The organism is Pseudomonas wayambapalatensis (genome assembly GCF_049942315.1).
In the GTDB taxonomy this organism is placed as follows: Bacteria; Pseudomonadota; Gammaproteobacteria; order Pseudomonadales; family Pseudomonadaceae; genus Aquipseudomonas; species Aquipseudomonas wayambapalatensis.
The window spans coordinates 1-45,218 of record NZ_JBNFMU010000122.1 but is presented as its reverse complement, the minus strand read 5'-3'; the positions used below and the strand labels follow the sequence as shown (position 1 = coordinate 45,218).

Genomic DNA, 45,218 nt, shown 5'->3' with positions numbered 1-45,218 from the left:
GCTTCGCGCATAGCTCACTCCAGACAGCAGTGGCGCGAGTTTAGCGTAAATGGTCCGGGATTTGTGCGGGCCTCTTCGCGGGCAAGCCCGCTCCGACAGGGTCACCACCAACCCTGTGGGAGCGGGCTTGCCCGCGAAGAGGCCCGCACAAATCCCGGACCATTTACGCTAAACTCGCGCCACTGCTGTCTGGAGTGAGCTATGCGCGAAGCACTGAATACCGGCCTGATCGATTTCCTCAAGGCCTCCCCGACGCCCTTCCACGCCACCGCCAGCCTGGCCAAGCGCCTCGAAGCCGCCGGTTACCAGCGTCTGGACGAGCGTGACAGCTGGGCCACCGTGCCCGGCGGGCGCTACTACGTCACCCGTAACGACTCTTCGATCATCGCCATTCGCCTGGGCAAGCATTCGCCCCTGATCGGCGGAATCCGCATGGTCGGCGCGCACACCGACAGCCCGTGCCTGCGGGTCAAGCCGCAGCCCGAACTGCAGCGCCAGGGCTTCCTGCAACTGGGCGTCGAAGTCTATGGCGGTGCCCTGCTCGCCCCCTGGTTCGACCGCGACCTGTCGCTGGCTGGCCGCGTCACCTTCCGCCGCGATGGCAAGGTCGAGAGCCAACTGGTCGACTTCAAGCTGCCGATCGCCATCATTCCCAACCTGGCCATCCACCTCAACCGTACCGCCAACGAGGGCTGGCCGATCAACCCGCAGAACGAGCTGCCGCCCATCCTGGCCCAGGTCGCCGGCGATGAGCGTGTCGACTTCCGCGCCCTGCTCACCGAACAACTGGCCCGCGAGCACGGCCTGATCGCCGACGTGGTGCTGGACTATGAGCTGAGTTTCTACGACACCCAGAGCGCTGCGGTCATCGGCCTGCATGGCGACTTCATCGCAGGCGCGCGCCTGGACAACCTGCTGTCGTGCTATGCCGGGCTGCAGGCGCTACTGGCCGCCGAGAGCGACGAAACCTGCGTGCTGGTATGCACCGATCACGAAGAGGTCGGCTCCTGCTCGGCCTGTGGCGCCGACGGCCCGATGCTCGAGCAGACCCTGCAACGCCTGCTGCCCGATGGCGACGAATACGTGCGCACCATCCAGCGCTCGTTGCTGGTGTCGGCCGACAACGCCCACGGCGTGCACCCCAACTACGCCGACAAGCATGACGGCAATCATGGGCCCAAGCTCAACTCCGGCCCGGTAATCAAGGTCAACAACAACCAGCGCTACGCCACCAACAGCGAAACCGCCGGCTATTTCCGCCACCTGTGCATGGCCGAGGAAGTACCTGTACAGAGCTTCGTGGTGCGTAGCGACATGGGTTGTGGTTCGACCATCGGCCCGATCACCGCCAGCCACCTGGGCGTGCGTACCGTCGACATCGGCCTGCCGACCTTCGCCATGCACTCGATCCGCGAGCTGTGCGGCAGCCAGGACCTGGCGCACCTGGTGAAGGTGCTGACGGCGTTCTATCGCAGCCGCGAACTGCCCTGATATCAGATAGGCCTTTTCGCGGGTAAACCCGCTCCCACAGGTGCATCACCGTTCCTGCAGGAGCGGGCTTACCCGCGAATTCTCCGCCCCTCAACGCGCTATGCTTCAAGCATGCCCCTGACAACAGAAGGATTCTGTTCATGTCACCCTTCCTCTCCCTGTTCGTGCCGGTGTTCCTTTTCCTGATGCTGCTGACCATCGGCTTCAGCCTGCGCGAGCGCAATGCCGGCGTGCTGATGATGTGGATCGGCACCCTCGGCATCTTTGGCATCATGTGCTGGAAGATCCTTGAGAAACTCGCCTGAGAAATCCTCTACACTCCGGCAATCGATCGACCTGAGGTAGATTTTCCGGTGCCCGCCTTTCTCCGTTGCCTGACCCTGCTGCTCTTCCTGTTCATCGCTCCGGTGCAAGCCGCTGGCCTGCCCGGCTTGCTGGGTAGCAGCGCGCCTGCCCAACCCCAGGCCACCGAGCCGCTGGACAAGTCACTGGACGAGGTGATCAAGAGCCTGGAAAACGACCAGCAACGGGCCAAGTTGCTGGCCGACCTGAAGAAACTGCGCGATGCCAGCAAACAGTCGCAACCCACGGTGGAACAGGGCGTACTGGGGCTGATCGGCAACGCCATGCACGACCTGGAAAAGCAGTTTAGCGGCGATGCCAGCCCCTTCGTGCGCTGGTCGCAGGAAATCGACCAGGCCCAGACCGAACTGGCAGCATTGGTCGTGCCCGTGCACCAGTGGCCAGCGATCCTGTTCGGCTTCGCTGCGGTCATTGCCGTGTGGAGCCTGTTGGCCTACGCCTTCAACTGGATCGGCCATCGGGTACGGATCCGCTTCGGGCTGACCGAGGAACTGCCCCAACACCCACGGACCTGGGATCTGGTGCGATTCGCCCTGCGCAAGCTCGGGCCCTGGCTGGTGGCGCTGGTATTCACCGTGTACCTGAGCTTCGCCCTGCCACCGTCGCTGGGCAAATCCCTGGCCATGGTCCTGGCCTATGCGCTGGTGGTCGGCACCTGCTTTTCGGCGATCTGCGTGATTGCCTTCTCTCTGCTCGACGGCCCACATCGCCACCGTGCCCTGCATATCCTGCGGCACCAGGCGTTTCGTCCGTTATGGCTGATCGGCAGCTTCGCCGCCTTCGGTGAAGCGATGAGCGATCCACGCCTGACCACTGCACTGGGCACACACCTGGCCCATGCGATAGCGACCGTGACCAACGTGCTGGCGGCCCTGTGCACCGGCCTGTTCATCCTGCGTTTCAGGCGGCCGATTGCGCACCTGATCCGCAATCAGCCCCTGTCGCGACGCCTGACCCGGCGCACACTCAGCGACACCATCGAGCTGCTTGGCAGTTTCTGGTTCGTCCCGGCCTTGATCCTGGTGGCGATCTCGCTGTTCGCCACCTTCGTCTCTGCCGGCGACACCAGCACCGCCCTGCGTCAGTCACTGATGTGCACCGTGCTGGTGGTGGTGTGCATGGTGCTCAACGGCCTGGTGCGCCGCCACGCCGCCAAACCTCGGCGCGCCAACAAACGTCAGGCGGTGTATACCGAACGCCTGAAGAACTTTGGCTACGCCCTGGTGCACCTAGGCATCTGGTTGCTGTTCATCGAGCTGGGCCTGCGCGTGTGGGGGCTTTCGATGATCGGTTTTGCCGAGGGCGACGGCCATGATGTCAGCGTGCGCCTGCTGGGCCTGGCAGGCACCCTGATCGCCGCCTGGCTGGTGTGGATCCTGGCCGACACCGCCGTGCACCACGCACTGGTGCGTTCGCGCCGAGGCCTGGCCAACGCCCGCGCGCAGACCATGATGCCGCTGATCCGCAACGTACTGTTCGTGGCGATTTTCATCATCGCGGTGATCGTCGCCCTGGCCAACATGGGCATGAACGTCACACCGCTGCTGGCCGGTGCCGGTGTCATCGGCCTGGCTATCGGCTTCGGTGCGCAATCGCTGGTGGCCGATCTGATCACCGGCTTGTTCATCATCATCGAGGATAGCCTTGCCATCGACGACTATGTCGACGTCGGCGGCCACCTGGGCACGGTCGAGGGCCTGACCATTCGCACCGTGCGCCTGCGCGACATCGACGGCATCGTCCACACCATCCCGTTCAGCGAGATCAAGAGCATCAAGAACTACTCGCGTGAATTCGGCTATGCGATCTTCCGAGTCGCCATCCCGCACAGCATGAGCATCGACAAGGCGATCAGCCTGATTCGCGAGGTGGGACAGAAGCTGCGCAATGATCCGCTGATGCGCCGCAACATCTGGTCGCCGCTGGAGCTGCAGGGGGTGGAGAGTTTCGAGTCGGGCTCGGCGATCCTGCGGGCACGCTTCAAGACCGCGCCGATCAAGCAGTGGGAGGTGTCGCGGGCCTTCAACCTGGCATTGAAACGCCAGCTCGACGAAGCCGGGCTGGACCTGGCTACGCCACGGTTGTCGGTGCAGGTGGTGACGGCAGGGGGTGGGGCGATGGCTGAGGGCAGCGCAGCAACAAAATGATCAGGGTAGCTTCGCGCTAAAGACCGCTCCCAAACAAACGTGCGCCCCCTTGCAGACCTGGCCTTGTGCTGCGATGGGCTGCAAAGCAGCCTCAGAACCCAACATCCCCCTCCTGCGCCCAGGTGCAAATCGCATCTGGGCGCCAATATTCCGGGCCACAGTCAATCAGACGACCGGAAGTGTAACTATTGACCCAATTCGCAGACCAATAATGAACTGATATATATGTGAATGTATAAATCAGCCCCACCACTCAAGAACCAGTAGTCGCAGAGAACAGTGAAAATTCCTACATCGCTAGATGATTTTTCATGCGCACCGAAAGCTTGTACATCTTTTATCTCTAGCTAATATGAAAAGTGTCGCAATGACGCGACATTACTGGAGAATAAAAATGAAAGAAGTAAAACTGGAGTCTCACAACCTGGCAAACATGGCTCACCTGGTGCGTAAAGCCCAATAAGCCATTACGTTGAACGCTGGGCGCAGTGCCGGCCTGCGCCCAGCTCAACCTCAGGAACTTTCAACCCATGAATGACGACTGCTTTTTCATAATTATAAACAAGAACCTTATTTGCTGGAACTATAAAAATCACAAACAATACGAGCTCTCCTATGCTCATGCGCACCGACTTATAGACTTGATCTATAACCAAGACGCACTCCAAAATGACAACCCACTGGATCAAGATCTTCTCAGATGCGACATATTAAATCACTACCCCACTGATGATAAAACCTGGGGTTGGGATATGCTTTCCCGAATTTTCCACTTCGGTACAAAAAATATTCCGCTGGGCATACAACCTAAAAATGAAGCTGATTGGGCCGCGCTCTATCTTGAGCACTGCGAAAGCGTCTGGAGCAAACCACTGCCCGCCCAACGTAAAAATCTCAACGCACTGAAAACAATACAGCTGTTACGCCATACCGACTCAACCCCGTTCGAAGCATTGCTCAAAAAACGTTCAACCTCTAGAGACTTTCTCGACCTTCCAGTGCAGTTAGAAGACCTGACGCGAATTTTAGAATACTCCATAGGATTCATCGACGAGCGAGAGCTTCCAGACTCAAGCAATTTACCTGACGCCCTTCGCAAACGACGCAGCAGCCCATCGGGGGGCGGGCTGAACTCAACAGAGGCTTATGTTTACATCAGGCGTGTCGATGATCTCGATCCAGGCCTTTACTATTACGACCCACTTGATCACTGTTTACATCTAGTATCCACTGAGCTTCCATCCTTAGGCAAAATGCTTTCCGGCCAGCATTTTTCAGACAGCATTTCTGCCGGGATATTTCTGACTTCTCGCCTCGATAAACTGTGGTGGAAATACGAACACTCGCGCGCCTATCGAATTGCTTTATTAGAAATAGGGCATGTCGCTCAAACCCTACAACTCGTAGCAACAGCGCTGAATCTGGATACATGGCCGACAGGCGCTTTGTGCGAGGACGTCATCGACCCTTTATTGCAGCTTAACTCCCCAGGCGAACAGGTATTATTTTTCGTAGGCTGTGGTCACGCAAAAGGAAGCGCAACGCCTAGCTCTCTTAAAACAATGCTCGCACAATAAAATTCGGCCTAATAAATCAGACCCATGAAAAACAACGACACTGCTCGCCACTTTTCTACCTGGGACAAAACGAGCTCAGTCCGCTCACGCCCTTATAAATATATGCTGACTAGTGAAGATACAAAAGAAACCAAACCTGAGCGCTGGTTTCCTAGCGCTCTCATTCCAGAACTGACGAAACCTTTGACGGACAGTCTGCCAGCACATGCTCGACTCAAAATCCATATCGGCTACCTTTTGCACTTTCTGGACTATACAACTGACTTGGAAATAATGTATGTCAATCGTGCAGTTTCCTGTATCACAGTCGGTTCGCTGGCACGTTTCTTTAGCGCGCAAGATCGCTTATCCGCATTAAAACTCTACACAGATGAGGGATACCACGCGCTATTTTCAAAAGAACTGTCCGATCAAATCTTGCAATATTTTGCCATACCGAAACGGCGCTCACTCAGGCTAAAGCAACTCGACAGAATCTGCCATAATCATTCCGGCAAGCACTCAGACCTTGTGCTTTTCTTGATCGCCTTTGTGTCTGAAACAATTATAGTTCGCGAGCTTTCCTGGCTATCCCAGGATGACCTGACAGCACCTATATTCCATATGTTCCAAGATCATCTACTGGATGAAGCAAAACACGCTATTTTCTTTGCCGATGCTTTTGTAAACCTCTGGCGCCAGCTTTCAACCAATGAAAAGAGCTTTGCTGTCACTGCCCTAATAAGCATCATCCATGCTTTTTTTCAACCGAATACCGCACTTATACGAACCCTGGCCCCCGAGCATTTTCTTACCGTTAAAAAATCACTTCCCGCCCAACCAAAAAACTGGAAATCCCGAATAATAAAAACGACTACCTTAACGATGAAAGCCATACGTCGGACTGATCTACTGGAAAACCGTTACTATCTCGAGGCGCTTCGAGTCGGAGGACTGCTCGAATGAGCGTCATTTCTGCGCAGCTAAACAACACCCTTAGACTATTTCTGCTCCTGCTCATGTGCCTTCTGGGAGTCTTTCCCCTAGACGTCATTCTGCCCTCTTTCCCTGCGATCGCATCTTCGTTTCAGGTTGAAACAAATAGCGTTGCTTACTCCGTGAGTATTTTTGCCATTGGCGTGGGTATTTCACAAATCATCATAGGTCCTTTATCCGATGCCATTGGCCGAAAGCGGCTCTTGTTGAGTGGACTCTCGGTTGCCACCCTAGGAGCAGTAGGATGCCTGCTTTCATCCAGTTTTGAAGCTTTCATAACATTTCGCTTAATACAAGCACTGGGGTGTGGTTGCTTCGTGCTAAGCCACGCTTTGGTGCAAGACTTGTACACAGAACAACGACGCAACAGCATGCGCATTCTCCTGACCGGTGCAAGTGGCGTGTTTATTTCTCTGTCTCCCCTCGCCGGCAGTATTCTCCAAGAACACTTCAACTGGCAGGGAAGCTTCATCGTGTTTGCCATACTCAGCATCTGCTGCGGGCTCATCACTATCAAATCCCTGAAAGACCTCCCGACTTCTCTTAAACCAGAAGTTTTCCTTTCAAACCAAAGAGCGCTGCTAAAGGATTCAGCTTTTTTTAAATTTACGGCATTTTCATGCCTGGCCTTTGCCTGCCACTTTTCATTCATCGTCAGCGCTCCGTTATTATTCATGGACCGCCTAGGTCTGTCCGCTAATACGTTCGGCCTTATATTTACCGGTTATGGATTTTCTTATGTTCTCGGAGGCGTGGTAGCTCACTGGCTCAATGAACGTATCAGTCCAAGAAAACAGATCGGCGTAGGTTTCACGCTCATCGGTTTCTCCGGTATCGCCTCGTGCATCTGGGGTCTTGTGGCAGAACCATCAGTTGCGAGTGTCTTGCTACCCATGATCGTCTGCACGATGGGCGTCACCATCATTCGCCCGTCAGCGACGACTAAGGCACTGGGCAGACACCCACATTGCGCGGGAGCTGCAGCATCCTTAAACAATACGCTGCTGTTCACTTCTGGAGGCACCGTCAGCGCTTTGATCGCGGCTACAGACAGCCTGCTGACCCTGCCTGTGCTTTTCATCCTTTCAGGCCTCTTGGGCTGGGCACTGCTCACCCTACTACCCCGTTCAGACAGACCCTAGCTTTCGCGAGACAACCGACCGTACGGTTAGATCTACCTACCCCGCCTGCGCCTGGATACGAATCGCATCGTGCCGCCAATACTCCAGGTCGCAGTCGATCAGGTGCCCATGCTGGTCACTGTTGACCCGGGTAATGTGCAACCCCGGGCTCCCCGCCGACACCCTAAGCGCCATGGCCGCCGCCACCGGCAACGCAGTCGGCAGGATCTCGAAGCACACCTGCCCGTAGCGGATGCCATATTCGCGGGCATAGATCTCGGTCAGCGACTGTGCCAGGTCCAGCGCCAGGATCCCCGGGAAATAGCGTGGGTTGAGGTAGTGCTCGGCATACAACACACCGCGCCCATCGATGCGCCGCAAACGGCAGATCTGTACCACACTCGACAACGCCGGCAGCCGCAGGCGCGCACAGATCACTGCGGAAGCCGGCAGCAAGCGCGCCGAGAGCAGCTCGGTGCTCGGAACCCGCCCCTGGTCGCGCACCATCGCATGGAAGTGGCTGCGCTCGATCAGGTCGTAGGTCAGGCGTTCGGGGGCGACGAACCAGCCGCGGCGCTCTTCGCGGTAGATCAGGCCCTGGGCCTCGAGCTGCACCAGCGCCTCACGCAAGGTGATCCGGGTAGTGTCGAATACCTCGCTCAGCTTGCGCTCGGCCGGCAGCTTGCCGCCCGGCGCCAGCAGGCCATGTTCGATCTGTTCCTGCAGCGCATGGCAGATGGCTGTTACCGCCCGCGGTGGGGTCGATTGCATCAAAGGTTACCTATCTGGACTAGTCCAGCCCCATAACAGGGCAACTGGAGAATAGAGCAAGCCTAGGCACGGCTGATGAAGATCCTGTGACAAAGCCCTTGCACCACGGTTGCCAGAATCGGGCCAAGCCGCGTGAATAAAGGGCCGGGTTCTAGTCTACGCTTTGCTTTCAGGGCCCAAGCCTCCCCGCTGACGGGCCTGTCCTACATCAAACTGTCATGCAACAGGCCTACCTTGGCCCAAGGTTTGCTGACCTAGACCAAAGGTTCTCGGCAAGGTCTGCACCACAGCATTCACAACAGCGTTCATAACAACGATTGCAAGGCACCCACCAAAGGAGCTTCGGATGAAAAAGTTCTTCATGGCGTCACTGCTGGGCTCGGCCATCGCCCTGTGCACCACGGCCATGGCCGCCGATACCGACCTCAAGGCCCTGGAAGACGCCGCCCGCAAGGAGGGCACGGTCAACAGCGTGGGCATGCCGGATGCCTGGGCCAACTGGAAAGGCACCTGGGATGACCTGGCCAAGAAGTACGGCCTCAAGCACAGCGACACCGACATGAGCTCGGCCCAGGAAATCGCCAAGTTCGACGCTGAAAAAGACAACGCCAGTGCCGACATCGGTGACGTCGGCGCCGCCTTCGGCCCGATCGCCGTGAACAAGGGCGTGACCCAGCCCTACAAGCCGAGCACTTGGGACCAAGTGCCGGAGTGGGCCAAGGACAAGGACGGTCACTGGGCGCTGGCCTATACCGGCACCATCGCCTTCATCATCAACAAGGAGCTGGTCAAGGAAGACGAACGCCCGAAGACCTGGCACGACCTGGAAAAAGGCAAGTACAAGGTCGCCATCGGTGACGTCGGCACCGCAGCCCAGGCTGCCAACGGTGTACTGGCCGCCGCCATCGCCTACAAGGGCGACGAAAGCAATATCGAGCCGGGCCTGCAACTGTTCACCAAGCTGGCCCAGCAGAAGCGCCTGTCGCTGGCCAACCCGACCATCCAGACCCTCGAGAAAGGTGAAGTGGAAGTCGGCGTGGTCTGGGACTTCAACGGCCTGAGCTACCGCGAGCAGATCGATCCAAAGCGCTTCGAAGTGCTGATCCCGTCCGATGGCTCGGTGATTTCCGGCTACACCACCATCATCAACAAATACGCCAAGCACCCGAACGCCGCCAAGCTTGCCCGCGAATACATCTTCAGCGACGCCGGCCAGACCAACCTGGCCATCGGCCACGCCCGCCCGATCCGCGCCGAGCACCTGAAGCTGCCAGCCGATGTGCAGGCCAAGCTGCTGCCCAACGAGCAGTACCAGGCCGCCCAGCCGATCAAGAACGCCGACGCCTGGGAGAAGACCTCCAAGGCCCTGCCGCAGAAGTGGCAGGAGCAGGTGATCATCGAGATGGAGTGACGGCGGGGTTTTCCAGCGCCTGACACGGCCCTTTCACGGGTAAACCCGCTCCCACAGGTGCAGCACAAGCTTCCAGGCCTGCGCGATACCTGTGGGAGCGGGTTTACCCGCGAAAAGGACGACGCGGTACCGACCTATTCCTCTGCGGAGCCAACATGCAACACAACGTCATCCTGGTCCTGCTCGACGGACTCAACCACCAGGTCGCACACCACGCCATGGGCCACCTGCACGCCTACGTCGAGGCCGACCGCGCCGCGCTGTACCGCGTGGAATGCGAACTGCCGTCACTGTCACGCCCGCTGTACGAGTGCATTCTCACCGGCGTCGCGCCGATCGACAGCGGTATCGTGCACAACAACGTCAATCGCCTGTCCAACCAGCGCAGCGTCTTCCACTACGCCCGCGAAGCCGGGCTGGGCACTGCAGCTGCGGCCTACCACTGGATGAGCGAACTGTACAACCGCTCGCCCTTCGATCCGATCCGCGACCGCCATACCCACGCGCCCAAGCTGCCGATCCAGCACGGGCTGTTTTACTACGCCGATCACTACCCCGATTCGCACCTGCTGGCCGACGCCGAGTACCTGCGCCGCCGTCATGCACCGAACTTCCTGCTGGTGCACCCGATGAACATCGACGATGCCGGCCACCGCCACGGCCTGGACAGCAGCCAGTACCGCAACGCCGCACGCAGCGCCGACATCCTGCTGGCCGACTACCTGCCACTGTGGCTCGAAGAGGGCTACCAGGTACTGGTCACCGCCGACCACGGCATGAACAACGACCGCTCGCACAATGGCCTGCTGGCCGAGGAACGCGAGGTGCCGCTGTTCGTCTTCGGCGACGCCTTCAGCCTCGACCCCGCCGCCAAGCCCCTGCAGACCGAGCTGTGCGGCACGATCTGCGAACTGCTCGGCGCGGCCCACGACAAACCGGTCTGCCGGGAGTTGCTCAAGTGAATTCCAGCCACCGCGGCCGTCACCTGGCCCTGCTCTGCCTGCTGCCCTTCGCCATTTTCTTCATCATCTTCCAGATCGCCCCGCTGGTCTGGGTCGCCATCGCCAGCCTGCAAAACGAAAGTGGCTGGGGCCTGGAAAACTTCAGCAAGATCTTCGCCTCGAAGTTCTACCTGCAGGCCATCGAGCGCAGCCTCGAGATCAGCTTCTGGTCGAGCCTGTTCGGCATCGTCATCGCCACCCTCGGCGCCTATTCGCTGCGCCAGGTCGATTCGCGCCTGCGCGACTTCGTCAGTGCCTTCGCCAACATGACCAGCAACTTCGCCGGCGTGCCCCTGGCCTTCGCCTTCATCATCCTGCTGGGCTTCAACGGCGCGCTCACGCTGGCGCTCAAGGAGATCGGCCTGCTCGGCGACTTCAGTATCTACTCCAAGACTGGCCTGATCATCGTCTACACCTACTTCCAGATTCCGCTGGGCGTGCTGCTGCTCTACCCGGCCTTCGACGCCCTGCGCGAAGACTGGCGCGAATCCGCCGCGCTGCTCGGTGCCAGCCACTGGCAGTTCTGGCGGCACATCGGCCTGCCGGTGCTGACCCCGGCACTGCTGGGCACCTTCGTCATCCTGCTGGCCAACGCCCTGGGCGCCTACGCCACCGTCTATGCCCTGACCACCGGCAACTTCAACGTGCTGCCAATCCGTATCGCCGCCCTGGTGGCCGGCGACATCACCCTCGACCCGAACCTGGGCAGCGCGCTGGCCATGGTGCTGGTGGGGCTGATGACCCTGGTGACGGTGGTCCATCAATGGCTGCTGAAAAGGAGCTACCATGCGCGCTGAATCACACAAGGGCGGCTGGTATCACCGCGCCGTGGTGTACCTGCTGTTCCTGATCCTGCTGTTGCCCCTGGCCGGCACCCTGCTCTACTCATTGGCTACCAGTTGGTCGGCGAGCCTGCTGCCCAGCGGCCTGACCCTCAAGTGGTACGTGCAACTGTGGAGCGAGCCGCGATTTCTCGCCGCCTTCGGCCAGTCGCTGATCGTCTGCGTGGGAGCTTTGGTACTGTCGGTGGTGCTGATCCTGCCGCTGCTGTTCGTGGTGCATTACCACTTCCCCAAGCTCGACGCGCTGATGAACATCCTCATCCTGCTGCCCTTCGCGGTGCCGCCGGTGGTGTCTTCGGTGGGGCTGCTGCAGTTGTACGGCAGCGGGCCGATGGCCATGGTCGGGACGCCGTGGATCCTGATCGGCTGCTATTTCACCATCGCCCTGCCCTTCATGTACCGGGCGATCACCAACAACCTGCAGGCGATCAACCTGCGCGACCTGATGGACGCCGCGCAACTACTCGGCGCCAGCACCTGGCAAGCCGCCCTTCTGGTGGTGCTGCCCAATCTGCGCAAGGGCCTGATGGTGGCGTTGCTGCTGTCGTTTTCCTTCCTGTTCGGCGAATTCGTGTTCGCCAACCTGCTGGTCGGCACCCGTTACGAAACCCTGCAGGTCTACCTGAACAACATGCGCAACAGCAGCGGCCACTTCAACAGCGCGCTGGTGATCTCTTATTTCGCCTTCGTGCTGTTACTGACCTGGGTCGCCAACCGCCTGAACAAGGATAAATCCTGATGAGCTTCGTCAGTGTCCAGAAACTGCAAAAGAGCTACGCCGGCAGCCCGGTCTTCGAAAACATCGACTGCAACATCGAACGCGGCGAGTTCGTCACCCTGCTCGGCCCCTCGGGGTGCGGCAAGTCCACCCTGCTGCGCTGCATCGCCGGGCTGACCCCCGTAGACAGTGGCCACATCCTGCTCGACGGCCAGGACATCGTGCCACTCAGCCCGCAGAAGCGCGGGATCGGCATGGTGTTCCAGAGCTATGCGCTGTTCCCCAACATGACCGTTGAACAGAACGTCGCCTTTGGCCTGCGCATGCAGAAGGTCAAGGCCGAGGAGAGCCAGGCGCGTGTGCGCGAGGCCCTGGAGTTGGTGGAGCTGGGCAGTTTTGCCGGACGCTACCCGCACCAGTTGTCGGGCGGACAGTGCCAACGCGTGGCGCTGGCCCGTTCGCTGGTCACCCGCCCGCGCCTGCTGCTGCTCGACGAGCCGCTGTCGGCGCTGGATGCGCGTATCCGCAAACACCTGCGCGAGCAGATCCGTGCGATCCAGCGCGAGCTGGGGCTGACCACCATCTTCGTCACCCACGACCAGGAAGAGGCGCTGACCATGTCGGACCGCATCGTCCTGATGAACCAGGGGCGCATCGTCCAGAGCGGCGACGCCGAAACCCTCTACACCGCACCTGTCGACCTGTTCGCCGCCGGTTTCATCGGCAACTACAACCTGCTCGACGCCGACAGCGCCAGCCGCCTGCTGCAGCGCCCGGTCAGCGCACGCCTGGCGATCCGTCCCGAGTCCATCAGCCTGGGCCTGGACGGTGAACTGGACGGCCAGATCCGCAGTCACAGCCTGCTCGGCAACGTGATCCGCTACCGGGTCGAGGCGCGCGGCGTGGAGGTGGTGGTGGATGTGCTCAATCGCTCGTCTGCCGATCTGTACGCCGACGGACAGCGGGTGTCGCTGTCGATCGATCCCACCGCGCTACGGGAAGTGGCTTAAGGAGATTCAAGCAATGGCACTGGCGATTTTCGATCTGGACGAAACCCTGATCCACGGTGACTGCGCGTCGCTGTGGAGCGAACAGATGGCCCGGCTGGGCTGGGTGGACGGCAAGGAATTCCTGCGTCGCGACCAGGAACTGATGGATGCATACGGCAAGGGCCACCTGCAGATGGAGGACTACATGGCCTTCAGCCTGGAGCCCATCGCCGGGCGCACGCTGGAGGAAGTCGAACACCTGGTCGAGCCCTGGGTGGAGGATGTGATCGAGCCGATCATCTATGGCGATGCCTGCCGATGCATCGCCGAACACCGCAAGAAGGGCGACCGTATCCTTATCATTTCCGCCTCCGGCATGCACCTTGTCGGGCCGATCGCTGCACGCCTGGGGGTCGACGAGTACCTGGCCATCGAACTGGAGGCGGTCAACGGCGTGTACACCGGCAAGACCCACGGCGTACTGACCTACCGCGAGGGCAAGATTACCCGCTTGCTGGAGTGGCTGGACCAGGAACAGGAAAACCTCGAAGGCGCGAGCTTCTATTCCGACTCACGGAACGATCTGCCGCTGTTACTGAAAGTGGACCATCCGTTTGCCGTTAATCCGGACCCGGTGCTGCGTGAACATGCCCAGACCAATGGCTGGCCTGTATTGAGCTGGTCCTGAGTTCCATCGCCGCTGTGCCGGCCTCTTCGCGCCCCGACTTGCCCGCGAAGAGGCCGGGGCCGCTTAGGTCAAGCCAGCGTCGATCACCATCACCAGCTTGCCGGACACCTGGTTGCTCTCAAGCTCGGCATACGCCGCCTGGGCGAACTCGACCGGATAGGTATCGACCAACTGTGGCGACAACCGCCCTTCGGCGAACAGCGGCCACACCTGCTGCTGCAGGTCGCGCAGCAACTCGGCCTTGAAGCCATCGTCACGATTGCGCAGGGTGGAACCGGTGATCTCCAGGCGCTTGCCCAGCACCAGCGCCAGGTCCACTTCGAACTTGCGCCCGCTCATCAGGCCGATGATCACCCAGCGGCCGTCGCGGGCCAGCAGCTCCAGGTTGAGCGGGCCATAGCTCGCACCTACCGGGTCGAGGATCACATCGAACGGCCCGAACCCCTTGAGCGCGTCGAGGTTCTCGTTACGCACCACACCTCCTGCGGCACCCAGTGCCTTGCAGTAGTCCAGGCGCTCCTGGGAACCGACGCTGACCCATACCGGGCAACCAAACGCCTTGCCCAACTGGATGGCCGCAGAGCCCACACCACTGGCACCGGCGTGCACCAGCACCTTCTCACCCGCCTTGGCCGCCCCGAGCTGGAAGATATTCAGCCAGGCCGTGGCGTACACCTCGGGCAGCGCGGCTGCCTCGTGCAGGCTCAGGCCCTCGGGCACCGGCAGCACATGGCGGGCATCCACGACCACTTCCTCGGCCATGGCACCACTGGCCAACAGCGCGCAGACCCGATCGCCCACACGCCAATCTGCCCCCGCACCCACCTCCTCGATCACCCCGGCGCACTCCAGCCCCATATAAGGGCTGGCGCCGGGTGGCGGCGGGTACAAACCCTTCATCTGCAACAGGTCGGCGCGGTTCAACCCGGCCGCAGCCACTCGAATGCGTACCTGCCCCGCGTCGCACACCGGACGTTCGGCTTCGACCCAGGCTACATGTCCGTCAACGCCTTGCAATGCCTTCACAGTGCCTCCATAGTTGAGTCATGACTGAGCCCGGGATCACCATGTCCCGGGTTTTTTGCAGTATTCAGCCGGTTTCATGGAACCGGCGTACGGAAAAGACGGCCTACTATGCGTGATCAATTGCCCCCACGTCGAATCAGCATGAAGCATTTCCTTCCCAGCACCGCCCTCGCCCTCATGGTCGGCCTCGGCAGCCTCACGCTCGGTGGCAATGCGGCCGCCGCCAACAAATGGGACAGCCTGCAGCCGGACCGCGACGAGATCGTCGCCAGCCTCAACGTGGTGGAGCTGCTCAAGCGCCATCACTACAGCAAGCCGCCGCTTGACGATGCCCGCTCGGTCATCATCTATGACAGCTACATCAAGCTGCTCGACCCGTCGCGCAGCTATTTCATGGCCAGTGACATCGCCGAATTCGACAAGTGGAAGACGCAGTTCGACGACTTCCTCAAGAGCGGCAACCTCGATCCCGGCTTCACCATCTACAAGCGCTACCTGGACCGTGTTAAATCGCGTCTGGACTTCGCCCTGGCCGAACTGAACAAGGGTGTCGACAAGATCGACTTCACCGTCAAGGAAGACCTGCTGGTCGACCGCAAGGACGCTCCGTGGCTGAAGAACGAGGCCGAGCTCGACGACCTGTGGCGCAAGCGCGTCAAGGACGAAGTGCTGCGCCAGAAGCTGGCCGGCAAGGATCCCAAGCAGATCCAGGAAACCCTCACCAAGCGCTACAAGAATCAACTGGCGCGCCTGGACCAGACCCGTGCCGAAGACATCTTCCAGGCCTACATCAACACCTTCGCCCAGTCCTACGATCCGCACACCAACTACCTGTCGCCAGACAACGCCGAAAACTTCGACATCAACATGAGCCTGTCGCTCGAAGGCATCGGCGCGGTGCTGCAGAGCGATAACGACCAGGTCAAGATCGTACGCCTGGTACCGGCCGGCCCTGCCGCCAAGACCAAGCAGGTCGCCCCTGCCGACAAGATCATCGGTGTCGCCCAGGGCAACAAGGAAATGGTCGACGTGGTCGGCTGGCGCCTGGACGAAGTGGTCAAGCTGATCCGTGGCCCCAAAGGCTCGGTGGTACGCCTGGAGATCATCCCGGCGAGCAATGCGCCGAACGACCAGACCACCAAGATCGTTTCGATCACCCGCGAGGCGGTCAAGCTCGAGGAGCAGGCGGCGAAGAAGTCGGTGCTCAAGCTCAAGCAGGACGGTCGTGACTACAAGCTCGGCATCATCGAGATCCCGGCCTTCTACCTCGACTTCAAGGCCTACCGCGCTGGCGATCCGGACTACAAGAGCACCACGCGCGACGTGAAGAAACTGCTCACCGAACTGCAGAAGGAAAAAGTCGACGGCGTGGTCATCGACCTGCGCAACAACGGCGGCGGCTCGCTGCAGGAAGCCACCGAACTGACCAGCCTGTTCATCGAGAAAGGCCCGACGGTATTGGTGCGCAACAGCGACGGCCGCGTCGACGTACTCGAGGACGAGAACCCAGGCGCCTTCTACAAGGGCCCACTGGCACTGCTGGTCAACCGCCTCTCGGCCTCGGCCTCGGAGATCTTCGCCGGCGCCATGCAGGACTACCATCGCGCACTGATCATCGGTGGCCAGACCTTCGGCAAAGGCACCGTGCAGACCATCCAGCCACTGAACCATGGCGAGCTGAAGCTCACTCTGGCCAAGTTCTACCGTGTTTCCGGCCAGAGCACCCAGCACCAGGGCGTACTGCCGGACATCGACTACCCGTCGATCATCGACACTAAGGAAATCGGCGAAAGCGCCCTGCCCGAAGCCATGCCCTGGGACACCATCCGCCCGGTGGTCAAACCGGCAGCTGATCCGTTCAAGCCATTCCTGGCCCAGCTCAAGGCGCAACATGAGGCGCGCAGCGTCAAGGACGCCGAGTTCACCTACATCCGCGACCGCCTGGCGCTGACGCAGAAACTGATGAACGAGAAGACCGTCAGCCTCAACGAGCAAGACCGTCGCACCCGTCACGACGAGATCGAGGCCAAGCAACTGGCGCTGGAGAACACCCGACGCAAGGCCAAGGGCGAAGAGCCGCTCAAGGAACTGAAGAAGGTCGACGAAGACGCCCTGCCCGAGGAGAAGGACGACGCCAAGCCAGAAGATGATGCCTACCTGGCCGAAACCGGTCGTATCCTGCTCGACTACCTGCGCCTGAGCTCGCAGGTGGCGAAGAAATAAGCGACTCGATCAGATGATGGCAGATTAATGTGACCTGTCATCAAACAGTCATCGCACTGTCGTGAAATAGAAGGGCCGGACGCCAAAACGTCCGGCCTTTTCATTTTCAGGAAACAGTCCATGACCGTCACCGAACAGCTCAGTGCCTTGAGCGCCATCCTGGCTCAACGCAGCATTCACAGCCTGTTCCAACCGATCATCTGCCTTTCCGAGCGGCGCATCCTCGGCTATGAGGCGCTCAGCCGTGGGCCGTCCAACAGCCCTCTGCACTCGCCCCTGAACCTGTTCGCCATCGCCCGCCAGGCAGGGCGCCTGAGCGAGCTTGAAGTGCTGTGCCGGGAGAACGCATGCCGGCGCTTCAGCGAGCTGGGGCTCGAAGGCAAGCTGTTCCTCAATGTCTCGCCCGAGTCGCTGCTGGAACCCCACTACCCTTCCGGGCGTACCCTGAAGATGCTCGAGCAGGTTGGTCTGCAACCCAGCCGTGTGGTGATCGAGTTGACCGAACAAACCCCCACCGACGACTTCCAGTTGCTGTCCAACGCCCTGCACCACTACCGGGACATGGGGTTTTCCATTGCGCTGGACGACCTGGGGGCAGGTTACTCGAGCTTGCGCCTGTGGTCGGAGCTGCGTCCGGACTACGTGAAGATCGACCGTCACTTCATCGATAGCATCCATCAGGACCCGCTCAAGCGCGAATTCGTCGGCTCCATCCTGCAGATCGCCCGCGCCTCCAAGGCCCAGGTGATTGCCGAGGGCATCGAACTGGGTGAGGAGCTGACGGTACTGGCCGATATGGGCGTCGACCTGTTGCAAGGCTACCTGCTCGGTCGCCCGCAAGAGTTTCCCCCACGCGACGGCCTGAATCTGCTGCCGCCTGCGCAAGGCTGCGCGCTGGTGATCAGCGAGGAAGGCGGCGACCTCGCCGCACTGCTGATCGAGCAGCCTGCGGTTGCGCTGGATACGCCAACCCAGCAGGTGCTGGAGGCCTTCCGCCGCCAGGCCAATCTCAATTCCCTGGCCGTGCTCGACGCCCAGGGCCAGGCTTGCGGTATCGTCCATCGGCATTCGTTGTCCGACGCGCTGCTCAAGCCATTCGGCACCGACCTGTTCGCCCGCAAGCCGATCAGCCGGCTGATGAACGAGGACTTTCTCGTGGTCGAGCGCAGCCAGTCGCTGCAGCAGGTCAGCCGCCTGCTCACCAGCCGCGCACGGCAGCGCATCGAGGAAGATTTCATCATCACCCATGGTGGCCGCTACCTGGGGCTGGGGCGCGTGATCGACGTGCTCAAGTTGATCACCGAGCAGAAGATCCAGCAGGCCCGCTACGCCAATCCACTGACCCTGCTGCCAGGCAACGTGCCGATCCGCCAGTGCCTGACCCGCCTGCTGGAGCAGCAGCGTGCAGCGGCGGTGTGCTACGTCGACATCGACAGCTTCAAGCCCTTCAACGATATCTATGGCTATGCCCGTGGCGACGAGGTGTTGCTGTGCCTGGCCCAATGCCTGAACGACAGCGTCGATCCGCGCCGCGACTTCGTCGGGCATATCGGCGGTGATGATTTCATGCTGGTGTTGGGATCGGCCGATTGGCGCGAGCGTCTGCACACGTTGATCGACAATTTTCTACGCGAATGTCGACGCTTCTACCGCAGCGAGCACCTGGAGGCCGGTTGCTTCATCGCCCACAACCGCCAAGGGCAGCGAGAGACCTTCCCCTTGCTGTCGCTGTCGATCGGCGTGGTTTTGCTGCGGCCGGAGTGCTGCGCCAGCCTGGATGCGGCGCAGTTGGCCGATCTTGCTTCGCAGGCAAAGCGCCAGGCCAAGGATACCGCCGGGCCCAGTCTGAGCCTGATCGATACCGGGGTGTCGTAGCCCCTACCCTGCCGTCACTTCTTCGGGGTAAGCGAACTCGAACACCCGCACCACTTCGGAGGCATGCCACGAAGCCGCCTCCATACCATCGACGGGCCCTGAAAACCGCCCCAGGCGCTCGACACATTCGAAGAAGCCGGTACGTGGCAGGCGGCTGGCCCCCTGGCTGATCACCAGCGAGCTGCGCAGCGGCTGCTCGGCACGCGCATCGATCATCGCCAGGTATTCCAGGGCGGCGGTCAGGGTCTGCATGGCGGGGGTGGGCAACTCCAGGCGCTCGAGCAGCGCCCTGTAGGTGAGCAGGTGGCGTTGACGGCGGGCCAGGTCAAGCTCGTCCAGCAGGCGTTGCCATTGCTGACGACTGATCCTGACCTGACTCATGATGGCTCGCTCCAGCCGGCGATCCCCAGGTGCCATGCCAGGCTGCGCTGGATCGCCGCATCGGGCACACGTTCGCCCGACTCGATCATGGCCAGGTACGACGGGCTGATGCCAACGCTGCGGGCCAACTGCTCGGGGGCCAGGCCCTTGGCCTGACGCAACTGCGCCAGCTCACCCAAGGCAGGCAAGCTGGCGCTTTCCTTCACGACTTCGCCGCGAGCCTCATTGGCCGCAGCCTGAGGTTCATCGGCATTGGCTGGCGCCTGCCCGGCTGCGGCTAGCAGTGCCTGGTACTGGGCCCAGGGAACAACCGCATACTCGGGCTGACCGTCCCGACTGATGACCTGAATACCCATACAACCCCCTTACTGCATGTAATCCGTCGGCATAATGCTTATGCCAATTATATGACCAAGTGCGGGAGTCTGTGCAGATCAGGCCAAAATCAAGGGTGAGGACGTTCCAGGCGCAACGCTTGCGGGCTGTCCGGCAGCCGCTCGACCACACGCAGGCGCTCGGGTGATTGGCTGTCGCGCCAGGCCTTGAAGCGCGCCAGCTCGTCACCGACGGTCTTCAGCACCCACCCCAGCACGGCGATGTCATCGAGAAAACCGACACCGACGATCCAGTCCGGAATGGCATCCAGGGGGCTGACGAAATACAGCAGGCCAGCGACGATGGTCACCAAGGCCTTGGGACTGACGGCACGGTACTCGCCACGCCACCAGGCCAGACACAGGCTTTGCATCAGGCGCAGGTCGTCACGCAACTGGCCCAGCTTGGGGCCCTTGCGGGCCACGGCGAACAGCAACGCAGGCAGGCGGCCACGGCTGAGCAGGCGCTCGGCCAGCGGCAGAAAACGGGCAAAATTCCAGGGTGCGCTCATGGTGTCTCCAGCATCAGCCAGGAAGGTTATCCACATTTATTGTGGATAACCTTGTGAACAGGGCAGCGTTTTAGGGCGCTAGGCGCCCACGGAGCAAGGGTCTCGCTCAGATCGGGCGTTTTTTACACAACCGTTTCAGACAGGCAAACGATTTGCGTCAGACGTATGGTTGGCTACGCGTCAAGGTGCCTCATGCTCAGACAGTGAGACACCTGCAGCGTTCGCGTCAAGCGTGCGACCAAAATGAAAACGCCCCGTCGAAACGGGGCGTCAGGTGCGGCAGTTGCCAGATTACTTGGCCGGCGCTTCGGCAGGCTCGGCAGGTTCGGCGTCCAGCTTGCTCGGGTCCTTGATGGCCAGCAGCTCGAGGTCGAACACCAGTACCGAGTTCGCCGGGATCAGCGGGCTCGGGCTCTGGGCGCCGTAGGCCAGCTCGGCCGGGATGTACAGCTTGTACTTCTCGCCGACGTGCATCAGTTGCAGGCCTTCGACCCAACCTGGGATCACGCCGCTGACCGGCAGGTCGATCGGGCTGCCACGCTCGATCGAGCTGTCGAAGACCTTGCCATCGATCAGCTTGCCTTCGTAGTGGACGGTAACCACATCGGTCGGCTTGGGCTGCGGGCCATCGGCCTTCTTCACGACTTCGTACTGCAGACCCGAGGCGGTGGTGACCACGCCCGGCTTCTTGGCGTTGTCCTCAAGGAACTTCTTGCCCTTGGCGGCCGCTTCCTCGCTGGCCTTGGCCAGACGCTCCTCGGCGCGTTTCTGCAGCGCGGTGAAGGCTTCTACCAGTTCTTCGTCCTTCAGACGGGCTTCTTTCTTGCCGACTGCATCCTCGATACCCAGGGCCACCGCTTTGGAGTCCAGGTCATCCATGCCTTCCTGCGCCAGGCTCTTGCCCATGTTCAGGCCGATACCGTAGGAGGCCTTCTGTGCTGGGGTCTTCAGCTCGACGCTGCTGGTCTGAGCGTCGCAGCCAGCCAGGACCAGGCCTACCAGGGCAACCGCAGCCGCCAAACGATGCTGTTTCATGCTATTTCCTTGTTCATGCGCCATGAGGGCAATCAGGGTAAAGCCGCGAGCTTATCAGGCGGCCATGACCAATGGCTACCGGCATAGGAGCGGGTTTGTGCCAGGAAGTTCCTGTATGAAGGGATGTTCATCCCACGGTGAAAATCAAGGGTAGCTGCCGGCCCGGTATTCGCCCGCCACTTCCCGCAATACCTCGCACACCCATTGGGCTGCCAGCCCCTGCGGCAGGGCCGCGTTCCGGCAGATACCCACCGAGCCTCCCGGTTCGCGCACACCCAGGTCGAGCTCGACCAGCTCACCACGCTGCAGGTCGATCAGCACGGCGTCACGCGGTGCCACCCACACCGCATCGCTGCCCAGCAGGTAGCGCCGGCTCAAGGCCAGAGACAGGGTTTCCAGGCGTTGCCCCGGCATCTGGATACCGCACTGCACGAACAGGCTGTCGGCGTGCAGGCGAATGGTGGTACCTGCTGGCGGCAGCACCAGTGCGTAATCGCCGACCCGTGCCCGATCCAGGGGTTGGCGCGCGAGCAACGGATGGCCAGGACGCACCACCAGGCTCATGGACTCACTGTACAGGTGCTCGAACGACAGGCCCTGGATCTGCGGGCTGTCGGTCATCCGCCCGACCACCAGTTCCAGTTCGCCCAGGCGCAGTTGCCCCAGCAACTGTGCACTGATCCCGGTGACCACGCTGATCACCAACGCCTCATGACGCTGATGCAGGCGACACAGCACCTCCGGCATCAGCAACCCCTCGACCGTCGACAGCACACCTATGCGCACCTGCGACGGCGCCCGGGCCTCGCCGCGCACCGTGCTGACACCTTCGCGCAGGGCCTGCACGCTGGGCCCGGCGTAGCGCATGAAGCGGGTGCCCGCCGAGGTCAGCTCGACGCCCTGGCGGGTGCGCTCGAACAGGCGCGTCTCGAGCAAGTCCTCAAGTTCCTTGAGCGTCTTGGAAATCGCCGGCTGGCTGATCGCCAGGACATCGGCCGCCCTGGCCAGACTGCCCTGACGGGCGATCTCCAGAAAGCACAGCAGATGGCGGTACTTGATGCGGGTATCGAGGTTCATGCACGGCAGTGTAACGGTGTGCAGGAGGGCTGCAAGTCGTCTATGAATATCCTTTCCTACAACGACTCGATCCCATTCTGACAATGCGCAGCTTGCCCTCAAGCCCCTGGATTTGTAGGGTGCAGCTTTCCCCGGCAAGGAGCCAACCGATGTCGCTCTACCAAACCCAGGACCTATCACTAGACCTGGGCGCAGAGCTGCCGCAGGACAGCAGCATGAACATGCTGACGTTCCCGGAGCGCGGCACCACCTTGGTGATCGCCCGTAGCCCGCTCCCCGCAGACCACTCCTTCGATACCGTCTACCGCCAGCAGCTCGAACAACTGCGCAGTCGCCTCGATGCACACATCACCGAGCCTCAAGCCACGACCTGCGGCATGGCGCAAGCCATCCAGGGCCTGGAAGTCGGCCTGCAGTTCCAGCGTGGCGAAATTCGCTCGCACCAGCGTCAACTGGCCTATCCCCATGTGCAGGCACAGCGTCTTATGGTGCTGAGCTATAGCAAGGAGACACCGCTGTCGGAAAACGACCTCATGCACTGGCAAGCCATCAAGGCGAGCCTGCAGACACGCTGACACCCCTCCAGCAAGGAAGCCCGGATTCATGGCGCAGGACCTCCACGCCGCCCGCAAGGACGACCTGATACTGCACCCACCGTTGATGGCCGAGCTCACCAGCGCGCTGACCGAGGCGGTGGTCTATGCGGCCGCCACCGCCGCAGTGGGTGCGGCCTTGGGCGCCGCCGTCGCCGCCACCATCGGCACCGGCGGTGCGGCGGCTGCACTGGTGCCGGTGGCCGCCGGCCTGCTGGTAGGCGCGGCCAGTTCGCTGCCCGGCGGCGGCGACAAGAGCATCGGCGAACACATTTCCGACTTCAGTGACTGGGTCGGCAACTCGCTGTTCCCGCCCGAGCCCTATGGCGCCATCCTGACCGGCTCCGCCAACGTCCATATCAATGGCATGCCCGCTGCCCGTGCTGCCGGCATCAGCCTGGGCGTCGAGGCCTCGCCCGACAACCCCGAGCCCCCCTCCATCCTGGAAAACATCGGTGCCTACGCCATGGTCGGCGCCTCGATGATGCTCCCGATCATCGGCATGGCCCAGGACATCGCCAGCATCTTCAACCCGCCAGTCACCACACCGGCCGATCCCGGCACCCAGGAGCGGGGCGAGGATACCGTCACCTGCAGCAAGCACCCGGCCAAGAACTTCCTCGCCCAGGGTTCGGACAAGGTGTTCATCAATGGCCAACCCGCCGTGCGGGTGGGCGACAAGACTACTTGCGACGGCCCTGTGGGCATGACCTTCTCGCCCAATGTGCGCATCGGCGGCGGCACCCTGACCGTGCGCGACATCCGCGATGGCAAGAGCGCGCTGGCCAAGATCATCGGCATCGTCGCCGGCATGCTCCTCTCGCGCCGGGGTGGCAAGGCCCGCTCACGCCCAGGCAAGGCACCCAAGCCAAAGTCGATGATTCCAAAGTGCAAGGGCCATCCGGTGATCGTTTCCAGCGGTGCCAAGCTGCTCGACGGCCCTGACGACCTGGATTTCGCTCTCCCCGGCCTGCTGCCGATCGAGTGGGCCCGGCGCTACGACAGCAACGACACGCGCGGCGATGGCGTGTTCGGCCTGGGCTGGAGCCTGCCTTATGAAGTTCGCATCGAGCGTGTCCCCCACCCTGAAGGGGGCGAGCTGTGGGTCTATGTCGACGAGGAAGGCACGCGTATCGAACTGGGACGCCTGCAGCCAGGCAGCGCGCTGATCAGCAGCCTCGACGGCCTGGCGTTCTTCCACCAGGACGCCGGCGTCACCGTGGTCGAGGACATCTACAGCGGCCAGTACCAGGTGCTGCGCACCGACCCGCACGACCCGAGTCGTTCACGCCTGGTGCAACTGGGGGATCGCAACCTCAACCGCCTTGACCTGCTCTACGACAACGACGGCCGCCTGCAGTACCTGGTCGACACCTTCGGCCGCACGGTGGTCGAACTGCTCTACGACAGCATGCACCCTCGCCGCGTCGGCCAGGTGCAGCGCCTGTTCCTGCGCGAGGGCAACGACTTTGTGGTCGAGCGCCGTGAAACCCTCGCCACCTACGCTTACACCCCTGCCGCTCAACTGAGCGAAGTACGCGAGCCGGGCGGCCAGCTGCTTCGACGCTTCAGCTATACCCCTGAAGGGCTGATGGCCAGTCACACCCTGGCCAGCGGTGCGACCTTCCATTACCAGTGGCAACGTTTCGCCGCCGTCCCTCGCCCGACACCGCATCTGCCATCGCTGCTCGAGCCGCAGCCAGACCATGAGTGGCGGGTGATCCGTCACTGGAGCGAAGACGGCGAGGACTACCTTTTCCACTACGACCTGGGGCAGGGTCATACCGAGGTCACCGACAGCCTAGGTCGCAAGGAACATTTCGAGTGGGGCCCGTTGCACGAGGTATTGGTGTATGTAGATCCACTGGGCCAGCGCTGGCAGGAAGAGATCGTCCAGGGCCAGTTGCTGGCCAGCATCGACCCGCAAGGCGCCGAGTGGCGATACCACTACGATGCGCTCGGGCGCCTGATCGAAAGCCACGACCCGCTGGGGCGTTGCGAGCGCACCACCTACACCGAGCACTGGGCGCTGCCCACCCACATCAGCGATGGCGCCGGCCATACCTATCGCAACACCTACGACACCCGCGGCAACCTGATCAGTACCACCGACCCGCTGGGGCGCACCACGCGCTACCGTCACGATCGACAAGGCCGGGTGGAACAGGTCATCGATGCTCAGGGCAAGACCCGCCAGCTGGAATGGAACGCCCGAGGGCAACTGATTCGCTACAGCGACTGCTCCAACCGCACCACCCTCTGGCGCTACGACGAGCGCGGTCACCTGAGCGAAGTCTTCAACGGCCGCAACAACCGCACCCGCTATCGTTTCGACGCCCGTGGCCACCTGCTGGAAAGCACCCGCGCCGACGGGCGCGTCGACCGCTACCAGGTAAACCTGTCGGGGCAGTTGACCCAGCACATCGACCCCGGCCAGCAACTCACCCAATGGCACTACGACGAGCGTGGGCGCCTCAGCCAACGCACCGACGCCATGGGGCTCACCCTTCGCTTCGCCTGGGATGCGCACGACCGCCTGCAACGCCTGGAAAATGAAAACGGCGAGCACTACGCCTTCCACTGGGATGCCCTGGACCGCCTGGCCGCCCAGCACAACCTCGATGGCGGCGGTCACAGCTATCGCTACGATGCAGCGGGCAACGTCATCGAGGCGAGGCTGCACCCTGCCCGCGACGCCGAGCCGACCTTCCCCGGCAGCCCGCCGGAGCCCGAGGCTTCGATACAGTCGCAATATTTCGAATACGACGCCGCCGGGCGCCTGTTGCGCAAGCGCACCGACGACGGCGTCACCGACTACGAATACGACCTCGCCGACAACCTGCTGGCGATCACCTTCACCAACCTGCTGGGCGAGCCAAAACGGCTCGCCTTCAGTCATGACGCCCTCGGGCAACTGCTGAGCGAAACCGGGAAAGCGGGCCGGCTTGCCTACGAACATGACGAACTGGGCAACCTGCAGACCCTGACCCTGCCTGATGGCCGACGCCTCAATCATCTGTACTACGGCAGCGGCCACTTGCATCAGCTCAACCTCGACGGCCGGGTGATCTGCGATTTCGAGCGCGACGAGCTGCATGCCGAAGTCCTGCGAACACAAGGCCGGATCCAGACCCGGACCCGCTACGACAGCACCGGGCGCCTGCTGGAAAAAGCCCTGCATGTACAGGGCGCAGGCCCCGGCAGCCTGGCCCTGCTGAGCAAGCAGTATCGTTATGACGACAGTGACAACCTGATCGGCGAGGACTTCATCCAGTGTCAGCGAGCCCGCGACGGCGAGCCGCCCACGCACGCCCAGATCATCGGTCGCCTGTTCGGCACCGACGCCAGCGGCAATGTCCAGCGCGGTCAGGTTCGCTACGACTATGGCCCCACAGAACGCATCCATGGCACCAGCCGCACACGGCCTCATCGCAATGGCCAACAGGTCGAGCACTACGGCTACGACAAGGCCGGCAACCTGCTCGACGGTTACCCGATCAAGGGCTACGTACGGCACAACCGTCTAAAGGTCTACCAGGACAAGCGCTACCGCTACGACCGCTTCGGCCGCCTCAGCGAAAAACGTACTGGCGCGCACCTGATCCAGCGCTTCGAATACGACGCCGAGCACCGCCTGGTACGCGTACACCAGCAACGCGGGCCGGTGCACGAGCGGGTGGAATTCGACTACGACCCGCTGGGGCGCAGGATCGCCAAGCGCCTGTACCGCAACGATCACCCTACCCCTGTCAGCCAGACCCTTTTCCTCTGGCAGGGTCTGCGCCTGTTGCAGGAAATCCAGGACGACAAGCCCAGCCTGTACGTCTACGCCGACAGCGACAGCTACGAACCCCTCGCCCGCCTCGACGGCGCACCCGGCGCCGAACAGCTGCACTACTTCCACACCAACCTCGCCGGGTTGCCCGAGCAGCTCACCGATGAAAACGGCGTGACCGTGTGGCAAGGTGAGTTCGCGACCTGGGGCAAGTGTCGGGAAGAATGGCACCATGGCGGGCAGAACCGGCAGCAGAACCTGAGGTTCCAGGGGCAGTACCTGGACCGGGAGACGGGGCTGCACTACAACACGTTCAGGTTCTATGATCCGGAGGTGGGGCGGTTTACGCAGCAGGATCCGATTGGGTTGATCGGCGGGGTGAACCTATATCAATACGGGGCGAATACCGCATCGTGCATTGACCCTCTGGGACTGAGCGGATTCGACCCATTCGAGCATGGTGAACTCACGGATTTCCCGAAAGATCTGCATTTTGGCCAGAACAGGGCTGCGCCCCAGTTCAGCTCCATTGCTGCCCAGGTCCCTGAAATTGCAGGTAGACCTGTTCTTGACGTAGCGGATGATCTAAGAACTAATAAACTGTCTCCCGACAAGCTGCTGATCGCCTATACGAAAGATCCCGTCAGCGGCAAGTATGTAACACTCAACAACCGTGGGCTCGCTGCGCTCGTAAGCGCAAACAAATATCCAAAATATGCGATATTCGTTCCCTACCAGCATGCTCCTCCTCACCTCACAAAGGACTTCAAAAACAAACCGCCCTCGAAGTCGATTGATCTGACCCGCAACAAAGATGGGTCAGGACTCGTGACGCGCGTATCACCTTGTCCATGAACAGCACGAGATCATCGGTATGATAAAACTTCTCCCTCAGAAAGTTGACTTTCTAATCAACACCACTCAACTCAACGCAAGCTACGACGAAATAGGTGTTGCATCGATTCAGGTTGAGGCTCAGCGACTCGAACACATCGAAAAGAATACCTACACCATGGCAACGTTTGTTTTTGAACGCGTCGCTGAACTGCGCTGTATAACACTCAATTTTTTCGAGCATCAGTATCAAAACTACCAAATCTTGGGCAGTCAAGATGATGAAGTAAAAACTTGGCGTGAGACCGGGTTTCATCCTGACCCAAAATTCTATGAAGTCGTCGAATCAGCGCTGTTGGCAGAAAAGAATTCGCTCTATGATCCCGCCAACTTTCTTTCATTGAAGCATTACATCGTCGCGGGGTACGACAGCTACGTCGAGATCATCGCCGGCAGCTATCAATACGCTCTTGAGTAATTTTCCATGCAGGAAGACATCGCAGCGGAAGCTGATTTGTCAAATAAGTGCATGGCGTATGCCTTTAAAGCCGCACCTGCGCAAGGTAGGCGATGGAATTGTAGATGGTCGGCTTCAAGCCAGGCGCCAAAGGCATTAAAGGAGGGTGTTCATTATGAAAAATACCAGCAGAGATGTTCAGGAAACACTCCTATCACTGTACCGTGAGCACGAAGCTGTCAACAAGCTCTGGCACGATAAGCAATTCTTCTCAGAAATCCTGACCTCTGCACTTTCGGCCCAAGCCAACCGACCGGCGGGCACCGAAGTCAACGCCTGCGCTAACTACTTCATCAATCACACACTTGTCTTTCTTATCGACTCATCTGAAACTCTAATTACATTATTGAAATTGATAGCACAAAAGCCATTGCGCGCCACGCTGATCAGTCAATGGATTTCGAATGAGCTTGTAGCACTCTCACGAATCTCTGATTTCGCGCAGTATAAAGACATGAGTGCTCTAGCAAAAATCTCAGACACCGATACTGAGATGATTGCCAAACTCAGTGCACGCCACCTGATAAGACAGGCCGAGCCCAATAGCTTATCACTTTTAAACCTCACGCCCGCACATTTGAACCTGTGCAGGCACCTGCAGGAATATTTAATTTCCTGGGCATACGAAGAAGAAAAACTTGACGAATACGCCGTGAACACCTTTGAGCGTGAACACCCTAAGCAATACGACATGCTAAAAAGAATAAAAACGCAAAAGTTTCGACCCACTAAACAAAGACAACAATAATCCGCAAACCCCCAAGAACACCCAAGAACACCCACGCATAAAAATGGATAATACACTTAGTAACAAGCTACTAACTCTCAGAGCACAAAAATATGCTTCATACCTTCTTGGGATTCAGTCCTGTAAACTCAAACACCTGCGACCAGACGATTTCTCTTGGCATAGAGAAACGATTAATCACATGCACGCTGTCGCTGAGAAGGCAGATGGACGCTTACTGCCTCACCCAACGAAAGCAAATGAAGTCATATCGGCCATAACTGATGCCTCGAACACATACAAAGAATTTGAATGCTGGATGTTCTTCGAAAACAGAATAGGCCTAAATTTTTACGGGTACGATTTTGGTGCATTCCTAGGAAGTTTATTCAGACTCGACAAAAGCTACGACGCTCAATTGGCCTTCACTGATCCGGATTTCATCATATCGCTGAGCGACGATGAGCACGCCATCGAAATGCACATCGTCAGGTCGGCTCTGCCATCAAAAGGAATTTGAATCGTGGCGATGGTTCGCACTCTGTTCTGTCCACTCATCGATGCGAAAAAAGGCCGGTAGCATGAGCGACTATAATGCGGGGAAAATAGAGTTGTTTTCAGTCTGTTGCTCGACCTGCGCACCAAGCTTCAAGTCAGGTTGGATGGCCGTGAACCTATTTTTAGACAACCATCTCATCGGGGCCAACGAAGAGATCACGCAGATCGACACCTTCTTGAACATGATCGACGTCAAACTCGCAGATTATGATCTCGATTACGCTGACTCCCTAAAAAATCTGGACAAGTCAGCCGTCCTTTCCCAGATCGAGCAAGGGTACGAGCACGCTCAAAACTGGATTGATTCTCGCAAACTTGGTGCTCTGTTCCTGTCGCTGAACCTGACGCCCTGCCTTGATGGCGATGTCGTGGTTCTGCTCATGCTTGAAACAACGGACCGAGTCATCTGGAGAGCTCATGACGATGACGTGGTGCGAGAAATTTTCCTACCTCCTGGATACGTAAAAAACACACTGAACGATGTGATAAATTTTTTCAGCCCGCCCAAAAACCATGATTAGTTCTTTCGAAACCACATTGCTCGAGGTGCTCGGGCTCGTCGCAGATTTCGATCCAGAGTATGCACAATGGAGTTGCAAGCTCGGCACAGGCCCCCTCCGATTGGAGTTGGTCTACTCACTGGACGGTACTGTTTCGACATCGCTGTATCTTGACGACAGGCTTCTGGCGTTCAATTACGCCAGCGGGCTGCATTGCCTTTCGATTAACGAGGACGAGATCTCATGCGACATCATGTCCGGATCACTTAGGCGAACACTCACCATCAATATCAATTCGCTAAGAGTGAGGTGGCAGGACTTATGATTCAGGACACCCGTTGAAACCAACGCTCCCGCGAGTGCCCCTCAAGCCAAATGTACGCGCAGCGGTAGTTGAAAGCCGTGGAGCCACGTTCATCCGACGACCTGCAAAAGTGAGCCAGACCCAAGGCCTGCGCAGTACCTGTGGGAGCGGGTTTACCCGCGAAGCAAACACCGCGGTAGATGGCACCGGCTTTGCCGGTGTTCGCGGGCAAGCCCGCTCCCACAGGTACTGCACAGGCCGGGCAAGAGCCATACCGGCTAGAAACAGCGAATCTCGACCTGCCCCCCTTCCATCCGCACCGGCCACACGCGCAACCGCTGCCCCGCATCCTCCAGGCAACGCCCATCACGCAAGCTGAAATGCTGCTTGTACAACGGCGCCGCCACCACCAGCTCGCCTTGCAGGCTGCCGATCAATCCCCGCCCGATAACATTGGCCCCTGAACGTGGGTCGCGGTTGTCCACGGCATACAGTGTCTGCTCCTGCCCGGGCAGGTAGAACAGCGCGACCTGTTCGCCGTCGAGCCAGACCACCACCCCCGAGTCGGCAATCAGATCATCGACCCGGCACACTGACTGCCAGATATCCTTTGATGCAACGACAGCATTAGACAGGTTCATCAAACGAGCTCCTCGACAGTAGGGATCAACTCTAGCGGCGTAGCCGGTCGACGCTGTTCGCGCTCACGCACGAAATGCACATCCGGGTCAGGCCGCTGGTCGTTGACGAAGGTGCGGAAGCGCTTGAGCTTCTCCGGGTCTTTCAAGGCGTTGGCCCATTCGCATTCGTAGCGGTCGACCACATGCTGCATCTGCGCTTCCAGCTCGTCGGCGAGGCCCAGGCTATCGTCGAGAATCACCGCCTTGAGATAGTCCAACCCGCCGTCCAGGCCTTCGCGCCACACCGAGGTGCGCTGCAGTTTGTCGGCGGTGCGGATGTAGAACATCAGCACGCGGTCGATCAGGCGGATCAGGGTGTCGTCGTCCAGATCGGTGGCGAACAGTTCGGCATGGCGCGGGCGCATGCCACCGTTGCCACAAACGTACAGGTTCCACCCCTTGTCGGTGGCGATCACGCCGATATCCTTGCTCTGCGCCTCGGCGCATTCACGGGTGCAGCCGGACACCGCGAACTTGAGCTTGTGCGGCGAGCGCAGGCCCTTGTAGCGGTCTTCGATACGCAGGGCCATGGCAACGCTGTCCTGCACGCCGTAGCGGCACCAGGTGCTGCCCACGCACGACTTCACCGTGCGGGTCGACTTGCCGTAGGCGTGGCCGGTTTCGAAGCCCGCCTCGATCAGCTCGCCCCAGATCAGCGGCAACTCGTGCAACTGCGCGCCGAACAAATCGATGCGCTGGCCGCCGGTAATCTTGGTGTAGAGGTCGTATTTCTTCGCCACCTGGCCGATCACGATCAACTTGTCGGGGGTGATTTCACCACCCGGGATGCGCGGCACCACCGAGTAGGTGCCGTTCTTCTGCATGTTGGCCATGAAGGTGTCGTTGGTGTCCTGCAGCGGTACCAGCGAGGGGTCCATGATCGGCTGGTTCCAGCACGAGGCGAGGATCGAACCCACGGTCGGCTTGCAGATGTCGCAACCGACATGGCCCTTGCCGTGGCGCTCGAGCAGCTCGTTGAAGGTTCGAATCCCCTCGACGCGCACCAGTGCATACAGCTCCTGGCGGGTATAGGCAAAGTGCTCGCACAGGCTCTTGTCGACGGTCACGCCGCGCGCGGTCAGTTCGTGCTCGAACACCTGCTTGAGCAGCGCCGCACAGCCACCACAGCCGCTGGCCGCCTTGGTGCAGCCCTTGACCGCCGCCAGGTCCGCGCAGCCACTGTCGATGGCCGCGCAGATCGCGCCCTTGCTGACGTTGTGGCAGGAGCAGATGGTCGCGCTGTCGGGCAGGGCATCGGCGCCCAGCGTCGGCGCGCCGCCGCTCTGCGGCAGGATCAGCGCCGCCGGATCCTGCGGCAGGGCGATGCCGCTTTGCACGTACTGCAGCAGCGTGTCGTAGTAGCTGTTGTCGCCGACCAGCACCGCGCCGATCACCCGCTTGCCGCTGGCGTCGACCACCAGGCGGCGGTAGCTGGCGTTGGCCTCGTCGATGTATCGGTAGCTGCGGGCGCCCGGGGTGGCGCCGTGGGCGTCGCCGATGGAGCCGACATCGACCCCCAGCAGCTTGAGCTTGGTCGACATGTCGGCACCGCTGAACTCGGCACTGGCCGCGCCGACCAGCAGCGCAGCGAGGTTGCGCGCCATGCTGTAGCCGGGCGCGACCAGCCCGAACACGCTGCCGTTCCACGACGCACACTCGCCGATGGCGAAGATCCGTGGATCGCTGGAACGGCAGTTGCCGTCGATGACCACGCCGCCGCGCGGCGCGATCTCCAGCTCGCAGGCACGCCCCAGGGCGTCACGCGGACGGATACCGGCAGAGAACACGATCAGGTCGGTTTCCAGGTACTCACCACCATCGAAATTCATGCGGTGGCGATACTCTTCTCCCGGGTCGATCGACTGGGTGGCGCGAGACAGATGCACGCCGACACCCAGCGCTTCGATCTGCGCACGCAAGGCCGCGCCTCCTTCATGATCGAGCTGCACCGGCATCAGCCGTGGCGCGAACTCCACGACATGAGCCTCCAGCCCCAGCGACTTGAGCGCATTGGCAGCCTCAAGGCCCAGCAGCCCACCGCCGACCACCACGCCACGCCGGGCCCCGGCAGCCGAGGCGCGGATGTCGTCAAGATCGTCGAGGGTGCGGTAGACCAAGCAGGCCGTGCCCGTGGAGCCTTCGATCGGCGGTACGAACGGGTAGGAGCCGGTGGCAAGGATCAGTTGGTCATAACCGTAGCGCCCCTGGGCGGTGACCACCTCGCCCAGCGTGCGGTCGATCTCCAGCACAGCTTCGTGCAGGTGCAGGTGCACGCCGTGCTGGGCATAGAAGTCGGGCTCGCACATAGCTAGTGTCTCGGCGCTACTGCCGGCGAAGTATTCCGACAAGTGCACACGGTCATAGGCGCGCTGGCGCTCCTCGCCGAACACGCGCAGCTCGAAGCGCGCCAGGGCACCACGTTCGATCAGTTGCTCGACCAGGTGATGACCGACCATGCCGTTGCCGACAATGACCAGTCGCTCTCGTTGTCCGCCGTTCGCTGTTGCCTTCATAGCCGATCCTCGATCACGGTGTGCGGGGCGTGCCCGCGGCAAAGACAAAAAAAGGCGCCTGGAGCCGAAGCTCCAGGCGCCTTTGCCTGTACTCATCAGTGTGAGGCCCCTGTTGATCGCCGTTGATCAGTGGGGCTGTGTTGTAAACCGTTGAAAGCAGGGAGCGTGCCAAGGTCGGAATGGGTGCTGGCGCTGTCGCGTTGCAAGCCCGCTCCTGCGGGGTATGCAGCGTTGCGCGACCTGTGGCAGCGGGCGTGTCCGGCGACGGCGCCGCACGCGGCAACGCCTCAAGCCGGTGCACCCCTCCCCATCCCGGTGCACTCAATACACATCGCGTCGATAACGCTTGTTCTTGCCCAATTCCTCGACATAAGCCGCTGCCGCCTCGGCGCTCATCCGCCCGTGCTCGGCCACGACCTGGCGCAACGCAGCATCGACATCCTTGGCCATGCGCTGGGCATCGCCGCAAATGTAGAAGTACGCCCCCGCCTCCAGCCACTGCCACAGCTCGGCGCCCTGCTCGAGCATGCGCTGCTGCACGTACAGCTTCTCGGCCTGGTCACGCGAGAACGCCGTGCTCAGGCGCAGATGACCGCTGGCCTCCCAGGCCTGCAACTGCTCGCGGTAATAGAAATCGAAGGCAGCATGCTGCTCACCGAAGAACAGCCAGTTGCCGCCGGTCGCACCGCGGGCTTCGCGCTCTTCGAGAAAGGCACGAAACGGCGCGATACCGGTGCCAGGGCCGACCATGATGAGCGGTGAGGCATCGTCGTCCGGCAGTCGGAAATGCCGCGCGACCTGCGGGAAGATCGCCACCTCCAGCATTTCGGCGCGCTCGGCGAGGAAGCTTGAACTCACACCCTTTCGCTGGCCATAGCGCACGGTTGAAACGGTCAGGTGCACCTGCTGTGGATGGACCTTGGGGCTGGAGCTGATCGAGTACATGCGTGGCTGCAAGGGTTTGAGCAGGGTCAGCCAGTGCTCCAGCGACAGTTGCGGCGCGAATGCCGCGAGCACATCGGCCAACTGCCGCCCCCACAGCCACTCCTTGAGTTCGGCCTTGTGCTCGGGCAGCAGCAGCCGGCGCAGTTCACCTGCCTGCGGCGCCTGGCTGAAGGCGGCAAGCTGCTGCGACGTGACCCGGGCGATCTCCAGATGCCGCTCCATCGCCTCGGCCAACGGCATCGTCGGCAAGTCGGGCAGTTGCACGCACGTCTGGCCATCGAGCCCCATCAGGCCGAGCAGCTCCTGGACCAGCGCCGGGCAGTTGCGCGGCCAGACACCCAACGCATCGCCTGCCTCGTAGACCAGCCCGGTGCCTTGCAGGTCGAACACCACCTGGCGTGTCTCCTTTGTCGCTCCGGGCGCATTGAGCACACGGTTCTCGATGATGGGAGCCAGGCAGGGTTGCTGCTTGCCGAACACCCGCGCCGGCGGGGCTATGACGGGCGCTTCGGCCGTCGGCCCGAGCAGCGGCAGCAACGCCTGCAGCCAGGCGGCGAACGATGGGTCGAAGTCCGGTTCGCAATCGACCCGATCGAGCAGACGTCGGCCGCCCAGTTCAGCCAGGCGCTGGTCGAGCTTGCGGCCAAAGCCGCAGAACTGGTCGTAGCTGGAGTCACCCAGCGCCAGCACGGCGAAGGGCAGTGCCGCACACTGCGCCCCCTCCTCGCCCTGCAGCGCCTGCCAGAACGCCGAAGCGCAGTCAGGCGCATCGCCGTCACCAAAGGTGCTGGTGATCAGCAGCACGCTGGCGGCGCCACGCAATTGGCCGGGGCTGACTGCATCCATGCAGCTCAGCTCGACCGCCAGGCCCGCTTCGCGCAGATGGGCCGCACAGCGCTCGGCCAGCGCCTCGCCATTGCCGGTCTGCGAGGCCCACAGCACCCGATGCCGGGCGACCTCGGCCATGGCGACCGGCGCCACCACCGGCTGGGCGAACAGGCCGGCGATCAAGCCATCGACGAACAGCCGACTGGCGGGCGCCAGCGGCGCACCGGGCGGCAGGCTGGGCACACCCGGTGTACGCGCCTGCCCAAGGCCGAGCAGGAAGCCCTGCAGGTAATGACGCTCCTCGTCAGCCAGGACGGGGGCCGGCAGGCTGTCCAGGCCGAGCAGGCGAGACAGGGTGTCGGTGGGCATGGTGGCAGGCTCCGTAGGGATCGCGCAGGGCAGCTCGAGTGCCTCGATGCGTTCGCCCGCAACCCGCTCCAGGGTCACGGCGCAATGCTTGAAGGCCGGTTGCAGGGAAGTTGGATCGACCGCGTCGCAGGTCACGGCGTTGATCGCCAGTTGCTCGCCATACAGGTCGTTCCAGTGAAAAGGGGCAAAGCAGTTGCCGACCAGCACCCGCTCGCTGATGCGTGCCGGCAGCACGGCCTGGCCGCGGCGCGAGCGAATCGCCACCTGGTCCTTGTCGGCGATGCCCAGGCGTCGGGCGTCCTGCGGATTAATCTCGACGAAGGGACCGGGCTCGAGCTTGTTCAGGCTCGGCACCTTGCCGGTCTTGGTCAGGGTGTGCCACTGGTGCTGCACGCGGCCGGTGTTGAGCACCAGCGGAAAGTCGGCATCCGGCAGCTCGGCCGGCGCCAGCCAGGGCCGGGCGAAGAACCGCGCCTTGCCACTGGGCGTGGGAAAGACCAGTGCGGGGCGTTCGCCCTGGGCATCGTGCAGCAGCGCCTGGCTGCTGCCGTCGTTGAGATAGCGCAGCGGGCTGCGGTCGTCCGCGCGCCCGGGCGCACTTGGCCACTGGCGCGGTTTGTCGCGTAGCTCGGCGTAGCCGATGCCGCGCAGGTCATAGCCGGTGGCGGGGTTCCAGAAACGGCGGATCTCGTCGTACACCGCTTCGGCATCGGCATAGCTGAACGCCTCGGCATAGCCCATGGCACAAGCGATGCGGGCAATGATGCGCCAATCCTCAAGGCTTTCGCCGGGCGCTGCGACTGCACGCGGCATCAGGGTGAGGTTGCGCTCGCTGTTGATCATCACACCCTCGCCCTCGGCCCACAGCGCGGCAGGCAGGAGGATATCGGCATGGCGGTTGGTCTCGGTGTCGAGGAAAGCGTCCTGGGCGATCACCAACTGCGCCTCGTGCAGGCCGTCGATCACCTGCTGGCGGTTGGCGACGCTGGCCACCGGGTTGCTGCAGATGATCCAGCAGGCCTTCACTTCCCCGGCCTTCATCTGCTCGAACAGCGCCACCGTGCCTTCACCGCCTTCGCTGCGCAGCGCGCCCGGCGCCAGGCCCCACTGCTGCTCGACAAAAGCACGGTCGCCCGCCACCTGCGCCGAACGCTGGCCCGGCAGGCCTGGGCCCATGTAGCCCATCTCACGGCCGCCCATGGCGTTGGGCTGGCCGGTCAGCGAGAACGGTCCGCTGCCAGGACGGCAGATCGCGCCGGTGGCCAGGTGCAGGTTGCACAGCGCGTTGCTGTGCCAGGTGCCATGGATGCTCTGGTTGAGGCCCATGGTCCAGCAGCTCATCCACTCCGACGCCCCGCCGATCCAGGCAGCCGCCTGGCGGATATCGGCCTCGGCAAGGCCGGTCAGGGCCGCGACCCGCTCGGGGGTATAGTCGGCGAGAAAGGCCGGCATGTCGTCCCAGCCCTCGGTGTGGCGGGCGATGAAATCGCTGTCGGTGTGGCCGTTCTCGTGCAGCAGGTAGAGCAAGCCGTTGAGCAGGGCCAGATCACTGCCCGGGCGCACCTGCAGGAACAGGTCGGCCTTGTCGGCAGTGGCACTGCGGCGCGGGTCGACGACAATCAGCCTGGCCCCGGCCTTGACTCGGTCGAGCAGGCGCAGGAACAGGATCGGATGACAGTCGGCCATGTTGGCGCCAATGACGAAGAACACCTCGGCGCGCTCGAAATCCTGGTAGCTGCCCGGCGGGCCGTCGGCGCCCAGCGACTGCTTGTAGCCGCTGCCGGCACTGGCCATGCACAGCCGCGAGTTGGACTCGATATGGCGCGTGCGGATAAAGCCCTTGGCCAGCTTGTTGGCCAGGTACTGAGCCTCCAGCGACATCTGCCCTGACACATAGAGCGCCACGGCATCCGGCCCGTGCTGGTCGATGATCGCGCGCAGGCGTGCGGCCGATTGCGCAATGGCCTCGTCCATGCCCGTGCGCACCGGCTGCTGGCTGCGCTGCTGGCGCACGAAAGCGTGCTCCATGCGCCCGGCAGCGGACAGTGGCAGGTGTGCGGTGAGGCCCTTGGTGCACAGGCGTCCGAAGTTGCTCGGGTGCTGTTTGTCGCCGCTGACCTTGGTGACCTTGCCCTCGACCACGGTCATGACGATGCCGCACCCGACCCCGCAATACGGGCAAACGCTGCGCACCTCGCTGCTGCTCATGGGCGGTCTCCCTGAAAACGCAAAAGGCGCCGGCTACCCGGCCTGCAGGGCAAGCGGGTAACACGGCGCCTTTGTCGTGAAGATGTAGGGCCCCTCGGCGTTGAGGGGTCCGGATGCAGCTGAATCAGCAATTTGCGGGCCAGTTGCGCGATGGCGGTGGCCATGTCGCGGACAAACCCGCGCCCACAGGCCTGCGCAGCCCCAGAGGGCGGGTCGACCCGCGAAAACATCGACGCGATATCCGCCCCGTCTTGATGCCCCCGCGCACCAGAAGATGACACGACGCCCAACCGACTATATGATCCGTATACGTTTCATATACCAGGAAGACTCCCCATGGGCATCGTCAAGATCTGCGACGACCTCCACGAAGACCTGCGCATCGCCAGCGCCGCGATGTCGCGCTCGATCAACGCCCAGGCCGAACACTGGATCCGCATCGGCATGCTTGCCGAACTGCATCCCCAGGCCACTTACCAGGAACTGCTGCGCCAACTGTTGCGTCAGGAACAAGCGAATCTCAAGGAGCTGCTGCAATGAGCGAGGTGATACTCAAGAACCCGGAGCAGCTGGCACTGATGCGCAGGGCCGGGCAGTTGCTGGCACAGGTGTTCGCCGACCTCGACGGTTTCATCCGCGCCGGGGTGACCACGATGCAGATCAACGACCGCGCCGAAGCCTTCATCGTCGAGACGCTCAAGGCACGTCCGGCAAGCAAGGGCCAGTACGGCTTCCCCTATTCGCTGAACACCTCGGTGGACCACGTCGTCTGCCACGGCATGCCCAGGGTTGACGAGGTGCTGCAGGAAGGCTCGATCATCAACGTCGATATCACCCTGGAACAGGGCGGCTATATTGCCGACTCGTCGAAGATGTACCGCATCGGCGCAATCAGCGAGGAGGCCCGGCGCCTGGTCGACACCACCTACGAGGCGCTGTGGAAAGGCATCGAACAGGTGCGCCCCGGCGCCACCCTGGGCGATATCGGCCACGCCATCCAGCAGTTCGCCGAGGCGGCGGGCTACAGCGTGGTGCGCGAGTACTGCGGCCACGGCATCGGCCGGCAGATGCACGAAGCGCCGCAGGTGCTGCACTATGGCCAACGCGGCATGGGCCTGAAACTCAAGCCGGGGATGGTGTTCACCATCGAGCCGATGATCAACCAGGGCGCCCGCGGCACACGCACGCTGAAAGATGGCTGGACGGTGATCACCCGCGATGGCGGGCTGTCGGCGCAGTGGGAGCACACGGTCGCGGTGACCGAGCAGGGCTATGAAGTGCTGACGCTGCGAGCGGAAGAAGGCCGGCGTTGAGGCCTGCGTAGACGGCCCCCTTGCTGCCTCTCTACAATCGCGCCACACCCCTCGCCCCGGACACTCTTCATGGACGAATCCGCACAGCATTGGCTGCACGCCCTCTCCGCCCCGATGGCCGCACTCAACGGTGCCAGCTACACCGCCGCCGAGTACTTCGAAGGCGAAGACCAGACTGACCTGGAAAGCGGCTGGGGCATCAGCACCCGTGCCCAGTTGCTCGACGTGCTCGGCATGGCCGACAACGGCCACGCCAGCGAGATGAGCAACGCCTACTGGCAGTTCCAGCGCTGCCTGCCAAGCCAGTGGCAGGCGCTGCTCGCAACCCTGACGCCACGTGACCGGGTCAAGTACAGCTACGCCGCACGCACCTTTCCCGACTGCGGCCCGGGCGGAACCCGCGCCTGGGACATCGGACGCATGAGCTTTCTGCTGCGCGCCGGGGTGAAAAAGGGCCATATCAGCCGCGACGAAAGCCTCTACCTGCACTATCGCCTGGCCTTGCGCGCCCGCCATTACTACAACCGCTGGGACAGCTACATCGCCGGGTACCTGTTCGGCAAGGCGCTGTGGAATGTCTCCGACAGCAGCGACGAGACCTTTGCCGCCAACCTGGAGCGCCAAGGCAACGAACACTGGAATCGCTGCATTGCCCTGAACCTGAGGATCGGCGCCAACGCGCTGCTCGCCGACCTGCCCTGGGAGCTGCCGTTGCCCGAGCCGGAACGCCCGGCATCACTGGAAGAGGACTGCTGGTCATGAGTTGCTGGATTCGCCTGGGCATCGAGCCGACCCAGGACCTCGACACCATCCGCCAGGCCTACCGCGGCCGCCTGCCGACGCACCATCCGGAAACCGACCCCGAAGGCTTCCAGGCCCTGCGCGCCGCCTACGAAGAAGCGCAGCGCCTGGCGCGTGAACACGCCGAAACCGGCGCGGCGCCCGAGCAGCAAGCAGCCGACGGGCAGAGCGAAGCGTCCACCAGCGAAGCCTTCGAGGCGTTCCATGCACTGCTCGAAGACTCCACTCGCCGTTACCAACCCCAAGCCTGGCAGGACTACATCGCCCAGCTCGACGAACTGCCCCTGGAGCAACTGGAAGACCTCAGCTGGCGACTGCTGCACAACCTGCGCAACTGCGGACCGATCTCGTACCAGTGCGCGCGCCTGCTGGCCCGGCGCATGGGCTGGGCCGAGCAGTTGCTGCGCCTGGCGCCGGAGGATGCCCAGGAGATAGAAGCCTTCCTGCAACGCATCGAGGAGCCCGATCCGTTCGACACCCGCCTGATGCACAGCTGGTCGCCCGCCGCGCAACTGGAAACCCTTTGGTACTTCCGCAGCCTTGGCTACTACCATCAGGAGCGCCCGCTATTCGAGTACGCACAGTTCGCCGGATACCACACCTGCGTGGCGTTCCCTGACGACGAACACCTGGTCCAGCGTCTGACCGAACAGTTCAGCCAGGTCGGCATCGGCAGCCTCACCCTGCATGCACGCCTGCAGTTGCAGCACCAGCAGGCGCCGGACGATGTCGACCTGCTGTTCCTGCTGGCCCGCCAGGCCGACGCCCTGGGCGCCGAGCAGCAAGCCCTGGACTGCTGGCTACGGCTGTGGCGCGAACATCGCCACCCGCAGGCCGAACGCTGGCTGCTCGACCTCTGCGCGCGCTACCAGCCGCAACGCCTGCCCCTGCTGATCCAGGCCCTCGACCAGCAGAGCACACCCGAGACCTGGCCCGCCGACCTGGCCGATCCGGCACAGGTCTTGGGCAGCCCGGCACAGTCGCCGCAGACACTGGCGCGCTGGTCCGAAGCCTCGCGCCTGGGCCTTGAGGGCATCGCCGCCACCTACATCGACTGGCGCCTGGACGGCGACGACGAACTGCCGCTGCTCGCCTGGCTGTTGCCCAACCAGGAAGATCGCGAACTGCACCGCCGCTACTGGCAGGCCTGGGCCCTGCAACGCGGTGAAGCCGGCTTGCTGCGCACCATTGTCGATGAGCGCCTGGGCAACGACCCGCTCGATGCCTTGATCCTCGAGGGCTTCCAGCGCCAGGCTGCGCAGCAACTGCATTGGCTCGAACACTCACCGGTGGCGCGTGTACTGGCGGAGTACTGCGCACGTGACGAGGGGCCTGTGGAACTGCCAGAGGCGCTCAAGTCCGACGCACTGCATCCGGCCTGCCGCGAGTGGCTGCGGCGGATGCGGGTTTATTCGCCGCGAGCGCTGAGCGAGCTGAACGAACATTTCGACATGCGCCGCATGTTCACCGTGCCGTTCGGCCTGGTGCTGATGGAAGAACTGGCACTGAACGGCATCGAGCTACCGCCGATGGTCGAGGGCGAAGCACTGTGGAACTGGCATCGCCAGCAGTTGTTCATGCTGGCCACGGCGCAACAGCCGCAACGCTGGCTGGACCTGGCGCCACCGCAACTGGCCGCCCAGCTCACCTATCCGAGCGACCATCCGTTCGCCCCCCTGCACAAGGTGCTGATCGCCCGTCAGGCTCAGTTCAACGAACACAATGCCCTGCTCGGCTGGATGGACGATCGCGACCCGATGCAGGCCCTGGTTGCCAGCCGCCTGCAAACCCTGGGCTACGTGTTCGGCAGCACTCGCCTGCCCGGCGCGGTCCGCCTGCTCGAATGCCTGGAAGAAGACGTTGGCACCCTCGACGACCACCCACTGGGCTACATGCTGCTGTGCGCCGTGCTGTACCACGACCCCGAGCTCGATGCTCAACAGCGCGCCCGCTTGCGCGAGCGCCTCGAGGCACTGAACAACGACAGCCCCTGGTTCGCTCCGCTGCGCGACGGCCTGATCGCCGGCAAGGTCAAACGCCCGCCGCGCCAAGCGGTGGAGCAGGAAGAGAAGGTCGACGGCAAGCTGCTCAACGAGATCCTCGACGCCTTCAATCACCTGGTCAAATCCGCATCCCCGCCAGGCACCCGCGCCTTGATGCGCCTGCAGAAAGCCAAGGACGATCCGGACCAGGACACCGGCCTGCGCTGCGCCAGCATGGCGATACTGGCCCGCGCCGAGCGCCTGCTGATGGCTCGCGTCAGCCAGACGCCGGTGCCGTCCTGGGCGTTCTGGCGCCTGGACAGCCGCCTCAATCGCAGCGACCTGATCGCCCACGTGATCGTGCTGCTGCTCGCTGGCACGGTGCTGACCACCGCAACCAAGAGCCCGATGCTCTGGACCCTTGTCGTATTGCTGCTGTTGACATCCTTCCTGCGGCGCTTGCGCGACTTGGGCCAGGGCGTCTGGGCACTGGTGGGGCTGCTGGCCGTCAGCCGCCTGCTGCCATTCGCACCGCTGCTTCTGGTGGGGCTACCCGGCGACAAGCTGGCCAACCGCTATGGCCCTTCACCGGACGACCCCGACCAGTTGCAACTGGGCCTGCAAGTGGCCCTGCGGCGCCTGAACCATCCCTGATCAGTAGCGCAGCTCGTCCAGCGCCTGGCTCAACTGCTGGCGCTGGCGACTGATCTCGCTGGCCTGCTGGCCAGCGAGCACGGCGTTGAAGGCATCCAGCCAACTGCCGATAAGGTCGCGCTCATCCCCCAGGCTCTGCATCCAGGCGCGCTCCAGGCGAGCCAGCAGGGTGCGGTTGGGCAAGGCGTCGCGCGGGTGAATCTTCAATCTCGCCAGGCGCTCGTGGCTGGCCTGGCGGGCGTCGCTGTCCAGCCCGGTCGGGCTGCGGTCGATGCTGTGGCTGTGCTTGTGCCCGGTTTCGAGGAACGTCACGTCCACTTCGAGCAGGCCATTGATGTCGTAGCTGAAGCGCACATCCAGCGACTGCACCTGGCCGGTCGGCTGCAACGGGATCTCGAAGCTGTCGACCAGAATGTTGTCGCGCACCCATGGCCGCTCACCCTGGTACACGGCGATGCGCACCACTTTCTGTTCCGGATGGCTGCTGTAGAAGCGCTGCACACGCGAGGTGGGGATCACCGTGTTGCGTTCGATGATCGGGGTAAAGGCTCCGGACACTTCCTCGCCACGGGACGAGGCGACCCCCAGGGTGTAAGGACAGACGTCGGTCAGGATCAACTCGTCGATCGCCGAATCCCGCGCCTTGCAGGCTGCCTGGCTGGCGGCGCCAAGAGCGACGATGGTGTCCGGATCGAGGTGGCGGTACGGCAGGCGGCCGAACAGCTTGGCCACCAGTTGCTGGATCTGCGGCATGCGCGTGGCCCCACCGACCAGCACCAGGCTGTCCAGTTCGCGCGGGCTCAGGCGCGCATCACGCAGGGCCTGCTCGATGGGGGTCCGCACCCGTGCCAGCAACGGCGCCCAGATCGACTGCAACCGGGCCTGGTCGAGCACCCATTCGCGGGCCTGGCCATCGCCGCTCCAGTTCAGGGTGCGGCTGCCCTCGCCCACCTCGCGTTTCAGTTGCTCGATCGCATCATGCAGGCTCGACAGCGCCTGGGGCTCCAGGGCTTCGGCACTGAGGTTCCAGTCACGCAGGCAGGCATTGAGCAAGGCCTCGGTGAAATCCTCGCCCCCCAGATAGTTGTCACCGGTTGAAGCATGCACTTCGATCAGCGGCAAGGCGTATTCCAGCACAGTGACGTCGAAGGTCCCGCCGCCCAGGTCGAACACCAGGGTGCGCTCGAACTTCTGCTCGTGCAGCCCGTAGGCCATGGCGGCCGCGGTCGGCTCGTTGATCAGGCGCTGCACTTTCAGCCCCGCCAGCTCCGCAGCGAAGACCGTGCGCTTGCGCTGTTCGTCGCTGAAATAGGCCGGCACCGAGATCACCGCTTCGCTGACCGGGCACCCCAGATACGCTTCGGCATCCTGCTTCAACGCGCCCAGCACCAGGGCCGAGAGCTCTTCGGGGGTGAAACGGTGCTCGCCGAGCTCGAAGCGCTTGTCACTGCCCATGTAGCGCTTGAAGGCCGCAGCGGTGCGATGGGGATGGGTGGTCAGCCGGGCGCGGGCAGCGCTGCCCACCAGGATGCTGCCATCGTCGTCGACGCTGACCACCGACGGCGTCAGCACCTCGCCCACGGCGTTGGCGATCAGCTGCGCCTTGCCGTCCTGCCAGACTGCGATAAGGCTGTTGGTGGTCCCCAGGTCGATACCCAGCAGTGGGGTCGACGGCGTGGGCGTTGGAGAGGTGCTGGCATCCTGCATGGTCGGTCTCTGCTTGCAAGGTAGAGCCGGCGCGCGGCCTGCTGGCTGCATCCGGCGTGTAGGGGGATTCTGACGCAATGGGCCAGCGAGTTGAAGGCGTAGATGCGAACCCGGCGTGCCTGCTGCCCCAGGGCGGCATCAGCGACGGGAAAAATATTCATCGAACACGGGAATAGAAGCCGACACCGAGGCGTTGTTCCTGCATGGCCGATGCATAAAGCCATCATTCCCCCGAACAGATTCGAATAACCGCCAGAGGTATCTCTCATGTTGAAGAAAAGCGCACTCGTTCTTTCATTGGCTCTGACCTGCGTGTCTGGCCTGGCCTTGGCGGGCGCCCCCGCGAAGGTCGGCGACAGCGCCCTTGGCAAGGTCCTGGTCGACAGCAAAGGCCTGACCCTCTACACCTTCACCAAGGACAGCGCTGGCAAGTCGGCGTGCAACGGTCAATGTGCGCAGAATTGGCCGCCGCTGGCCGCCGGCCCCTACGCCAAGGCCGCCGATGACTACAGCGTGATTACCCGTGACGACGGCAGCAAGCAGTGGGCTTACAAAGACCAGCCACTGTACAGTTGGGTCAAGGATCAGAAGCCGGGCGATACCACCGGCGAAGGTGTCGGCCAGGTCTGGCACGTGGCCAAACCCTGAAGCTGAAACGCCCCGGGGACTGTCGACCGACAGCCCCCGGGGCGTTTTGCGAGGCACAAACAAAAAAAGCGACCCTAAGGTCGCTTTCTTTGTGGCTTCCGGGTGTTCAGTGGGCCCTGGAAGCTGGAATATGGCGCAGCGGACGGGACTCGAACCCGCGACCCC

General features: G+C 62.1%; 36 protein-coding genes. 25 read left to right on the top strand and 11 right to left on the bottom strand.

Annotated elements, in window-relative coordinates:
• Positions 1 to 201: 201 nt before the first annotated feature.
• The 6 genes from ACPZMI_RS06690 to ACPZMI_RS06665 all read left to right on the top strand — a co-directional run bounded on the left by ACPZMI_RS06690 (position 202) and on the right by ACPZMI_RS06665 (position 7,695).
• Positions 202 to 1,491: a M18 family aminopeptidase gene (locus ACPZMI_RS06690; RefSeq protein WP_054895571.1), complete on the top strand. Its 1,290-nt coding sequence runs from the start codon at positions 202 to 204 to the stop codon at positions 1,489 to 1,491.
• 140 nt (positions 1,492 to 1,631) lie between these two features.
• Positions 1,632 to 1,796 (top strand): hypothetical protein, encoded by a 165-nt coding sequence (locus ACPZMI_RS06685; RefSeq protein WP_172964816.1) that lies wholly within the window; start codon positions 1,632 to 1,634, stop codon positions 1,794 to 1,796.
• Positions 1,797 to 1,844: 48 nt separating this feature from the next.
• Positions 1,845 to 4,001, top strand: a complete 2,157-nt coding sequence (locus ACPZMI_RS06680; protein ID WP_426351913.1) for a mechanosensitive ion channel family protein — start codon at positions 1,845 to 1,847, stop codon at positions 3,999 to 4,001.
• A 530-nt stretch (positions 4,002 to 4,531) separates the two neighbouring features.
• The gene (locus ACPZMI_RS06675; RefSeq protein WP_426351912.1) at positions 4,532 to 5,578 is read left to right on the top strand and encodes a SagB family peptide dehydrogenase; all 1,047 of its coding nucleotides are present in this window, start codon (positions 4,532 to 4,534) and stop codon (positions 5,576 to 5,578) included.
• A gap of 24 nt (positions 5,579 to 5,602) precedes the next feature.
• The gene (locus ACPZMI_RS06670; protein ID WP_426351911.1) at positions 5,603 to 6,523 is read left to right on the top strand and encodes a diiron oxygenase; all 921 of its coding nucleotides are present in this window, start codon (positions 5,603 to 5,605) and stop codon (positions 6,521 to 6,523) included.
• Positions 6,520 to 7,695 (top strand): MFS transporter, encoded by a 1,176-nt coding sequence (locus tag ACPZMI_RS06665; RefSeq protein ID WP_426351910.1) that lies wholly within the window; start codon positions 6,520 to 6,522, stop codon positions 7,693 to 7,695. Before ACPZMI_RS06670 ends, ACPZMI_RS06665 begins: the two co-directional genes overlap by 4 nt.
• A gap of 36 nt (positions 7,696 to 7,731) precedes the next feature.
• On the opposite strand, the gene ACPZMI_RS06660 is transcribed toward ACPZMI_RS06665, so the two are convergent.
• Positions 7,732 to 8,445, bottom strand: a complete 714-nt coding sequence (locus ACPZMI_RS06660; RefSeq protein ID WP_426351909.1) for a UTRA domain-containing protein — start codon at positions 8,443 to 8,445, stop codon at positions 7,732 to 7,734.
• A 346-nt stretch (positions 8,446 to 8,791) separates the two neighbouring features.
• On the opposite strand from ACPZMI_RS06660, the gene ACPZMI_RS06655 reads away from it, so the two are divergent.
• From ACPZMI_RS06655 to ACPZMI_RS06630, 6 genes are all read left to right on the top strand, one after another.
• Complete coding sequence (locus ACPZMI_RS06655; protein ID WP_288377363.1) at positions 8,792 to 9,856, top strand: ABC transporter substrate-binding protein; 1,065 nt, start codon at positions 8,792 to 8,794, stop codon at positions 9,854 to 9,856.
• A 155-nt stretch (positions 9,857 to 10,011) separates the two neighbouring features.
• On the top strand, positions 10,012 to 10,818 hold the full coding sequence (locus tag ACPZMI_RS06650; RefSeq protein WP_125931639.1) for an alkaline phosphatase family protein: 807 nt from the start codon (positions 10,012 to 10,014) through the stop codon (positions 10,816 to 10,818).
• Entirely contained in the window at positions 10,815 to 11,654 is an 840-nt protein-coding gene (locus ACPZMI_RS06645) for an ABC transporter permease subunit (protein WP_186710177.1), read from the top strand. Before ACPZMI_RS06650 ends, ACPZMI_RS06645 begins: the two co-directional genes overlap by 4 nt.
• On the top strand, positions 11,644 to 12,438 hold the full coding sequence (locus ACPZMI_RS06640; RefSeq protein ID WP_426351908.1) for an ABC transporter permease: 795 nt from the start codon (positions 11,644 to 11,646) through the stop codon (positions 12,436 to 12,438). The genes ACPZMI_RS06645 and ACPZMI_RS06640 overlap by 11 nt, the downstream gene beginning before the upstream one ends.
• The gene (locus ACPZMI_RS06635; protein WP_288377372.1) at positions 12,438 to 13,427 is read left to right on the top strand and encodes an ABC transporter ATP-binding protein; all 990 of its coding nucleotides are present in this window, start codon (positions 12,438 to 12,440) and stop codon (positions 13,425 to 13,427) included. Before ACPZMI_RS06640 ends, ACPZMI_RS06635 begins: the two co-directional genes overlap by 1 nt.
• 13 nt (positions 13,428 to 13,440) lie before the next feature.
• Complete coding sequence (locus ACPZMI_RS06630; RefSeq protein WP_426351907.1) at positions 13,441 to 14,094, top strand: HAD family hydrolase; 654 nt, start codon at positions 13,441 to 13,443, stop codon at positions 14,092 to 14,094.
• 63 nt (positions 14,095 to 14,157) lie between these two features.
• Here the strand turns inward: ACPZMI_RS06630 and ACPZMI_RS06625 are convergent, their stop codons facing one another.
• A complete protein-coding gene (locus tag ACPZMI_RS06625) occupies positions 14,158 to 15,120 on the bottom strand; it encodes a zinc-binding dehydrogenase (protein ID WP_186710179.1) in 963 nt (320 codons plus the stop codon).
• 141 nt (positions 15,121 to 15,261) lie between these two features.
• Here ACPZMI_RS06625 and ACPZMI_RS06620 point away from each other — a divergent pair, with 141 nt between their 5' ends.
• Both ACPZMI_RS06620 and ACPZMI_RS06615 read left to right on the top strand, forming a co-directional pair.
• Positions 15,262 to 17,343, top strand: coding sequence for a carboxy terminal-processing peptidase (locus tag ACPZMI_RS06620; protein WP_186667070.1), 2,082 nt, complete (start codon positions 15,262 to 15,264; stop codon positions 17,341 to 17,343).
• Between the two features lie 120 nt (positions 17,344 to 17,463).
• The gene (locus tag ACPZMI_RS06615; protein ID WP_186711497.1) at positions 17,464 to 19,218 is read left to right on the top strand and encodes a GGDEF domain-containing protein; all 1,755 of its coding nucleotides are present in this window, start codon (positions 17,464 to 17,466) and stop codon (positions 19,216 to 19,218) included.
• Between the two features lie 3 nt (positions 19,219 to 19,221).
• Here ACPZMI_RS06615 and ACPZMI_RS06610 read toward each other — a convergent pair whose 3' ends face one another.
• The 5 genes from ACPZMI_RS06610 to pcaQ form a co-directional block, all read right to left on the bottom strand.
• Positions 19,222 to 19,599: a hypothetical protein gene (locus tag ACPZMI_RS06610; protein ID WP_186667074.1), complete on the bottom strand. Its 378-nt coding sequence runs from the start codon at positions 19,597 to 19,599 to the stop codon at positions 19,222 to 19,224.
• Entirely contained in the window at positions 19,596 to 19,955 is a 360-nt protein-coding gene (locus ACPZMI_RS06605; RefSeq protein ID WP_426351906.1) for a helix-turn-helix domain-containing protein, read from the bottom strand. The genes ACPZMI_RS06610 and ACPZMI_RS06605 overlap by 4 nt, the downstream gene beginning before the upstream one ends.
• Before the next feature lie 89 nt (positions 19,956 to 20,044).
• On the bottom strand, positions 20,045 to 20,485 hold the full coding sequence (locus ACPZMI_RS06600; RefSeq protein WP_426351905.1) for a YkvA family protein: 441 nt from the start codon (positions 20,483 to 20,485) through the stop codon (positions 20,045 to 20,047).
• Between the two features lie 291 nt (positions 20,486 to 20,776).
• The gene (gene bamJ, locus ACPZMI_RS06595) at positions 20,777 to 21,520 is read right to left on the bottom strand and encodes a BamJ family beta-barrel-assembly machinery protein (protein WP_186667077.1); all 744 of its coding nucleotides are present in this window, start codon (positions 21,518 to 21,520) and stop codon (positions 20,777 to 20,779) included.
• 144 nt (positions 21,521 to 21,664) lie between these two features.
• Positions 21,665 to 22,597, bottom strand: coding sequence for a pca operon transcription factor PcaQ (gene pcaQ / locus ACPZMI_RS06590; protein ID WP_186667079.1), 933 nt, complete (start codon positions 22,595 to 22,597; stop codon positions 21,665 to 21,667).
• Between the two features lie 149 nt (positions 22,598 to 22,746).
• Here pcaQ and ACPZMI_RS06585 point away from each other — a divergent pair, with 149 nt between their 5' ends.
• The 6 genes from ACPZMI_RS06585 to ACPZMI_RS06560 all read left to right on the top strand — a co-directional run bounded on the left by ACPZMI_RS06585 (position 22,747) and on the right by ACPZMI_RS06560 (position 30,122).
• Positions 22,747 to 23,172 (top strand): DcrB-related protein, encoded by a 426-nt coding sequence (locus ACPZMI_RS06585; protein ID WP_426351904.1) that lies wholly within the window; start codon positions 22,747 to 22,749, stop codon positions 23,170 to 23,172.
• Between the two features lie 28 nt (positions 23,173 to 23,200).
• Positions 23,201 to 27,820, top strand: coding sequence for an RHS repeat-associated core domain-containing protein (locus tag ACPZMI_RS06580; protein ID WP_426351903.1), 4,620 nt, complete (start codon positions 23,201 to 23,203; stop codon positions 27,818 to 27,820).
• A 19-nt stretch (positions 27,821 to 27,839) separates the two neighbouring features.
• Positions 27,840 to 28,277, top strand: a complete 438-nt coding sequence (locus ACPZMI_RS06575) for a hypothetical protein (RefSeq protein ID WP_186711492.1) — start codon at positions 27,840 to 27,842, stop codon at positions 28,275 to 28,277.
• Positions 28,278 to 28,431: 154 nt separating this feature from the next.
• On the top strand, positions 28,432 to 29,064 hold the full coding sequence (locus tag ACPZMI_RS06570) for a hypothetical protein (RefSeq protein WP_186711491.1): 633 nt from the start codon (positions 28,432 to 28,434) through the stop codon (positions 29,062 to 29,064).
• Positions 29,065 to 29,245: 181 nt separating this feature from the next.
• A complete protein-coding gene (locus ACPZMI_RS06565) occupies positions 29,246 to 29,563 on the top strand; it encodes a hypothetical protein (RefSeq protein WP_186711490.1) in 318 nt (105 codons plus the stop codon).
• A gap of 61 nt (positions 29,564 to 29,624) precedes the next feature.
• On the top strand, positions 29,625 to 30,122 hold the full coding sequence (locus ACPZMI_RS06560; protein ID WP_426351902.1) for an Imm42 family immunity protein: 498 nt from the start codon (positions 29,625 to 29,627) through the stop codon (positions 30,120 to 30,122).
• A 561-nt stretch (positions 30,123 to 30,683) separates the two neighbouring features.
• Here ACPZMI_RS06560 and nirD read toward each other — a convergent pair.
• The 3 genes from nirD to ACPZMI_RS06545 all read right to left on the bottom strand — a co-directional run bounded on the left by nirD (position 30,684) and on the right by ACPZMI_RS06545 (position 37,948).
• Positions 30,684 to 31,046 (bottom strand): nitrite reductase small subunit NirD, encoded by a 363-nt coding sequence (nirD, locus tag ACPZMI_RS06555; RefSeq protein ID WP_426351901.1) that lies wholly within the window; start codon positions 31,044 to 31,046, stop codon positions 30,684 to 30,686.
• On the bottom strand, positions 31,046 to 33,598 hold the full coding sequence (gene nirB, locus ACPZMI_RS06550) for a nitrite reductase large subunit NirB (protein WP_426351900.1): 2,553 nt from the start codon (positions 33,596 to 33,598) through the stop codon (positions 31,046 to 31,048). Before nirB ends, nirD begins: the two co-directional genes overlap by 1 nt.
• Positions 33,599 to 33,919: 321 nt before the next feature.
• The gene (locus ACPZMI_RS06545; protein ID WP_426351899.1) at positions 33,920 to 37,948 is read right to left on the bottom strand and encodes a bifunctional nitrate reductase/sulfite reductase flavoprotein subunit alpha; all 4,029 of its coding nucleotides are present in this window, start codon (positions 37,946 to 37,948) and stop codon (positions 33,920 to 33,922) included.
• 336 nt (positions 37,949 to 38,284) lie between these two features.
• Here ACPZMI_RS06545 and ACPZMI_RS06540 point away from each other — a divergent pair, with 336 nt between their 5' ends.
• The 4 genes from ACPZMI_RS06540 (at position 38,285) to ACPZMI_RS06525 (ending at position 42,698) form a co-directional block, all read left to right on the top strand.
• Positions 38,285 to 38,488, top strand: coding sequence for a ParD-like family protein (locus tag ACPZMI_RS06540; protein ID WP_054890915.1), 204 nt, complete (start codon positions 38,285 to 38,287; stop codon positions 38,486 to 38,488).
• On the top strand, positions 38,485 to 39,261 hold the full coding sequence (gene map / locus ACPZMI_RS06535) for a type I methionyl aminopeptidase (protein WP_426351898.1): 777 nt from the start codon (positions 38,485 to 38,487) through the stop codon (positions 39,259 to 39,261). Before ACPZMI_RS06540 ends, map begins: the two co-directional genes overlap by 4 nt.
• Positions 39,262 to 39,330: 69 nt before the next feature.
• Positions 39,331 to 40,023: a DUF1266 domain-containing protein gene (locus tag ACPZMI_RS06530; RefSeq protein WP_186667097.1), complete on the top strand. Its 693-nt coding sequence runs from the start codon at positions 39,331 to 39,333 to the stop codon at positions 40,021 to 40,023.
• Complete coding sequence (locus ACPZMI_RS06525; RefSeq protein ID WP_426351897.1) at positions 40,020 to 42,698, top strand: molecular chaperone DnaJ; 2,679 nt, start codon at positions 40,020 to 40,022, stop codon at positions 42,696 to 42,698. Before ACPZMI_RS06530 ends, ACPZMI_RS06525 begins: the two co-directional genes overlap by 4 nt.
• Here the strand turns inward: ACPZMI_RS06525 and ACPZMI_RS06520 are convergent, their stop codons facing one another.
• On the bottom strand, positions 42,699 to 44,405 hold the full coding sequence (locus ACPZMI_RS06520; protein WP_186667102.1) for a molecular chaperone HscC: 1,707 nt from the start codon (positions 44,403 to 44,405) through the stop codon (positions 42,699 to 42,701).
• A 267-nt stretch (positions 44,406 to 44,672) separates the two neighbouring features.
• On the opposite strand from ACPZMI_RS06520, the gene ACPZMI_RS06515 reads away from it, so the two are divergent.
• Positions 44,673 to 45,053, top strand: a complete 381-nt coding sequence (locus ACPZMI_RS06515) for a COG4315 family predicted lipoprotein (RefSeq protein WP_426351896.1) — start codon at positions 44,673 to 44,675, stop codon at positions 45,051 to 45,053.
• Positions 45,054 to 45,218 lie beyond the last annotated feature (165 nt).

Coding starts and splice junctions, on each gene's coding strand:
- ACPZMI_RS06690 (WP_054895571.1), top strand. CDS start 202: ATGCGCGAAGCACTGAATACCGGCCTGATCGATTTCCTCAAGGCCTCC.
- bamJ (WP_186667077.1), bottom strand. CDS start 21,520: ATGAAACAGCATCGTTTGGCGGCTGCGGTTGCCCTGGTAGGCCTGGTC.
- ACPZMI_RS06575 (WP_186711492.1), top strand. CDS start 27,840: ATGATAAAACTTCTCCCTCAGAAAGTTGACTTTCTAATCAACACCACT.
- ACPZMI_RS06665 (WP_426351910.1), top strand. CDS start 6,520: ATGAGCGTCATTTCTGCGCAGCTAAACAACACCCTTAGACTATTTCTG.
- ACPZMI_RS06635 (WP_288377372.1), top strand. CDS start 12,438: ATGAGCTTCGTCAGTGTCCAGAAACTGCAAAAGAGCTACGCCGGCAGC.
- ACPZMI_RS06580 (WP_426351903.1), top strand. CDS start 23,201: ATGGCGCAGGACCTCCACGCCGCCCGCAAGGACGACCTGATACTGCAC.
- ACPZMI_RS06525 (WP_426351897.1), top strand. CDS start 40,020: ATGAGTTGCTGGATTCGCCTGGGCATCGAGCCGACCCAGGACCTCGAC.
- ACPZMI_RS06640 (WP_426351908.1), top strand. CDS start 11,644: ATGCGCGCTGAATCACACAAGGGCGGCTGGTATCACCGCGCCGTGGTG.
- ACPZMI_RS06570 (WP_186711491.1), top strand. CDS start 28,432: ATGAAAAATACCAGCAGAGATGTTCAGGAAACACTCCTATCACTGTAC.
- ACPZMI_RS06655 (WP_288377363.1), top strand. CDS start 8,792: ATGAAAAAGTTCTTCATGGCGTCACTGCTGGGCTCGGCCATCGCCCTG.
- ACPZMI_RS06675 (WP_426351912.1), top strand. CDS start 4,532: ATGAATGACGACTGCTTTTTCATAATTATAAACAAGAACCTTATTTGC.
- ACPZMI_RS06620 (WP_186667070.1), top strand. CDS start 15,262: ATGAAGCATTTCCTTCCCAGCACCGCCCTCGCCCTCATGGTCGGCCTC.
- nirD (WP_426351901.1), bottom strand. CDS start 31,046: ATGAACCTGTCTAATGCTGTCGTTGCATCAAAGGATATCTGGCAGTCA.
- nirB (WP_426351900.1), bottom strand. CDS start 33,598: ATGAAGGCAACAGCGAACGGCGGACAACGAGAGCGACTGGTCATTGTC.
- map (WP_426351898.1), top strand. CDS start 38,485: ATGAGCGAGGTGATACTCAAGAACCCGGAGCAGCTGGCACTGATGCGC.
- ACPZMI_RS06615 (WP_186711497.1), top strand. CDS start 17,464: ATGACCGTCACCGAACAGCTCAGTGCCTTGAGCGCCATCCTGGCTCAA.
- ACPZMI_RS06540 (WP_054890915.1), top strand. CDS start 38,285: ATGGGCATCGTCAAGATCTGCGACGACCTCCACGAAGACCTGCGCATC.
- ACPZMI_RS06560 (WP_426351902.1), top strand. CDS start 29,625: ATGAGCGACTATAATGCGGGGAAAATAGAGTTGTTTTCAGTCTGTTGC.
- ACPZMI_RS06685 (WP_172964816.1), top strand. CDS start 1,632: ATGTCACCCTTCCTCTCCCTGTTCGTGCCGGTGTTCCTTTTCCTGATG.
- ACPZMI_RS06650 (WP_125931639.1), top strand. CDS start 10,012: ATGCAACACAACGTCATCCTGGTCCTGCTCGACGGACTCAACCACCAG.
- ACPZMI_RS06520 (WP_186667102.1), bottom strand. CDS start 44,405: ATGCAGGATGCCAGCACCTCTCCAACGCCCACGCCGTCGACCCCACTG.
- ACPZMI_RS06610 (WP_186667074.1), bottom strand. CDS start 19,599: ATGAGTCAGGTCAGGATCAGTCGTCAGCAATGGCAACGCCTGCTGGAC.
- ACPZMI_RS06605 (WP_426351906.1), bottom strand. CDS start 19,955: ATGGGTATTCAGGTCATCAGTCGGGACGGTCAGCCCGAGTATGCGGTT.
- pcaQ (WP_186667079.1), bottom strand. CDS start 22,597: ATGAACCTCGATACCCGCATCAAGTACCGCCATCTGCTGTGCTTTCTG.
- ACPZMI_RS06545 (WP_426351899.1), bottom strand. CDS start 37,948: ATGAGCAGCAGCGAGGTGCGCAGCGTTTGCCCGTATTGCGGGGTCGGG.
- ACPZMI_RS06600 (WP_426351905.1), bottom strand. CDS start 20,485: ATGAGCGCACCCTGGAATTTTGCCCGTTTTCTGCCGCTGGCCGAGCGC.
- ACPZMI_RS06530 (WP_186667097.1), top strand. CDS start 39,331: ATGGACGAATCCGCACAGCATTGGCTGCACGCCCTCTCCGCCCCGATG.
- ACPZMI_RS06660 (WP_426351909.1), bottom strand. CDS start 8,445: ATGCAATCGACCCCACCGCGGGCGGTAACAGCCATCTGCCATGCGCTG.
- ACPZMI_RS06515 (WP_426351896.1), top strand. CDS start 44,673: ATGTTGAAGAAAAGCGCACTCGTTCTTTCATTGGCTCTGACCTGCGTG.
- ACPZMI_RS06630 (WP_426351907.1), top strand. CDS start 13,441: ATGGCACTGGCGATTTTCGATCTGGACGAAACCCTGATCCACGGTGAC.
- ACPZMI_RS06585 (WP_426351904.1), top strand. CDS start 22,747: ATGTCGCTCTACCAAACCCAGGACCTATCACTAGACCTGGGCGCAGAG.
- ACPZMI_RS06670 (WP_426351911.1), top strand. CDS start 5,603: ATGAAAAACAACGACACTGCTCGCCACTTTTCTACCTGGGACAAAACG.
- ACPZMI_RS06565 (WP_186711490.1), top strand. CDS start 29,246: ATGCACGCTGTCGCTGAGAAGGCAGATGGACGCTTACTGCCTCACCCA.